The sequence below is a fragment of the Arthrobacter hankyongi genome (genome assembly GCF_022012395.1).
GTDB lineage: Bacteria > Actinomycetota > Actinomycetes > Actinomycetales > Micrococcaceae > Crystallibacter > Crystallibacter hankyongi.
Genome location: NZ_JAKLTQ010000003.1, coordinates 1 through 54,949 on the forward strand (window position 1 = coordinate 1; position 54,949 = coordinate 54,949).

Annotated in this window: 56 protein-coding genes, 4 tRNA genes and 1 pseudogene (1 of these 61 cut by a window edge); 42 read left to right on the forward strand and 19 right to left on the reverse strand. The window is 68.8% G+C overall.

Annotated features, from left to right (window positions below):
- Nucleotides 1-277: pseudogene (locus LVY72_RS06110) on the forward strand (pyridine nucleotide-disulfide oxidoreductase); the annotation flags it as partial.
- Here the strand turns inward: LVY72_RS06110 and LVY72_RS06115 are convergent.
- Nucleotides 262-468, reverse strand: a complete 207-nt coding sequence (locus tag LVY72_RS06115) for a hypothetical protein (RefSeq protein ID WP_237818765.1) — start codon at nt 466-468, stop codon at nt 262-264. The pseudogene LVY72_RS06110 and the gene LVY72_RS06115 overlap by 16 nt on opposite strands.
- A gap of 175 nt (nt 469-643) precedes the next feature.
- Here LVY72_RS06115 and LVY72_RS06120 point away from each other — a divergent pair, with 175 nt between their 5' ends.
- The 3 genes from LVY72_RS06120 to LVY72_RS06130 all read left to right on the forward strand — a co-directional run bounded on the left by LVY72_RS06120 (nt 644) and on the right by LVY72_RS06130 (nt 3,380).
- Nucleotides 644-1,231 (forward strand): TetR/AcrR family transcriptional regulator, encoded by a 588-nt coding sequence (locus tag LVY72_RS06120; RefSeq protein ID WP_237818767.1) that lies wholly within the window; start codon nt 644-646, stop codon nt 1,229-1,231.
- Nucleotides 1,232-1,298: 67 nt separating this feature from the next.
- A complete protein-coding gene (locus LVY72_RS06125; protein WP_237818769.1) occupies nt 1,299-2,864 on the forward strand; it encodes an APC family permease in 1,566 nt (521 codons plus the stop codon).
- 174 nt (nt 2,865-3,038) lie between these two features.
- The gene (locus LVY72_RS06130; protein ID WP_237819351.1) at nt 3,039-3,380 is read left to right on the forward strand and encodes an ankyrin repeat domain-containing protein; all 342 of its coding nucleotides are present in this window, start codon (nt 3,039-3,041) and stop codon (nt 3,378-3,380) included.
- Nucleotides 3,381-3,516: 136 nt separating this feature from the next.
- On the opposite strand, the gene LVY72_RS06135 is transcribed toward LVY72_RS06130, so the two are convergent.
- Both LVY72_RS06135 and LVY72_RS06140 read right to left on the reverse strand, forming a co-directional pair.
- Nucleotides 3,517-5,016 carry a catalase gene (locus LVY72_RS06135; protein WP_237818771.1) on the reverse strand — a complete coding sequence of 500 codons (1,500 nt, stop codon included), beginning with the start codon at nt 5,014-5,016 and terminating at the stop codon, nt 3,517-3,519.
- A 4-nt stretch (nt 5,017-5,020) separates the two neighbouring features.
- The gene (locus LVY72_RS06140) at nt 5,021-5,509 is read right to left on the reverse strand and encodes a Fur family transcriptional regulator (protein WP_237818773.1); all 489 of its coding nucleotides are present in this window, start codon (nt 5,507-5,509) and stop codon (nt 5,021-5,023) included.
- 115 nt (nt 5,510-5,624) lie between these two features.
- On the opposite strand from LVY72_RS06140, the gene LVY72_RS06145 reads away from it, so the two are divergent.
- The 9 genes from LVY72_RS06145 (at nt 5,625) to LVY72_RS06185 (ending at nt 15,115) form a co-directional block, all read left to right on the forward strand.
- Entirely contained in the window at nt 5,625-6,374 is a 750-nt protein-coding gene (locus tag LVY72_RS06145) for an alpha/beta fold hydrolase (protein ID WP_237818774.1), read from the forward strand.
- Complete coding sequence (locus LVY72_RS06150; protein WP_237818776.1) at nt 6,371-7,084, forward strand: esterase/lipase family protein; 714 nt, start codon at nt 6,371-6,373, stop codon at nt 7,082-7,084. Before LVY72_RS06145 ends, LVY72_RS06150 begins: the two co-directional genes overlap by 4 nt.
- A 64-nt stretch (nt 7,085-7,148) precedes the next feature.
- A complete protein-coding gene (locus LVY72_RS06155) occupies nt 7,149-8,429 on the forward strand; it encodes an MFS transporter (protein WP_237818778.1) in 1,281 nt (426 codons plus the stop codon).
- Between the two features lie 89 nt (nt 8,430-8,518).
- Nucleotides 8,519-9,394 (forward strand): zinc metalloprotease HtpX, encoded by an 876-nt coding sequence (gene htpX / locus LVY72_RS06160; RefSeq protein WP_237818780.1) that lies wholly within the window; start codon nt 8,519-8,521, stop codon nt 9,392-9,394.
- 38 nt (nt 9,395-9,432) lie between these two features.
- A complete protein-coding gene (locus LVY72_RS06165) occupies nt 9,433-10,134 on the forward strand; it encodes a histidine phosphatase family protein (protein WP_237818782.1) in 702 nt (233 codons plus the stop codon).
- Between the two features lie 133 nt (nt 10,135-10,267).
- A complete protein-coding gene (gene efeU, locus LVY72_RS06170) occupies nt 10,268-11,113 on the forward strand; it encodes an iron uptake transporter permease EfeU (RefSeq protein ID WP_237818784.1) in 846 nt (281 codons plus the stop codon).
- 38 nt (nt 11,114-11,151) lie between these two features.
- Entirely contained in the window at nt 11,152-12,318 is a 1,167-nt protein-coding gene (efeO, locus tag LVY72_RS06175) for an iron uptake system protein EfeO (RefSeq protein WP_237818786.1), read from the forward strand.
- Nucleotides 12,318-13,625 carry an iron uptake transporter deferrochelatase/peroxidase subunit gene (gene efeB / locus LVY72_RS06180; RefSeq protein WP_237818788.1) on the forward strand — a complete coding sequence of 436 codons (1,308 nt, stop codon included), beginning with the start codon at nt 12,318-12,320 and terminating at the stop codon, nt 13,623-13,625. Before efeO ends, efeB begins: the two co-directional genes overlap by 1 nt.
- 389 nt (nt 13,626-14,014) lie before the next feature.
- On the forward strand, nt 14,015-15,115 hold the full coding sequence (locus tag LVY72_RS06185) for an IS110 family RNA-guided transposase (protein ID WP_237818790.1): 1,101 nt from the start codon (nt 14,015-14,017) through the stop codon (nt 15,113-15,115).
- A gap of 300 nt (nt 15,116-15,415) precedes the next feature.
- Here LVY72_RS06185 and LVY72_RS06190 read toward each other — a convergent pair whose 3' ends face one another.
- Nucleotides 15,416-15,907: a YajQ family cyclic di-GMP-binding protein gene (locus LVY72_RS06190; RefSeq protein ID WP_237818792.1), complete on the reverse strand. Its 492-nt coding sequence runs from the start codon at nt 15,905-15,907 to the stop codon at nt 15,416-15,418.
- 167 nt (nt 15,908-16,074) lie between these two features.
- On the opposite strand from LVY72_RS06190, the gene LVY72_RS06195 reads away from it, so the two are divergent.
- The 5 genes from LVY72_RS06195 to trxA all read left to right on the forward strand — a co-directional run bounded on the left by LVY72_RS06195 (nt 16,075) and on the right by trxA (nt 21,309).
- Complete coding sequence (locus LVY72_RS06195; protein WP_237818794.1) at nt 16,075-16,446, forward strand: hypothetical protein; 372 nt, start codon at nt 16,075-16,077, stop codon at nt 16,444-16,446.
- Nucleotides 16,447-16,569: 123 nt separating this feature from the next.
- Nucleotides 16,570-16,651, forward strand: a tRNA-Tyr gene (locus LVY72_RS06200).
- A gap of 411 nt (nt 16,652-17,062) precedes the next feature.
- Nucleotides 17,063-19,330 (forward strand): transglycosylase domain-containing protein, encoded by a 2,268-nt coding sequence (locus tag LVY72_RS06205; protein WP_237818796.1) that lies wholly within the window; start codon nt 17,063-17,065, stop codon nt 19,328-19,330.
- 7 nt (nt 19,331-19,337) lie between these two features.
- A complete protein-coding gene (locus LVY72_RS06210; RefSeq protein WP_237818799.1) occupies nt 19,338-20,858 on the forward strand; it encodes a hypothetical protein in 1,521 nt (506 codons plus the stop codon).
- Between the two features lie 70 nt (nt 20,859-20,928).
- Nucleotides 20,929-21,309 (forward strand): thioredoxin, encoded by a 381-nt coding sequence (gene trxA / locus LVY72_RS06215; RefSeq protein WP_237818801.1) that lies wholly within the window; start codon nt 20,929-20,931, stop codon nt 21,307-21,309.
- An 84-nt stretch (nt 21,310-21,393) separates the two neighbouring features.
- Here the strand turns inward: trxA and LVY72_RS06220 are convergent, their stop codons facing one another.
- Nucleotides 21,394-22,404, reverse strand: coding sequence for a DNA-3-methyladenine glycosylase family protein (locus LVY72_RS06220; RefSeq protein ID WP_237818803.1), 1,011 nt, complete (start codon nt 22,402-22,404; stop codon nt 21,394-21,396).
- Nucleotides 22,405-22,513: 109 nt separating this feature from the next.
- Here LVY72_RS06220 and LVY72_RS06225 point away from each other — a divergent pair, with 109 nt between their 5' ends.
- From LVY72_RS06225 to LVY72_RS06285, 13 genes are all read left to right on the forward strand, one after another.
- Complete coding sequence (locus tag LVY72_RS06225) at nt 22,514-23,899, forward strand: cystathionine beta-synthase (RefSeq protein ID WP_237818805.1); 1,386 nt, start codon at nt 22,514-22,516, stop codon at nt 23,897-23,899.
- Between the two features lie 11 nt (nt 23,900-23,910).
- Nucleotides 23,911-25,080: a cystathionine gamma-synthase gene (locus LVY72_RS06230; protein ID WP_237818807.1), complete on the forward strand. Its 1,170-nt coding sequence runs from the start codon at nt 23,911-23,913 to the stop codon at nt 25,078-25,080.
- Nucleotides 25,081-25,129: 49 nt separating this feature from the next.
- Nucleotides 25,130-25,579 (forward strand): VOC family protein, encoded by a 450-nt coding sequence (locus tag LVY72_RS06235; protein ID WP_237818809.1) that lies wholly within the window; start codon nt 25,130-25,132, stop codon nt 25,577-25,579.
- Nucleotides 25,572-26,249: an MOSC domain-containing protein gene (locus LVY72_RS06240; RefSeq protein ID WP_237818810.1), complete on the forward strand. Its 678-nt coding sequence runs from the start codon at nt 25,572-25,574 to the stop codon at nt 26,247-26,249. The genes LVY72_RS06235 and LVY72_RS06240 overlap by 8 nt, the downstream gene beginning before the upstream one ends.
- A 439-nt stretch (nt 26,250-26,688) precedes the next feature.
- Nucleotides 26,689-28,638 carry a DEAD/DEAH box helicase gene (locus tag LVY72_RS06245; RefSeq protein WP_237818813.1) on the forward strand — a complete coding sequence of 650 codons (1,950 nt, stop codon included), beginning with the start codon at nt 26,689-26,691 and terminating at the stop codon, nt 28,636-28,638.
- Nucleotides 28,639-28,854: 216 nt separating this feature from the next.
- Nucleotides 28,855-28,926: transfer RNA gene (locus LVY72_RS06250), tRNA-Thr, on the forward strand.
- 57 nt (nt 28,927-28,983) lie between these two features.
- A tRNA-Met gene (locus LVY72_RS06255) sits at nt 28,984-29,057 on the forward strand.
- A 154-nt stretch (nt 29,058-29,211) separates the two neighbouring features.
- Nucleotides 29,212-29,778, forward strand: a complete 567-nt coding sequence (locus LVY72_RS06260) for a type 1 glutamine amidotransferase domain-containing protein (protein WP_237818815.1) — start codon at nt 29,212-29,214, stop codon at nt 29,776-29,778.
- A gap of 130 nt (nt 29,779-29,908) precedes the next feature.
- A complete protein-coding gene (locus tag LVY72_RS06265; protein WP_237818817.1) occupies nt 29,909-30,172 on the forward strand; it encodes a hypothetical protein in 264 nt (87 codons plus the stop codon).
- Nucleotides 30,173-30,206: 34 nt separating this feature from the next.
- Complete coding sequence (locus LVY72_RS06270; RefSeq protein WP_237818819.1) at nt 30,207-30,695, forward strand: acyl-CoA thioesterase; 489 nt, start codon at nt 30,207-30,209, stop codon at nt 30,693-30,695.
- Between the two features lie 36 nt (nt 30,696-30,731).
- A complete protein-coding gene (locus LVY72_RS06275) occupies nt 30,732-31,193 on the forward strand; it encodes a MaoC family dehydratase N-terminal domain-containing protein (protein ID WP_237818821.1) in 462 nt (153 codons plus the stop codon).
- Nucleotides 31,190-31,618 carry a MaoC family dehydratase gene (locus LVY72_RS06280; RefSeq protein WP_237818823.1) on the forward strand — a complete coding sequence of 143 codons (429 nt, stop codon included), beginning with the start codon at nt 31,190-31,192 and terminating at the stop codon, nt 31,616-31,618. Before LVY72_RS06275 ends, LVY72_RS06280 begins: the two co-directional genes overlap by 4 nt.
- A 6-nt stretch (nt 31,619-31,624) precedes the next feature.
- A complete protein-coding gene (locus tag LVY72_RS06285; RefSeq protein ID WP_237818825.1) occupies nt 31,625-32,707 on the forward strand; it encodes a UDP-N-acetylmuramate dehydrogenase in 1,083 nt (360 codons plus the stop codon).
- Here LVY72_RS06285 and LVY72_RS06290 read toward each other — a convergent pair.
- From LVY72_RS06290 to LVY72_RS06325, 8 genes are all read right to left on the reverse strand, one after another.
- Complete coding sequence (locus tag LVY72_RS06290; RefSeq protein ID WP_237818827.1) at nt 32,704-33,174, reverse strand: hypothetical protein; 471 nt, start codon at nt 33,172-33,174, stop codon at nt 32,704-32,706. The two genes, LVY72_RS06285 and LVY72_RS06290, sit on opposite strands and share 4 nt — an antisense overlap.
- 444 nt (nt 33,175-33,618) lie before the next feature.
- Nucleotides 33,619-34,767, reverse strand: coding sequence for an aspartate-semialdehyde dehydrogenase (gene asd, locus LVY72_RS06295; RefSeq protein ID WP_237818829.1), 1,149 nt, complete (start codon nt 34,765-34,767; stop codon nt 33,619-33,621).
- Between the two features lie 55 nt (nt 34,768-34,822).
- Nucleotides 34,823-35,395, reverse strand: a complete 573-nt coding sequence (locus LVY72_RS06300) for a dihydrofolate reductase (RefSeq protein WP_237818831.1) — start codon at nt 35,393-35,395, stop codon at nt 34,823-34,825.
- Complete coding sequence (locus tag LVY72_RS06305; protein WP_237818833.1) at nt 35,392-36,213, reverse strand: thymidylate synthase; 822 nt, start codon at nt 36,211-36,213, stop codon at nt 35,392-35,394. The genes LVY72_RS06300 and LVY72_RS06305 overlap by 4 nt, the downstream gene beginning before the upstream one ends.
- Before the next feature lie 54 nt (nt 36,214-36,267).
- Nucleotides 36,268-37,239 carry an NUDIX hydrolase gene (locus LVY72_RS06310; RefSeq protein WP_237818835.1) on the reverse strand — a complete coding sequence of 324 codons (972 nt, stop codon included), beginning with the start codon at nt 37,237-37,239 and terminating at the stop codon, nt 36,268-36,270.
- 7 nt (nt 37,240-37,246) lie between these two features.
- A complete protein-coding gene (locus LVY72_RS06315; protein ID WP_237818837.1) occupies nt 37,247-39,469 on the reverse strand; it encodes an RNA degradosome polyphosphate kinase in 2,223 nt (740 codons plus the stop codon).
- 65 nt (nt 39,470-39,534) lie between these two features.
- Entirely contained in the window at nt 39,535-40,521 is a 987-nt protein-coding gene (gene mshD, locus LVY72_RS06320) for a mycothiol synthase (RefSeq protein ID WP_237818839.1), read from the reverse strand.
- A 188-nt stretch (nt 40,522-40,709) separates the two neighbouring features.
- Nucleotides 40,710-41,420: a winged helix-turn-helix transcriptional regulator gene (locus LVY72_RS06325; RefSeq protein ID WP_237818841.1), complete on the reverse strand. Its 711-nt coding sequence runs from the start codon at nt 41,418-41,420 to the stop codon at nt 40,710-40,712.
- Between the two features lie 160 nt (nt 41,421-41,580).
- Here LVY72_RS06325 and LVY72_RS06330 point away from each other — a divergent pair, with 160 nt between their 5' ends.
- The 3 genes from LVY72_RS06330 (at nt 41,581) to ygfZ (ending at nt 44,235) form a co-directional block, all read left to right on the forward strand.
- A complete protein-coding gene (locus LVY72_RS06330) occupies nt 41,581-42,324 on the forward strand; it encodes a hypothetical protein (RefSeq protein ID WP_237818843.1) in 744 nt (247 codons plus the stop codon).
- A gap of 228 nt (nt 42,325-42,552) precedes the next feature.
- Nucleotides 42,553-43,152: a nitrobindin family protein gene (locus LVY72_RS06335; RefSeq protein WP_237818845.1), complete on the forward strand. Its 600-nt coding sequence runs from the start codon at nt 42,553-42,555 to the stop codon at nt 43,150-43,152.
- Nucleotides 43,153-44,235: a CAF17-like 4Fe-4S cluster assembly/insertion protein YgfZ gene (gene ygfZ, locus LVY72_RS06340; protein WP_237818847.1), complete on the forward strand. Its 1,083-nt coding sequence runs from the start codon at nt 43,153-43,155 to the stop codon at nt 44,233-44,235.
- A 7-nt stretch (nt 44,236-44,242) separates the two neighbouring features.
- Here the strand turns inward: ygfZ and LVY72_RS06345 are convergent, their stop codons facing one another.
- The 5 genes from LVY72_RS06345 to LVY72_RS06365 all read right to left on the reverse strand — a co-directional run bounded on the left by LVY72_RS06345 (nt 44,243) and on the right by LVY72_RS06365 (nt 48,032).
- Nucleotides 44,243-44,956, reverse strand: a complete 714-nt coding sequence (locus LVY72_RS06345) for a GNAT family N-acetyltransferase (RefSeq protein WP_237818849.1) — start codon at nt 44,954-44,956, stop codon at nt 44,243-44,245.
- 25 nt (nt 44,957-44,981) lie between these two features.
- The gene (locus LVY72_RS06350; RefSeq protein WP_237818851.1) at nt 44,982-46,010 is read right to left on the reverse strand and encodes a 6-phosphofructokinase; all 1,029 of its coding nucleotides are present in this window, start codon (nt 46,008-46,010) and stop codon (nt 44,982-44,984) included.
- Between the two features lie 93 nt (nt 46,011-46,103).
- Nucleotides 46,104-46,361, reverse strand: coding sequence for a PspC domain-containing protein (locus LVY72_RS06355; protein ID WP_237818853.1), 258 nt, complete (start codon nt 46,359-46,361; stop codon nt 46,104-46,106).
- Complete coding sequence (locus tag LVY72_RS06360; protein ID WP_237818855.1) at nt 46,361-46,636, reverse strand: hypothetical protein; 276 nt, start codon at nt 46,634-46,636, stop codon at nt 46,361-46,363. The genes LVY72_RS06355 and LVY72_RS06360 overlap by 1 nt, the downstream gene beginning before the upstream one ends.
- A 10-nt stretch (nt 46,637-46,646) precedes the next feature.
- Nucleotides 46,647-48,032 (reverse strand): PspC domain-containing protein, encoded by a 1,386-nt coding sequence (locus LVY72_RS06365; protein ID WP_237818857.1) that lies wholly within the window; start codon nt 48,030-48,032, stop codon nt 46,647-46,649.
- Nucleotides 48,033-48,156: 124 nt separating this feature from the next.
- Here LVY72_RS06365 and LVY72_RS06370 point away from each other — a divergent pair, with 124 nt between their 5' ends.
- Together LVY72_RS06370 and LVY72_RS06375 are read left to right on the forward strand one after the other, a co-directional pair.
- Nucleotides 48,157-49,449: an ATP-binding protein gene (locus tag LVY72_RS06370; RefSeq protein ID WP_237818859.1), complete on the forward strand. Its 1,293-nt coding sequence runs from the start codon at nt 48,157-48,159 to the stop codon at nt 49,447-49,449.
- The gene (locus tag LVY72_RS06375; RefSeq protein ID WP_237818861.1) at nt 49,446-50,096 is read left to right on the forward strand and encodes a LuxR C-terminal-related transcriptional regulator; all 651 of its coding nucleotides are present in this window, start codon (nt 49,446-49,448) and stop codon (nt 50,094-50,096) included. Before LVY72_RS06370 ends, LVY72_RS06375 begins: the two co-directional genes overlap by 4 nt.
- Nucleotides 50,097-50,151: 55 nt before the next feature.
- On the opposite strand, the gene LVY72_RS06380 is transcribed toward LVY72_RS06375, so the two are convergent.
- Complete coding sequence (locus tag LVY72_RS06380; protein WP_237818864.1) at nt 50,152-51,372, reverse strand: pyridoxal phosphate-dependent aminotransferase; 1,221 nt, start codon at nt 51,370-51,372, stop codon at nt 50,152-50,154.
- A gap of 326 nt (nt 51,373-51,698) precedes the next feature.
- Between LVY72_RS06380 and LVY72_RS06385 the strand changes: the two genes are divergently transcribed.
- The 6 genes from LVY72_RS06385 to LVY72_RS06410 all read left to right on the forward strand — a co-directional run.
- Nucleotides 51,699-51,771, forward strand: a tRNA-Trp gene (locus tag LVY72_RS06385).
- 141 nt (nt 51,772-51,912) lie between these two features.
- Nucleotides 51,913-52,182 carry a preprotein translocase subunit SecE gene (gene secE / locus LVY72_RS06390; protein WP_237818866.1) on the forward strand — a complete coding sequence of 90 codons (270 nt, stop codon included), beginning with the start codon at nt 51,913-51,915 and terminating at the stop codon, nt 52,180-52,182.
- A gap of 97 nt (nt 52,183-52,279) precedes the next feature.
- Nucleotides 52,280-53,149, forward strand: coding sequence for a transcription termination/antitermination protein NusG (nusG, locus tag LVY72_RS06395; RefSeq protein WP_237818868.1), 870 nt, complete (start codon nt 52,280-52,282; stop codon nt 53,147-53,149).
- A 126-nt stretch (nt 53,150-53,275) separates the two neighbouring features.
- Nucleotides 53,276-53,707 carry a 50S ribosomal protein L11 gene (rplK, locus tag LVY72_RS06400; RefSeq protein ID WP_237818870.1) on the forward strand — a complete coding sequence of 144 codons (432 nt, stop codon included), beginning with the start codon at nt 53,276-53,278 and terminating at the stop codon, nt 53,705-53,707.
- 136 nt (nt 53,708-53,843) lie between these two features.
- Nucleotides 53,844-54,551 (forward strand): 50S ribosomal protein L1, encoded by a 708-nt coding sequence (gene rplA, locus LVY72_RS06405; protein WP_237818872.1) that lies wholly within the window; start codon nt 53,844-53,846, stop codon nt 54,549-54,551.
- 128 nt (nt 54,552-54,679) lie between these two features.
- Nucleotides 54,680-54,949, forward strand: the 5' end (the start) of a protein-coding gene (locus LVY72_RS06410) for a nitrate reductase subunit alpha (protein ID WP_372463677.1). It continues 3,468 nt past the right edge of the window; only the first 270 of its 3,738 coding nucleotides appear in the window; its start codon is at nt 54,680-54,682; its stop codon lies off the right edge, out of view.

The following is a 54,949-nucleotide window of genomic DNA, read 5'->3' on the forward strand; positions in this document are numbered from 1 at the left end:
GACCATCGGCTGCCTGCTCGAGGACCGGCCGGAGCTGCCGGCGGCGGCGAACCCGGACGAGGACGCCATCATCGCCCTGCTGCGCGAGCGCGGCGTCGAATACACCACCTGGCAGGGCTGGCTCAGGCTCGATGCCCACGAACTCAGCCTCGGTGCCTCATTCGACGGCGGCGAGGACATGCCGGCTGTGGCACGCGAGCGGATCAAGGTGGTGCCCCGGGCCGAGATGGTGGAGATCTCCCGCGACCAGGCCGCGGCCGCTCAGCGGTTGACGTAGAACGTCAGCACGTCGCCGCCGGGCAGCACCAGGCGCACCTTGTCGGTGCTCGTGGCCTCCGCCCGCGATCCGGGATAGGTCCGCTCCAGGCTCCGGATCAGCCGCCTGGTCTCCGCGGTGCCGCTCCCGGCGGCACCGCTTCCGGTCCGCCTTGCTGCTCCCCGCCGCAGCAGAGGCCAGGTGAATGCCACGATGTCCATCCTTGGATTGATGGTCCCCCGCCCGGCAGCCGGGCGGCGGGACTGCATCCCCGGCAGTCCCGGTTCCAGTATCCCGGCCTCTGTGCTCTACGTCACGGCGGCATGCCGCTGGGGCCCGGAAAAGATATTCTGGGCCCACCAGCAGGCAAGGATCCCAAAGGAGCATATGGCCCGGCCGCAGAACCCGCAGCGCAAGCCGCAGCTGCTCGCCGACATCCTGGACTACCTCAAGGACAAGTCGCTGGCCGAGGTGTCCTTCCGCAGCCTGGCCGAGGGGCTGGGGATCAGCAGCTACATGCTGGTCTACCACTTCGGTACCCGGGACCAGCTCATCGCCGAAATCAGCGACAGGATCTATGCCTCCCTGGGGCCGGACCTCGCGGGGGACCTGTCCGCGCTGGATCCCGCCGGATTCCGGGCGGGCCTGCTGCGGTTCTGGCGCCGCTCGCTGCAGGAGGGCAACCGCCGGCTGCAGCGGCTTGGCTTCGAGGCTGCGGTCCAGGGCGCCGACGGCGGCGGCCAGGGCCGTGCCGCCGCCGCCGTGTACCTGGCCTGGGCTGAGGCGGCGGCGGGCTGGCTGCGCGCCCGGGGTCTGGCCCCGGCAGAAGCCGGCTCCCAAGGGCGGATGCTCGCCGCGGGGGTGCACGGACTGCTCTACGACGTCGTGCTGACCGGGCAGCGGCAGGAGGCCACCGCTGCCTTCGAGGCACTGCTGGACGCCTTCCTGGCCGGGCTGGAGGCGGCCCGGCGATAGCCCCTCCGGCCGCGTCCGCTCGGTCCGGAGGGTATTCTTCCGTGGCCAACGCGAGAATACTTGAGCCATGAGCCTCTTCCGAACCAAGTCGATCGAGCAGTCCATCGCGGACGCGGACGAGCCCGGCCACCAGCTCAAGCGGACGCTGAGCACCTTCGACCTGATGATCCTGGGCGTGGCGGTTGCCGTTGGCGCAGGCATCTTCTCCGTGGGAGCCAAGGCCGCCGCCAACTATGCCGGTCCGGCCGTGACGCTGTCCTTCGTGCTGGCCGCCGTCACCTGTGCGCTGGCCATCATGTGCTACGCCGAGTTCGCCTCCACCATCCCGGTCGCCGGCAGCGCGTACACGTACACCTATGCGACCGCCGGGGAACTGCTGGCCTGGATCATCGGCTGGGACCTGATCCTCGAACTGCTGACCGCCGGTGCCGTCATCGCCAAATACTGGGGCATCTACCTGAGCAATGTCTTTGCCCTGTTCGACCTGGATGTGCCCTCGACGGTCAACTTCCTGGGCCTGCAGCTGACCTGGGGCCCGCTGCTGGTCGTGGCGGTGTTCACCACGCTGCTCGTGCTGGGCACCGAGCTGTCCGCCCGGGTGAACAACGTCTTCACGCTGATCAAGGTCGGCATCGTCCTGTTCGTCATCGTGGTCGGCTTCTCCTACGTGCGGGCGGAAAACTACACGCCCTTCGTCCCCCAATCCGTCCCCACCACCGGCGGCGGCGGAAGCGTCTGGACCCAGTCGCTCTTCTCCTTCCTCAGCGGCGCGGAGCCGGCCCAGTACGGGGTCCTGGGCATTCTTTCCGGGGCCGCGCTGGTCTTCTTCGCCTTCATCGGTTTCGACGTCGTGGCCACCAGTGCCGAGGAAGTGCGCCATCCACAAAAGACGCTGCCGCGAGGCATCTTCGGGGGCCTGATCATCGTGACCGTCCTGTACATCCTGGTGGCTCTGGCACTGACCGGCATGGTTTCCTACCGGGACCTGGCTGCCGCCGAGTCGCCGTCGCTGGCCACCGCGTTCGTCGACGTCGGCGCGGAATGGGCGGCCGAAGTGATTTCGGTGGGCATTTTGATCGGCCTGACCACGGTGATCATGGTCCTGCTGCTGGGGCTGGCCCGGGTCGCCTTCGCGATGAGCCGCGACGGCCTGCTGCCGCGCTGGCTGAGCCACACCACCGAGCACCACCGGACCCCGGCCCGGGTGCAGATCGTCTCGGGCGTGCTGGTGGCGCTGCTGGCCGGGTTCACCAATGTGGACGTGCTGGAGGAAATGATCAACATCGGCACGCTCTCGGCCTTCGTCCTGGTCAGTATCGGCGTGGTGGTGCTGCGGAAGAAACGGCCGGACCTGCCGCGCGCCTTCCGGGTCCCGGGTTCTCCGGTGGTGCCGATCCTGGCGGCGGTGCTGTGCTTCTGGCTGATGCTGAACCTGACCACGCTGACCTGGTTGCGCTTCGCCATCTGGCTCGCGATCGGCCTGATCATCTACTTCGCCTACGGCCGGCAGCATTCGCGGCTGAACCACCCGGAGTTGGTTCCGCTGGAGCACGACCGGGAGGAAAAGCACCGGCTGGCGCACGAGCAGCGGGTGCACGAGCGCGAGGAGCACCGGCGCCACGGGTCCTCGTAACCGGGAAGCGGCGCTGCGGCGGCCGTGGACGCCCGGCCGGCCCGATCGCCTACCGCGTACCGGCCTCCCGCGGTTCGCTTCGCTCGCCGCGGGGCCCTCGGCGGATACGCTGGAGCTGTGACGAACGAAATCCCGCTTGATGACGAACAGACCAAACGCGTTGTAGGCCTCGCCATGGACCTTGCCCGCGAGGGCAGGACCGGCGAGCTGGCTGAGTTCCTCGACCACGGGCTGCCGGTGGATGTCCGTGACCCGGAGGGCAATACGCTGCTGATGCTGGCCGCCTACCACGGACGCGGCGAGACCGTGGGCATGCTGCTCGAACGGGGAGGCGATCCCGACCTGCGCAACAACCGGGACCAGTCCCCGATTGCCGGGGCACTGTTCAAGGGTGAAGACGCGGTGGTGGCCAGCCTCCGCGCAGCAGGCGCGGATCTGGACGCGGGGACGCCCACGGCGCGCGATGCGGCCCGGATGTTCGGACGGGAGCATCTGCTGGCGCAACCGGGGCAATAAACCAGGGAAGCAAACCGGGGAAACAGCACTGCCCGGGACCGGCCATGGTGGCCGGTCCCGGGCAGTGCCTGGAGGTGGCGGTCAGCGTCCGTCCGCCCCCGCCGCTCGCGGCGGGTTCCTCGGCAGGCGGCGAACCCTAGACGGCGTCGGAGTTCACGTCCGCCGCGGCGATCTTGCCGGCCTGCAGGGCCTCGATGGCCTTGCGCACGCCCTCGCCGTAGGCCGGGTCGGCCTTGGTGCAGTTGGCAATGTGCCGCTCGATGGTGGCTTCGGAAGCCCCGTCGATGGCGCGGGCAGTGTTCTCGAAGAGCACCTGCCGCTGCTCGGCGGTCATCTTCTCGCGGAAGAGGATGCCGGGCTGCTCAAAGTAGTTGTCGTCGTCCTCACGGAAGTTGAACCGGTCGGCCACCGCGCCCACGGCCTGGGCCGGATCACGGTACGCCGGCTGTTCCTGCCAGCGGCCGTAGGAGTTCGGCTCGATGCCCGGGACCGCACCCTGGTTGCCATCCACGCGCATGGCGCCGTCGCGGTGGTAGGAGTTGACCAGGCCTGCGCCGCGCGGGTAGTTCACCGGGATCTGGTGGTGGTTGACACCCAGGCGGTAGCGCTGCGCGTCGCCGTACGAGAACAGGCGGCCCTGCAGCATGCGGTCCGGGGAGAAGCTGATGCCCGGCACGACGTTGGCCGGCGAGAAGGCAGCCTGCTCGACGTCGGCGAAGTAGTTCTCCGGATTGCGGTTCAGTTCCCACTCGCCGACCTCGATCAGCGGGTAGTCCTTCTTGGACCAGACCTTGGTCAGGTCGAACGGGTGGTACTTGTAGGTATCCGCGTCGGCCTCGGGCATGATCTGGACCATGAGCTTCCACTTCGGGAAGTCGCCCTGCTCGATCGAATCGAACAGGTCGCGCTGGTGCGACTCGCGGTCATCGCCCACCAGCTTGGCGGCCTCGGCGTCGGTCAGGTTCTTGATGCCCTGCTGCGTGCGGTGGTGGAACTTCACCCAGAAGCGCTCGCCGGCGTCGTTGATGAAGCTGTAGGTGTGCGAACCGAAGCCGTGCATGTGGCGGTACGTGGCCGGGATGCCGCGGTCCGACATGACGATGGTGACCTGGTGCAGGGCCTCGGGCAGGTTGGTCCAGAAGTCCCAGTTGTTCTCGGCGCTGCGCAGGTTGGTGCGCGGGTCACGCTTGACGGCGTGGTTGAGGTCGGGGAACTTCAGCGGGTCGCGGAAGAAGAAGACCGGGGTGTTGTTGCCGACCAGGTCCCAGTTGCCCTCTTCGGTATAAAACTTGACGGCGAAACCGCGGATGTCGCGCTCCGCGTCGGCGGCACCGCGCTCACCGGCGACGGTGGAGAAGCGGGTGAACAGCTCGGTCTTCTTGCCTACCTCGGAGAAGATCTTCGCGTTGGTGTACTTGGTGATGTCATTGGTCACCGTGAAGGTACCGAACGCGCCGGAGCCCTTGGCATGCATGCGGCGCTCCGGGATCACTTCGCGGTCGAAGTGGGCGAGCTTCTCCAGGAACCAGACGTCCTGCAGCAGCATCGGGCCGCGCGCGCCGGCGGTCAGGCTGTTCTGGTTATCCGGTACGGGCGCGCCCGCAACGGTGGTCAACGGCTTGGTGTTCTCAGCCATTTATCTATCGCTCCTTGTTGGATCTTCCAATGTGAAGGTCTTTCTGGTCAGTGCAGTCGGGACAGGTGCCCCAGTAGGTGACCTCGGCTTCGTCGATCGTGAATCCGTGGTCGCCTGCCGCAGTCAGGCACGGCGCGGCGCCCACGGCACAGTCGACGTCGTCGATCCGGCCGCACGACCGGCACACCATGTGGTGGTGGTTGTCGCCAACCCGGGTTTCATAGCGGGCCGGGTTCCGCGGGACCTCGATCCGGCGCAGCAGGCCGGAATCGGTCAGGTCCGAAAGAACCACGTAGACGGACTGCACCGTAATGCCCGGCAATTCCGCCCTGACGGCGCTGACAACATCCTCCGCCACGGCGTGCGGTGCGTGTTCGACGGCGTCCAGCACGGCCAGGCGTTGCCGGGTGACCCGGCGCCCGTGGTCGTGCAGGCGCTCGGCCCAGCGGGCCTCCCGCGCTGCGCGCTCCGTGACAGATTCCTTCGAACTCATGTGGCCCATGTAACCACACAATTATGAATAGCTCGTAATAAGGCGAGGCTTATTTTGTGGCTTCCGCGTTAACATGGAAGCGTGCCTGCCGGCGCTGCGGGCATAGGGAGGTGTTATGCGCGTCAGCAGCATGGAATGGCAGTGCCTGAGCGTGGAAGGCAGGGAGTTCCGGATCGAGACCCGGGGCTCGGGGCCGGATCGCTTCGTGCTGGTACCCGGAATCGGCATGTCCCCGCGGTACTTTGTCCCTCTGGTGCGGGAACTGGCATCGACCGCAACGGTGCATGCCGTGCACCTGCCCGGCTTCGGCGCGGCGCGCCGCCCAGTGCAGGCGCTGCCGATCCCGGAAACCGGCAGACTCGCCGCACAGGCGCTGCAGCAACTCCGGCCTGGCCGCTTCATCGTCGTCGGACACTCCATGGGATGCCAGGTGGGGGTCGAAATGGCGCTGGCCGACCCGGCATCCGTCCGGTCGCTGGTCCTGCTCGGGCCCGCCATCAATAGCCGGGAGCGGACCATCCGGCTGCAGCGGCGGAGGCTGATCCAGGATACCTTCCGGGAGCCGGCCATGGTGACGTGGACAGCGGTTGGCGACTATCTGCGCTGCGGACGCCGCTGGTATTTAGCCAATGCGGAGTACATGATCGGACACCGGCTGGAGGAACGCCTGCCGCTGGTCCGGGTCCCGGTGGTCCTGGTCCGGGGCGAGCACGATCCCATCGTCCCGCGGTCGTGGCTGACCGAGCTGGCGGCTGCCGGCACGACGGCGGTGGCCGTGGAGGTGCCCGGCGAGGCCCATGCCGCGATGTACCGGAACCCGGCGGCCGTGGCCCGGCATTGCCGGGAACTGGCGGCCAGATCATGAGGCGCATCGCGCATACCGCTGCCCGGCTGCCGGCCCGCGGCTGGTGGTGGCTGCTGGACTACTGCTATGCGGCCCTGAGGCAGCTGAGCGGACTGCTGTTCCGCGCCGATCCGGCGCCCTACCGGCATGCGCCGCGCCGCGACCGGCCGGTGCTGCTGATCCCCGGCGTCTACGAGAACTGGCAGTTCATGCACCGGATCGCCCGGCTGCTGCATGCGGCCGGACACCCGGTCCATGTGGTCCGTACCCTGGGCTACAACCGCGGCGAAGTGGGCAGGATGGCCGCACTGGTTGCCGGCTACCTGCGCGAGGCCGACCTGCGCAACGTGACGATCGTGGCGCACAGCAAGGGCGGGCTGGTCGGCAAGCGTGCGATGCTTTCATCCGCAGCATCCGGGCGGATCCGGCACATGGTCGCAGTCAACAGCCCGTTCTCCGGGTCCGTCTACGCCAGGTTGTTCCTGGCTCCGAGCATCCGGGCATTCTCCCCGGGCAACCGCGGCCTGCGTGCGCTGTCCGAAGACCGGTCCGTCAACCACCGGATCACCTCGGTCTTCAGCACCTTCGACCCGCACATCCCCGTCGGCAGCCATCTGCCGGGCGCCGAAAACATCGAACTGGATTCGGCAGGGCACTTCCGCACCTTGGACGATCCCTCGCTGTCGGAGATCCTGCTGCGGGCCCTGGCCGAACCGGACGCCCGGGGCTGACCAGCTGCCCGTGCCGGAGGCTGCGAACGGCGTCCGGGAGTTGCAGCTTGCGTAGAATCTGCTCATGCCCCAACTGCTCGCCGACCTCACGCCGCTGAAGGAAAGCCGGGACTTCCGGAGGATGTGGACCGGCACCTCGCTCTCCGCCGTCGGCGCCCAGCTGACCCTGGTGGCGGTCAGCCTGCAGGTGTACCAGCTGACCGGATCGACGTTGGCCGTGGGCGCCATCGGCGTGGTCGGCCTGGTGCCGCTGGTGCTGGCCGGGCTCTACGGCGGTGCGCTGGTGGACGCGCACGACCGGCGCAAGGTGGCCCTGTACTCCGGCCTGGTGCTGTGGGGCTGCAGCGCCGCCTTCGCCGTCCATGCCTGGCTGGGCCTGCGCGAGGTGTGGCTGCTGTATGTGCTGATCGCCGTGCATTCGGCCGCGGCCGGCGTCAACCAGCCCGCCCGCAGCGCGATCGTGCCGCGGCTGGTCAGCCGGCAGTCGCTGCCGGCGGCCAACGCCTTGACCATGATGACCTTCGGCCTGGGCATGACCCTCGGCCCACTGCTCGCCGGCGTGCTGGTAGCCGGTGCCGGCTTCGGCTGGACCTATACCGTCGATGTGCTGACGTTCACCGCCGCCATGTGGGCGCTGTTCAAGCTCCCGCCGATACCGCCCGAGGGCGAGGTCCGGCGGGCGGGACTGCGCTCGGTGCTGGAAGGGCTGAAGTTCCTGGGCACGCGGCCGAACGTGCGCATGACCTTCCTGGCGGACCTGGCGGCCATGGTGATGGCGCAGCCGCGCGCGCTGATGCCGGCCATCGGGGCGGTCATTATCGGCGGCGGTGAGGCCACCGCCGGTGTCCTGCTGGCCGCGGTGGCGGCCGGGGCGTTCCTTGCCGCGCTCTTCTCCGGGCCGGTCGGGCGGATCCACCGGCAGGGCCTGGCCGTGCTGGTGTGCGTGGCGCTCTGGGGCGCCGCCGTGGCCGGATTCGGCGTCGTCGTCGTGCTGGCCGGCAACGCCGGCGCTGCCGCGCACGGGCAGACACTGCCCTGGCTGGCGGCGGCCGCGCTCTGCCTGGCGGTGGCCGGGGCCGCTGACACGGTCAGCGGCGTCTTCCGGAACACCATCCTGCAGTCCGCCACCCCCGATGCGATGCGCGGCAGGCTGCAGGGCATCTTCATCGTGGTCGTCGCCGGCGGCCCGCGGCTGGGCGACGCCGTCGCCGGCGGCAATGGGCAGTGGCTCGGCGAAGGCCTGGCGGCCGTGCTCGGCGGCATCGCCTGCATCCTGCTCGTCGGGCTGCTGCACCGCCTGCAGCCGGGCTTCGCCCGTTACGACGCCCGCCGCCCCGTACCGTAGCCCGGCAGCCGCCGGAACAGCCGGACGCCGCCGAACGTTGTTACAGATGATCCGGCATGTCGGCCGGAGGCAGAAGGAGACCTGGAACGGTGCACCATCATTTCAACGGCCTGAAGACCACCCTGCTCTTCGGCGTGCTCTTTGCCATCCTGCTGGGCATCGGCGCGCTGCTGGCCGCCGGCACACGGAACAGCAGCTTCATCTGGATCATGGCGCTGATCGGTCTGGCCACGGTCGCCTACAGTTACTGGAACAGCGACAAGATCGCCATCCGCTCGATGCAGGCCTACCCGGTCAGCGAGGCGCAGCAGCCGGAGATGTACCGCATTGTGCGCGAGCTTTCGGCCCGGGCGAACCAGCCGATGCCGCGGCTCTACGTCTCGCCCACGCTGGCGCCCAACGCCTTCGCTACCGGCCGGAACCCGCGCAACGCCGCGGTGTGCTGCACCGAGGGCATCCTGCAGCTGCTCAACGAGCGGGAACTGCGCGGGGTGCTGGGACACGAACTGATGCACGTGTACAACCGCGACATCCTTACCTCATCGGTGGCGGCGGCGGTGGCCGGCGTGATCACCTCGGTGGCGCAGTTCCTGATGTTCTTCGGCGGCAGCAACGAAAACCGCAATGCCAATCCGATCGCGCTGCTGGCGATGTCCCTGCTGGCCCCCTTCGCGGCCATGCTGATCCAAATGTCCATCAGCCGGACCCGCGAGTACGACGCCGACGAGGACGGCGCCAGCCTGACCGATGATCCGCTGGCGCTCGCATCCGCGCTGCGGAAGCTGGAAACAGGCACGGCCCGGGCGCCGCTGCCGGCGGACCAGAAGCTGGTCAACACCAGCCATCTGATGATCGCCAATCCGTTCCGCGGCGGCGGGATGCGGCAGCTGTTCAGCACCCATCCGCCCATGGACGAACGGGTGGCCCGGCTCGAGCGCATGGCCGGACGCTCGCTCGGAGCCTAGCGGCGTCCGCCGCGGGCATAACCGGGTTTAATGGACCCATGCGCCTGCTCCTGATCCGCCACGGACAAACCCCCTCCAACGTCAGGGGACTGCTGGACACCGCCATCCCGGGCCCCGGCCTGACCCGGCTGGGCCAGGAACAGGCCCGGGCCCTGCCTCAGGCGCTCGCGGACGAACCGATCGAGACGCTGCTGGCTTCGACCGCGGTGCGTACCCAGCTGACCGCCTCGCCGCTGGCCGGTACCACCGGGCTGCGGATCGAGGTCCGGGACGGGCTGCGCGAAATCTCCGCCGGGGACCTGGAACTGGCGGCCGATCCGCAGGCGCACCGCGCTTATATGTCGGTAGTCTTCGGCTGGACCGCCGGGGACCTGGGCCGGCGGATGCCCGGCGGCCCGGACGGCCATGAAACCTTCGGCCGCTTCGACGAGGTGATCGCGGAACTGCTCGCTTCCGGCCTGCAGACGGCGGCCATCGTCAGCCACGGCGCGATGATCCGCAGTTGGGCCGGCGCCCGGGCGGTGAACCTGGGTCCGGACTACGTCGCCCGGAACATCCTGGGCAATACCGGTGTGGTCGTGCTCGACGGCGACGGCGACGGCGGAGGCTGGGAGGCGCTGAGCTGGATGGGCGAGGCGATCGGCGGCCGGGCGCTGCAGGGGACGCTGGCGGACGGCCCGGCGGGCGACGCCGTCGGAATGGACGGCCGGCGGCGCCGTGCCACCAGCCAGCCGGACTGATTAAGCCGGCGGCCGCCGCCATCTGGCGACGCATTCCACCTTTCAAGTTGCCACCAATGGCCGGCGCATAGCAAAATTCCATGGAGGCAAGCCTTACCTAACCTAGGCTTGGTCGACCGGAAGAAGATTTGCCGTGATTGCCAACTTTCTCATCGGCCTGCGCGAGGGCCTCGAAGCCACGCTCGTGGTCGTGCTGCTGCTGGCCTACCTGGCCAAGACCGGGCGCCGTCCGCTGGTGCCCAGGGTCTGGGCCGGCGTCGGCTTTGCCGCTGCCGTATCGGTGGGCTTCGGCGCCCTGCTGACCTTCGGGCCCCGCGGGCTGACCTTCGAGGCGCAGGAAGCCATCGGCGGCGGCCTGTCCATTGTCGCCGTCGGCTTCGTGACCTGGATGGTGTTCTGGATGGCCAAGGCCTCCCGGACGCTCGGCAGCGACCTGCGCGGCCAGGTGGACCGGGCCACCCAGGCCCGCGGCTGGGGGCTGGCCTTGGTCGCAGCGCTGGCCGTGGGGCGCGAGGGCCTGGAGACAGCGCTGTTCCTGTGGGCCGCCGCCCGGGCGACAGGGGAGACCTGGGAACCGATCGCGGGGGCCGTCCTGGGCATCGCCGCGGCCGTCCTGCTCGGCTTCCTGCTGCACCGGGGAGTGCTGCGGATCAACCTCTCCCGCTTCTTCACCTGGACCGGCGCGGCCCTGATCGTCGTCGCCGGCGGGGTGCTCGCCTACGGCGTCCACGACCTGCAGGAAGCGGGCCTCCTGCCCGGTCTGCATGCGCTGGCCTTCGACGTTTCCGCGGCGGTCCCGCCGGGCAGCTGGTATGGCACGCTGCTCAAGGGCGTCTTCAATTTCTCGCCCGCCACTACCGTCCTCGAGGCTGCCGCCTGGCTGCTGTACGTAGTGCCGGTGATGGTCCTGTTCTTCCGCAGCCTGCGCGCCGGCCACCGTCAGGCAGCCGCCGGCCGGTCCGTCTCCGCGGCCGCCTGACCGGCCCCGCCGCACCCTACCCACCCAAGGACAAACCCATGATGATGAACACCCATGCCCGCGGCGGCGCAGCCACCGTGGCTGCCACTGCCGCTCTGCTGCTTGCCGGCTGCACCGACAACACGCAGTCGTCCGCCAGCGACGGCGCCGTCCAGGTCAGCAGCACGGCGGACGCGTGCACGCTCTCCAGCACCAGCGCACCGGGCGGAACGCTGAAATTCGCGGTCAGGAACGAGGGAACCGAGGTGACCGAGTTCTATCTGCTGGCCGAGGACGGGCTGCGGATTGTCGGCGAGGTCGAGAACATCGGCCCGGGCCTGAGCCGGGACCTGGTGGTGATGGTCCCCGAGGGCAAGTACTTCACCGCATGCAAGCCGGGCATGGTGGGCGACGGCATCCGTGCCGCCTTCACGGTGGATGCCGCGCCCAAGGGACAGGAAGTCTCCGCCGGCCGGGCCGCACTGCAGCAGACCGCCGTGACCCAGTACGCCGCCTACGTCAAGGACCAGACCGAGCAGTTGCTGGCGGGGACCAAGGAGTTCGCCAAGGCGTTCGCCGCCGGTGATGAGGACACCGCGCGCGGACTGTATGCCCCCGTCCGCATGCACTGGGAGCGCATCGAGCCGGTGGCCGAATCCTTCGGCGACCTGGACCCGGTCCTGGATGCCCGCGAGGCGGACCTCGAGGAAGGCCAGCAATGGACCGGCTGGCACCGCGCCGAGAAGGACCTCTGGCAGCCTGCGTCCGGCTACCAGGCGCTAACCGCGGCGCAGCGCCAGCAGCTGGCCGACAAGCTGGTGGCCGACACCGAGGAGCTGCAGCAGCGTACCCAGGACCTGACGTTCACCCCGGACAAGCTGGCCAACGGCGCCAAGGAGCTGCTGGACGAGGTCGCTACCGGCAAGGTCACCGGCGAGGAAGAAACCTTCTCGCATACCGACCTGTGGGATTTCCAGGCCAACGTCGACGGCGCGCGGATCGCCTACGAAGACCTGAAGCCGTTGCTGGCCGGCAGCGGGACGGAGCTCGATGCCTCGCTGGCGAAGAACTTTGCGGCCCTCCAGCAGCTGCTGGACCAGCATCGGAAGGGTGAGGGCTTCGTTTACTATGACGAACTGACCGAGGCCCAGGTCAAGGAACTCAGCTCCGCCGTCGACGCGCTCAGCGAGCCGCTGTCGCGGCTGACTGCGGCGGTGGTCCGGTAGTGTCCCGCACGTCGCCCCAGCCGGCGGGGAAGGACGCGGAAGCGGCCGCCGGGCGCCGGGGCTTCAGCCGGCGTTCGCTGTTCACCGCGGCCGGTACCGGCGGGCTCGGCCTGGCCGCCGGCGTGCTGGCTGGCTCCTCGCTGGCCGGCGCGCGTGAGGCGCAGGCGGCGTCCGACGCCGTCGCCTTCCACGGCGCGCACCAGGCGGGCATTACGACGCCGGCCCAGGACCGGATGCATATGGCGGCCTTCGACGTCACCACGACGGACCGGGACGAGCTCACCGCGATGCTGCGGGAGTGGACCGCCGCCATCGAGGCCATGGCCGCGGGCCGGGAAATCGGTGCCGGCGGGGCGACCGCGGGGGACTACGAGGCGCCGCCGGAGGACACCGGCGAGGCTTCGGACCTCTCCGCGAGCCATCTGACGGTCACCGTCGGCTTTGGCCGCACGCTGTTCGAGCAGGAGGGCCGGGACCGGTTTGGCCTGGCGGCCCGGCGTCCGGCGGCGCTGATCGAGCTGCCGCATTTCCCCGGCGATGCGCTGGAGGAATCCCGCAGCGGCGGCGACATCATCGTCCAGGCCTGTGCGGACGACCCGCAGGTGGCCGTGCACGCGGTACGGAACCTGGCCCGGATCGCCTTCGGCCGGGCGCGCGTGCGCTGGTCGCAGATCGGCTTTGGACGCACCTCGTCCACCTCCAGCGCACAGACGACGCCCCGGAACCTCTTTGGCTTCAAGGACGGCACGGCCAACCTCAAGAGCGAGGATGCTGAGGCGCTGGCCGGCCACGTGTGGGTCTCCGGAGCGCAGGGCGGCGAAGCATGGATGAACGGCGGCAGCTACCTGGTTGCCCGGCGTATCCGGATGCACATCGAAACCTGGGACCGCACGAGCCTGCGCGAGCAGGAAGCGGTCATCGGACGCACCAAGCGCGAAGGCTCCCCGCTCTCGGGCGGCAAGGAGTTCACCGCGCCGGATTTCGCCCTGCAGGGCAGCGACGGTCCGTTGGTGCCGGCCGACTCCCATGTGGCGCTGGCCCATCCGTCCAGAAACGGCGGCGTGCAGATGCTGCGCCGAGGATTCAACTACACCGACGGATCGGACAGCCTCGGCCGGCTGGATGCGGGACTGTTCTTCATCGCGTTCGTCTCGGACCCGCGCACCCACTACGTGCCGATGCAGGCGACAATGGCCCGCCGGGACGCCCTGGCCGAATACCTCAGGCACACCGGGTCCGGCCTGTTCGCCGTGCCACCCGGTGTGCCCGAGGGCGGTTACCTGGGCCAGGGCCTGTTCGAGGCCTAGACGTCGGATATGAAGCGAGTCACGCCCGGCCCGAGGGGGCCAAGTCTGGCAGCAAGCCTCGGGCTTGCCACTACCCATTAGAAATATGAAGGGGCGGGGGTTACCCGAAGAGTTTCGGGGTTCCGCACCCCGGTCCGTCCGACCGGCCATTATCGCCGGGGCGGTCCCGCCGTGCCGGCTTCACCGGGCAGGTTGCCCGGAGTTGGCCGGCGGCGCGTCGGGGCCTGTTGCCCGGCGGTGATGGCCTCTATCGGACGGGCCGTCAGCGGGGCTGGGGCCTCGGCTTCAAAACAGTCGTGGGTTACCAGGTTCCGCGACACCCGTTCCCCTGCCCGGGGCGGCGGGTGTGGACTGGCAGTGCCACATTTGAAGATCAGGAGGTCCCAGCTATGTTCGAGCGTACCTCTGTGGGATTGGATGTCCATGCCCGCAGCATCGCCGCCTGCGCCCTGGATTCGACGACCGGGGAAATCATCCGACAGACCCTCGCCCCCGACGACGTCACGGCCTGGCTTGAGCGGCTGCCGGGCCCCATTGCCGTCACCTATGAGGCCGGACCGACCGGCTTCTGGCTGGCCCGCACCCTGGCCGGGGCGGGCATCGAGTGCCAGGTCGCTGCGCCCTCGCGGCTGCTGCGGGCACCGGGAGACCGGGTCAAAACCGATAAACGTGATGCAATGTCCCTGGCCCGGATGCTCCGGCTCGGGGAGATCGTGCCGGTCAGGGTGCCCACTGCGGACCAGGAAGCGATGCGGGACCTTTGCCGCGCCCACGCGGCTGCGGTCAAAGACCTCACCCACGCCCGGCAGCGGATCAACGCGATGCTGCTGCGCCAGGGCGCCGTCTATCCGGAAGCCTCGCACTGGACCCGCGCCCATTCGGCGTGGCTGGGCCGGCAACACTTTGATCATCCGGCCGCCCAGGCCGTGTTCGAGTCTTTGCTCGAAGCCGAGTCGCTGGCAGTGCAGCGGCGCAAGCGGCTGGACAAGCTGGTCGCATCCGCTGCCGCGGACTGTGAATACACGCCGGTGATCAACGCCCTGACCTGCCTGCGCGGGATCGACACCGCCGCAGGATTCGGGCTCGCTGCCGAGATCGGAGACTGGACGCGCTTCACCGGCGCCACCATCGGTTCCTACCTGGGCCTGGTCCCGTCCGAAGACTCTTCCGGGCAGACCCGCAGGCAGGGTGCGATTACCAAGGCCGGCAACAGCCACGCCCGCTGGCTCCTGGCCGAAGCGGCCTGGATCCACCGCCGCCCCTACCGCAGACCCGGCGTGCGCCTGCTCAAGCAGTGGGAACTGGTCGACCCGGCCACCCGAATCCGGGCCCAGGAAGGCAACCAGCGCCTGCACCGCCGCTGGGAAGCCTTCGACGCCCGGAACAAGGCCTCCACCAAAGCCAACACGGCCGTCGCCCGCGAACTGGCCGGCTGGTGCTGGTCACTGGCCGTACCCCTCCAGCAAGGAGCCGCGATGAAGGCGGCCTGACCCCGAAACGTGCCGGCCGCCGGCGTGGACCGGCGGCATGGGCAGCATGTGGGACCTAACCCGGGAGAACGCTATGGGCAGCCGGCCCCAACGCCTGCGACGCCCGGTCCTAGACCACGGTAGAGTCCGCCGAACACATCGTCATGCGGAACCAACCCGCGTGTGTCAGCCTGACCATGCCAGTCGACAACAGTCCGCCCAGCCGCCCCCTCCGTGCCCTGGCCGGCACCAAAAGAGCGGCTCCCGACCCAACCAGCCGGGAGCCGCTCACCACTGCCTCTTGACAAACCTCTCTACATATCAGCGGTAGTTGATGAACTGCAGGTCCACGTCCAGGTCCGAGGACTTCAGCAGGGAGATGACCTCCTGCAGGTCGTCGCGGGATTTGGAGGAGACGCGCAGCTCGTCGCCCTGGATCTGGGACTTCACACCCTTGGGGCCTTCATCGCGGATGATCTTGTTGATCTTCTTGGCCTGGTCCTGGGCAATGCCTTCCTTGATCGAGGCCTCGATGCGGTACTCCTTGCCGGATGCGTAGGGTTCGCCGGCGTCGAGGGACTTCAGCGAGATGCCGCGCTTGACCAGCTTGGACTGCAGCACGTCCAGCACCGCCTTGACGCGTTCCTCGGAGTTGGCCTTCATCAGGATCTTCTCGCCGCTGAAATCCGCCTCGGCACCGACGCCCTTGAAGTCGTAGCGCTGGGACAGTTCCTTCTGCGCCTGGTTCAGGGCGTTTGCCACTTCCTGCTTGTCCACCTTGCTGACGATGTCGAACGAAGACTCGCTGGCCATGTTTCCTCCTCGCTGGGGCCGGATATTCTCCTCCCTAGCCTACTGGCTGGCGCCCGGCCTGCAGCTTCCCAGCAAACGCACAGGTTTCCGGCAGTAACCGTTCATATGGATTGGCAAGACTGGTTTCGGTTAATCGATACGAACCAAAGAGTCGAAGGAGCAATTACATGGGGAGCCGCCCGCGCTATGTCGTCCGGTCGATGAAGGTGGCAGCAGGGTCGCTTCTGGCGGCAGCCGCCGTCAGCGTCCTGGGAGTGCTGGGCACGGCCCCGGCACAGGCCGCCGTTCCGCAGACGTTCGGGGCCCATGCCCAGCTGTCGGCAGCTGCTGCCGGAACCTTGGCCCGCCGCGGCATCGACGCGCCGGAAGTGCAGGCCGGCCTGCTGCGGTCCGAGCCGGATGCAGCCCGGGAGCGCGCCGGACGCATCGCCGGAATCCGCCAGGAGATGCAGCAGGCGGTGTCCTTGGGGCTGGTCACGCAGGCCCAGGCCGACCGGTTCACCGCCCAGCTTGCGGCGCGGATCATGCAGGGCCGCTGAGGCGCGGGCGGTCCTGCGGAGGGGCATGGCGGCGGCCGGAAACGCCCGATTCGAAACTCAGGCCAAGTTTGTGTAAGGTTGTCTTGCTTCCACAAACGGAAGCGGTCTTCGATGAAGACGTTCGGCAGATTACCCGAGCGGCCAAAGGGGGCTGACTGTAAATCAGCTGGCACTGCCTACGGGGGTTCGAATCCCTCATCTGCCACCGCCGTCCCGGCCGGGACGCTGCACCCCGGATCCTGATTCAGGATCCGGGGTGTTCTGCATTCCGGGCCTTCTTGCCCCGGCCCGGATTTCGATTAGGCCAAGGCCCTATCCAAGTTGCCGCAGACGCTCTACTGTTCAGAATGATTGCTCCGTCTTCGAGGAAGGAGGAGTGCGGCAGACGATGTGAACCGTGGTCCGGGGGGACCGCCGGCGGCAAGGGGATCCTGCTTTCCATGGGGTAATTCCGCCTGATTCCTTGGCTGCAGGCATGCACCCGGCACGATGAAGTGCCGCCGGCCTCCGCCGGCTCCGGCCGAGCGCAGGCGCGGCACCACAGGATCTTCCGTACGTCGGCATCATGGGGCTTTGGCGACGCAGGAAACCCGACTCTGTCGGACTCGAACAACTGATGGAGACAGCGCCCAGGGGATACGAGGACCGCGGCCGCAATGCGGCTGCCCGCTCTGTATTCTGGATGGCTGCGGTGGCGGCGGTGGCGGTCAGCGTCGGGTCGCTGGTGGCGCCGGCGGCGGTGGCGATCTCGGCTGCCGGACGTTCCGCCGTGGATCTGTGGGACGAACTGCCCTCGGAGCTGCCGCTGGACACTACGCTGCCGCAGCATACCGTCCTGCTGGACAAGAACGGGCACGAATTCGCCCGCTTCTACAGCGAAAACCGGATCGACGTGAAGCTGGACCAGGTTTCCGACGTCTTCCTCCAGACCCTGATCAGCACCGAGGACGTCCGCTTCTATGAGCACCGCGGCGTGGACCCGTACGGGGTGACCCGCGCCCTGGTCAATAACGCCCTCTCAACCCACACCCAGGGTGCCTCCACGATCACCCAGCAGCTGGTGCAGAACATCCTGGTCAACAATGCGCGGGATGCCACCGAGGAATCCGTGGCCGTCGGGGATACCTACAACGCCAAGATCCGCGAAGCCAGGTACGCCATCGAGCTGGAGAGGAGGCTGAGCAAGGACGAAATCCTCACCCGCTACGTCAACGCGGTGTATTTCGGCAACTTGGCCTACGGCGTCGAGGCCGCCGCGCGGATCTATTTCCGCACCACGGCGGCCAAACTCAACCGGGCCCAGTCCGCGCTGCTGGTCGGGATGCTCAAAGGCCCCACGGTCTACGACCCGGTCCGGCACCCGGAGGCGGCCAAGGCACGGCGCAACACCGTGATCTCCACCCTCCAGTTCCGCGGCGTGATCGATGCCGGCGAGGCGCGGGAGCTGAGCCAGGCGCCGCTGGGGCTGCGGCGGGGTTCGGTCCCGTCCGGCTGCGGCGATTCCAAATACCCGTTCTACTGCGCCCTGGTCCGGGACGAGATCCTGACCGACCCGGCCTTCGGCGCCACGCCGGAGGAGCGCCAGGACAGGCTTTCGCGCGGCGGCATGACGCTGAAGACGGCCCTGGATCCGCAGGCTGCCAAGGCGGCCCAGAAAGCAGTGGTGGAGGCGCTGGGATACGGAAACCGGGCCGCACTGGGGACCGCCCTCGTCGAGCCAGGAACCGGCCGCATCACCGCCGTGGCACAGAACCGGAAATGGGGCAACGGCAGGGGCAAGACCGAAGTGGTCTATGCCAAGCAGGCCTTCCAGGTCGGTTCGTCGATGAAACCGATCGTGCTGGCAACGGCGCTGAGCCGGGGCATTCCGGCCACCACCCGGCTGGAGGCCAACGGCCCGTACTACTCTGTGTTGGCCAATCCACCGGGCGGCTACGTCAACTATGCCTACCGCAACTACGGGGTGATCGATGCCTACAAGGCCGTCCGCAGCTCGGTGAATGTGTATTTCGTGCGGCTGATCGAACGCGTCGGCGTCGTCAACGTCGGCAAATTCGCCCGGCGGCTGGGCATCACCTCCCTCCCTGAACTGTTCGGGCGGGAAGCCTATCTGGCCCTGGGCGCCTACGAAATATCCCCGCTGCAGATGGCCAACGCCTATGCCGCCTTCATGAGCGGAGGCATCGTCTGCCGGCCGGTAACGGTGACAAGCGTGGTCCGCAGCGACACCGGGGAGAAGCTTCGGGCCCCGGACCCGGGCTGCCACCAGGAGATCGATCCGGCGGTCGCGGACACCGTGGCGAACATCCTGAAGGAGCCGTTCCAGCCCGACGGGACACTTGGCCTGCTCGGCCGGCTCAAGGACCGCGAGGCCGGCGCCAAGACCGGAACCACCAATGACTTCGCCGCGAACTGGATTGTGGGCGCCACCCCGCAACTCTCCGCCGCCGTCTGGCTGGGGGACCCGCGCGGCGGCGTCCAGTACCCGCTGAACCAGGTCACGGCCTACGGCAAGTCCTTCACCGACCTCACCGGCTCCGAGGTGGCAGGGCCGGTGTGGAAGGCGACGATGGAGGGAGCGCTCAAGGGCAAGCCAGCCCTGGCGCTGCCGGACAACGAACCGTCGTTGGCCAGCCGGATTGCGCGGCAAGCTGTCCCGGACGTGCGGGGCCTGAAGGTGGACGAGGCCATCACGGTCCTGCTGCGCAACGACCTCAGGCCGGTGGTCCGCTCCAAGACCGCGCCGGGCGATGCGCTCTATCCGGTGGACACCGTGGTACAACAGTCCCCGAAACCCGGCGGGCCCCTGCGCTACCGGCAAAAGATCGAGCTGACCCTGAGCCAGGGCAGCCGGACCGGCATTACCGTTCCCGAGGAAAGGTAGGCCCGAGATGTCGGTGCTCGACAAACATCCGGTCCTGGCCCTGGCCGTCGGTGCGCTGACCCTGGCCGCCATCAGCGGCACCGGTCTCACCGCGCTGTCGCTCAGCGGCGCGCCGCTGGCCTACCAGTCGCCGTCGACGGCGGGGGCGCCTGCCGTGGGACGGGCCCAGCCGGAGGCGGTGCTGGCCAAGATCAAGGACTCGCCGGCGGATTCGGTGCTGAACGGGGTGCTGGAGTCCCCGCCCCAGGGCTGGAAGGCGGCCGGCACCCTGCAGCGGGCGGCCGCCCAGCCGATGCCCTTCGACTGCCCGGTGGACGGTACCGCCCCATCGGTATCCGTCTCGCGCCTGTTCAGCACCGGCGGCCACCTGGTCCAGGTGGTTCTGGCCGCCTACCGGGCCGGACTCGGTGCCGAGGTGATGAAACAGCAGTTGGCCCGCTACGACTCCTGCGCCGGCGACGACATCGTCGTCGAGCAAGGCAGCATCAACGGCAAGCAGCCTGGCGTCGAGGCGCACTTGGCCATCGCTTCCAAGGGCCAGGCCGTCTCCCAGGTACTGGCCACCCGCCGGGGTGACGTCCTGGCGTTCTACGTGGCGGATGCGAAGACACCGGTAGTGAAACTGGCCCGCGCATTCGACGTGCGGCTGGGCAGCAAGCTGAACCCGGTTTGCGCCAATCCGCGCTCGCAGCCGGCCGACGCGAGCCGGTCGCCTTGGTCCGCGTCCGGCTACAAGCCCTATACGGTCAGCACCGGCGTGGCCGTGCGCGACATGGCCGTGCCGCAGAATGCCACTGCGGCCAATGTGCTGATGGTCCAACTTCCGGCGCCCACCCTGAAGGTCAAGAAGGTCGATGCGACGGTCCAGCCGTGGTACCCGGTCTGGCCCCCGATGCCCGAACCGATGGCCTACCCCGAGCCGCCGAAAAGTCCGGACCCGGCGGCCACGACCGAGAAGGCCGTCCGGATCCTGACCGAAGACAAGACCGGACCGGGCTGCGGCTGGGCCTTCACCGGTATGCCCGCCGTGCCGTTCGACAGCGCTGCTGCGGACAAGACCAACCGCGAGCTCACCCGGAAGGCCGTGGCGGCCCTGCTGACGGACCAGCGGCAGTGGCAGCAGGAGGTGCTGGACTATTGGAAGGCCTACGGCAAGTACAAGGAGCAGGTCGCCGAATACAAGAAGTACGCGGCGAAGGTCAGCAAGGTCAATGCGACCTGGGCAGGCATCGAGGATGACTGGAACCAGTACTGGGCGCGCTACGCCCGCTACCAGGACGCCTTGGCCACGCACAACGAGTTCCTGGGCGACCAAGCGGACGCCCGGACGAAATACGCCAAGGAACTGGAGCGCTGCACGGACAAGAACAAGGAGATCGTCAAGGAATCGGAGGCTGCCGACGTGGACCCGGAGACCGTGGACTGCCGCAAGGAAGTCGGCTTCCCGGCGATTCTGTCCCAGACCCCGCCGGCGGTGCCGGCCGAACCTGCTCCGCCGGCAGACCCTGCACCGAACCAGGCCAATTGACCGGGCGGGCAGTCATGCGCTGAGCGAACACCGGCGACAGGCCGGGGGAGCGGCCGATAACCTTGGGAATATGGCAACGATCAACGTCACCGAAGCCCAGTTTCCGCAGACCATCGAGGAGAACGACATCGTTTTCGTCGACTTCTGGGCCGACTGGTGCGGCCCGTGCAAGCAGTTCGCCCCCGTTTATGACGCCGTGTCCTCGGAGCATGCGGACGTGGTCTTCGCGAAGGTGGACACCGAGGCGGAACAGCGCCTTGCCGCCGCTGCCGGCATCTCCTCCATTCCCACCCTGATGGCCTTCCGCGAGAAGGTCCTGGTCTTTTCCCAGGCCGGCGCGCTGAACGCCACCCAGTTCTCCGAACTGGTGCAGGCGGTCAAGGGCCTGGACATGAAGGAAGTCCACGCCCAGGTCGCCGCCCAGCAGGCCCAGCAGGCCGGCCAGGAGTAAGCACCCGATCCCTGTTTTGGATCAACGGGGCACCGCCGTCGCCCGACGGCGGTGCCCCGCTGTCTTTGAGGTTCCTGCGGCAGGTTAGTGGAAGCGGTGGTCCTGCGGCGCCAGCCGCGGCCCGAAGGCCGGCTTGCGGACGCCGCTGAGCCCGAGCAGTCGCACCACCCGCTGGCGGTGGCCGCGCCACGGCTGCAGCAGCCGGAGCATGCCGGCGTCGTCGGTCCGGCGTCCGGTCAGGGCGTAGCCGACGAAGGCGGCCAGATGGAAGTCCCCCACGGAAACCGAGTCTGGATCTCCGTGCGTGCGCTGGGCGATCTCCGCGGCGCTCCACGGCCCGATGCCCGGCACCGAGCACAGCTTCGCGGCCAACTCCGGCCCCGGCGGCAGCGCCGCGAGCCGGTCCAGCCCCGCGGCGACGGCGCAGGCGCGCAGGATGGTCGCCGACCGCTTCGGATCCACTCCGGCCCGGTGCCAGTCCCAGGACGGGATGCGCCGCCACTGCGCCGGGGAAGGGGCCAGCATCATGCCGGCCGGCGCCGGTCCCGGAGCGGGCGAGCCATACTTGCCCACAAGGTACTTCCAGGAATAGCGGGCCTCGATCGTGGTGACCTTCTGCTCCAGCACCACCGGCACGAGGGCGTCGAAGACCCGGCCGGTGGCAGGCAGCCGCAGGCCGCGGTGCCGCCGCCGCGGCTCGGTGACCAGGCGGGGGAGGGTGGCCTGGAATCCCGGTTCGTCGAATCCGGACCAGTCGTCCGCGGCGCCCAGCAGCCCGGGCAGGGATTCCAGTGCCGCGTCTGCGCCCGGGCCCCAGCAGTCGGCGGAAACGGCGGTGCGGCCGTCCGCCGGGCGGGCGGTCAGCCGCAGCGTGACCGGGCCGGCGGGCCCCGCGTACACCAGCCACACGCCGTCGGGGCCGATCCGGCAGGTAGGGTCCTGCCGGCCGCGCGGCAGGATGCCCAGCGTGCCGGCGAGGTCGTAGCCGCCGGGCATGTCGACGACGGCGGCGCGGTCCCCGGCGCGCCGTGCCGCCGCCGGCTGTGCCTCTGGCTGCGCCGCTGTCGAGGCACGGGCCGGGGAAACTGCAGGCATGCATCCATGCTCCCACGGCGGCGCCGGGCCGGCGCCCGGCGGCCCGGCCAATGTGACGCGATGACGGGCCGACATGACCCCGGCACGGCCGGCGGGTAGATTTGGGGCCATGAAGTATGCCAATTCTGTTCTGGACCTGATCGGCAACACACCGTTGGTCAAGCTGAACAAAGTGACCGAAGGAATCGCCGCCACAGTCCTGGCGAAGGTGGAGTATTTCAACCCCGGCGGCTCGATCAAGGACCGCATCGCGGTGAAGATGATCGAGCAGGCGGAGCGGGACGGCAAGCTCCGGCCCGGTGGGACGGTGGTGGAGCCGACCAGCGGCAATACCGGCGTCGGCCTGGCCCTGGTGGCCCAGCAGAAGGGTTACAAGTCCATCTTCGTGACCCCGGACAAGGTGGGCCAGGAAAAGCGCGACGTGCTGCGGGCCTACGGTGCCGACGTCGTCGTAACCCCCACGTCCGTGGCCCCGGACAGCCCGGAGTCCTACTACGGTGTCTCGGACCGGCTGGTCACCGAGATCGAAGGCGCGTACAAGCCGGACCAGTTCTCCAACCCCGCGGCCCCGGCCAGCCACTACGAGACCACCGGGCCGGAGATCTGGCGCGATACCGAGGGCAAGGTCACCCACGTGGTGATCGGTGCCGGCACCGGCGGGACCATCACCGGTACCGGCCGGTACCTGAAGGACATTTCGGCGGACCGGCCGGCCGAGCAGGGCGGCCGGGTGAAGATTATCGCCGCGGACCCGGAAGGCTCGGTCTACTCCGGCGGCACCGGGCGCCCGTACTTCGTCGAGGGCGTGGGCGAGGATATGTGGCCGGGCAACTATGACAAGAACGTGCCGGACGAGGTGCTGGCGGTCAACGATGCCGAGTCCTTCGCGATGACCCGGCGGCTGGCCCGCGAGGAGGGCCTGCTCGTGGGCGGTTCCTCCGGCATGGCGGTGGTCGCCGCGCTGCGGGTGGCCCGTGAGCTCACGGCCGACGACGTCGTCGTGGTCATCCTGCCTGATTCCGGCCGCGGTTACCTGGCCAAGATCTTCAACGACGAGTGGATGCGCTCCTACGGATTCATCCCCGGCAGCGAGGAATCCACCGTCGGCCAAGTGCTTCAGGGCAAGGCCGGCACGCTGCCGGACCTGGTCCACACCCATCCGGCCGAATCGGTGCGCGACGTCATCGAGATCATCAACGAATACGGTGTCTCCGTGCTGCCGGTGCTGTCCAAGGAACCCCCGGTGGTGATGGGCGAAGTGGTGGGTGCCGTCGACGAGCGCACCCTGACCGGGCTGCTGTTCCGCGGCGAGGCGAAGCTGACGGACAAGATCGGCGACCACATGGGGGAGAAGATGCCGCTGATCGGCGCCCTGGAATCGATCTCGGCGGCCCGCGAAAAGCTCCAGCACACCGATGCCCTGATGGTGACCCTCGAGGGTGCACCCGTGGGTGTGCTGACCCGCCACGACCTGCTGACCTACCTGACGAACTGAGGGAACCTGCGATGACCACCTTCGAGAACGCTTCCGGCACCGGCTTCAACACCCGCGCCGTGCACGCCGGACAGGCCTTCGAACCGCGCACCGGCGCCGTCGTGCCGCCGGTGCACTTCAGCTCCACCTATGCCCAGGACGGCATCGGCGGGCTGCGCTCCGGCTACGAATACGGCCGCGGCGGCAATCCGACCCGGGATGCGCTGCAGGAGCAGTTGGCCGCCCTCGAAGGCGGCCGGCACGCCTTTTCCTTCGCCTCCGGACTGGCCGCCGAGGACGCGCTGATCCGTGCGCTGCTGACCCCCGGCGAGCACATCGTGCTCGGCAACGATGCCTACGGCGGAACCTACCGGCTGATCAACCGCGTGCTCGGCGGTTGGGGCGTCGGCCACACCGTGGTGGACATGGCGGACCTGGACGCGGTGGCGGCCGCCGTCGCGGCGGCGAAGACCCGCATCGTGTGGGTGGAGACCCCGTCCAACCCGATGATGAAGATCACCGACATCGCCGGGCTGGCCGCCGTGGCGCACGCCGCCGGGGCCCTGCTGGTGGTGGACAACACCTTCGCCTCGCCGTACCTGCAGAACCCGCTGGCGCTGGGCGCGGACATCGTGGTGCACTCCACCACCAAGTACATCGGCGGCCACTCGGACGTGATCGGCGGAGCCGTGGTGCTCAACGACGACGAGCTGGCCGGCAAGGTCGGCTTCGTGCAGTTCGCCGTTGGTGCCGTCTCCTCGCCGATGGACGCGTTCCTGACCACCCGCGGTCTGAAGACCCTGGGCGTGCGGATGGACCGGCACAGCGCCAACGCGCAGGCGGTGGCCGAATGGCTGGCCGGGCGCAGCGAGGTGGAGACCGTGTACTACCCGGGCCTGCCGGACCACCCCGGCCACGAGCTGGCGAAGCGGCAGATGCGCGGCTTCGGCGGCATGGTCTCGGTCTCCTTCACCGGCGGCGAGGCCGCGGCCCGCAAGGTCGCCGAGTCCACCGCGGTGTTCACCCTGGCCGAGTCCCTCGGCGGCATCGAGTCGCTGCTGAACTACCCGTCCGAGATGACCCACGCCTCGGTCAAGGGCACCGAGCTGGCCGTGCCGGAGAACCTGATCCGGCTCTCGGTGGGCATCGAGGACGCCGAGGACCTGATCGCGGACCTGGACCAGGCCTTCGGCCGGCTCTGACGCCTGGCAACGCTGGCGCATCCGGGCACCGAGTGGGAATACTGGGGGCATGGAGAACAGACACTATCCACCGGCCGGCGTCTGGGCCGGCCTGCAGTCGCGCGATGCCAGGGGCCTGATCGGCTTCCTGACCGGAACCGTCGGCTTTACCACCCATGCCCTCTACGAAGCAGGCGGGGACGTGGCGCACGCCGAGCTGCTCTGGCCGGAGGGCGGGCTGGTCATGGTCTCCGCCTGGACCGGATCGGGCCTGTGGGCACGGGAGCCGGGCAGCGCCCAGCTCAATGTCTACACCCACCACCCGGACGACCTGTACCGGACCGTTGCCGCGGCCGGTGCGGACATCATCCAGGAGCCCACCGACACGGACTATGGCGCCCGCAGCTTCGGCCTGCGGGACCCGGACGGCAACCTCTGGGGCTTCAGCGATTACCGCGGCCAGCCCCTGGCCCCGCCCGCCGAGGAGGTCCAGGACGTCAGTTTCGAAGGCCATGCCTGAACCGGGCGCCCTGCTGGCCGTCTGCCGCGTGCATGCCCTGAAACCCGACGCCGGTCCGGCCGGTGTTACCGCCATCGACAAGCGGCCGGCCGGCGGCCCGGTCAAGGTCACGAAGCTGGGCCTGCGGGCGGACGTCCAGGCCGACCGCCGGCACCACGGCGGCGAACTGCAGGCCCTGTACGCCTACGCGGACCAAGACGCCCGCTGGTGGGCGGAGGAACTCGGACGCCAGATTCCGGCCGGCCTGTTCGGCGAGAACCTGCGCACCTCCGGCGTCGACGTCAACGGCGCCGTGATCGGCGAGCGCTGGCGGATCGGGGCCCAGGTGGTAGTGGAGGTGACCTCGGCACGGATTCCCTGCGGTACCTTCGCCCGGCATCTTCACGAACCCCAATGGGTGCGCCGTTTCACCGCCGCCGGCCGGCCCGGAGCCTACCTGCAGGTCCTCGAAACCGGCGAGATCCGCTCCGGGGACGGCATCGAAATCGTCCACCGGCCGCGGCACCCGGTGACCGTGGCCCAGTTCTTTGCGGGCCTGGACAAGGCCGGCGCCGCAGCGCTGCGGGCCGCCGGGGACGCCGGCGAGGTGAGCCTGGCACCCCGGGTGCGGGCCGCCGTCGCGCGGGTGACCCGCGCCGTCAGCCCGCGGGATGCCACCGCCGCGGGCTGACGGCTGCCGGCCGTCCGGCCCTCCGAAGGCCGGTGTGCGCAATCTCACCGGCCCCCGGGCACGGTGCCGGCACCACCGGCTTGCGCCATGCCGTAAGATAGAAGCATCCCCCACTCCGGTATTCCCGCATTTCTACGGGTAAACCACTGGCCGAACCGGCCGGAACCGCCACGGTTTCCGGCCGTCACCATGTTTACCGCGTCTGATTGGTGTGTAGGGTCCGCGTCCAGCGGGCAGTGTCATTTGGGAGCGCCGGCTTTGAAAACGCCGCCAGGAGATCCGCGGAGCAGCTCAGCTGCGCAGAAGCGAACACGTCCAGAGCGCGGCGGGAAGTCCTGCCATGGGATTGCAATAGTGCCGGACTTTGCGTAAGAGGCCTCCCGACCGCTGCCGATGCAGCGCCGGTGGCCCCCGTCCCAAATGAAGATGAGGATTCTCCATGTCCGAATACACCCATGACGACGCCGACCGGAGTGCGGAAGCAGCCGGGAATGAGAACGGCACCGAAGACACCGTGCTGTTCACCGATTTCAACCTCGACGGCCGCGTCCTGGCGGCCCTGACCGACGTCGGCTACGAAAAGCCCTCGCCGATCCAGGCTGCCACCATCCCGGTGCTGCTCGAAGGCCGCGACGTCGTCGGCCTGGCCCAGACCGGCACAGGCAAGACCGCAGCCTTCGCCGTCCCGGCGCTGTCCCGGATGGCCGAACTGGCCGAGGCCAACGGCCCCACCCGAAACACCCAGGTGCTGGTGCTGGCCCCCACCCGCGAGCTGGCGCTGCAGGTCGCCGAGGCCTTCAGCTCCTATGCCAAGCACCTTGAGGACTTCACCGTGCTGCCTGTCTACGGCGGCTCGCCCTACGGTCCGCAGCTGGCCGGCCTGCGCCGCGGCGCCCAGGTCGTGGTCGGCACCCCCGGCCGCGTGATCGACCACATCGAGAAGGGTTCCCTGGATCTTTCCGAGCTGCAGTACGTGGTCCTGGACGAGGCGGACGAGATGCTGCGGATGGGCTTCGCCGAGGAGGTCGACAAGATCCTCGAGGCGACCCCGGAGGAGAAGCAGGTGGCACTGTTCTCCGCGACCATGCCGTCGTCCATCCGGCGCATCGCCAAGCAGTACCTGAACAACCCGGCCGAGATCTCGGTGAAGTCCAAGACCACCACGGGCGCCAACACCCGCCAGCGCTACCTGCAGGTCATGGGCCCGCACAAGCTGGATGCGATGACCCGCATCCTTGAGGCCGAAGACTTCGACGGCATCATCGCGTTCGTGCGTACCAAGATGGCCACCGAGGACCTGGCTGACAAGCTCAAGTCGCGCGGCTACCGGGCCGCCGCCATCAATGGCGACATTCCGCAGCAGCAGCGCGAGCGCACTGTCGAGGCCCTGCGCGACGGCAAGATCGACATCCTGGTGGCCACGGATGTCGCCGCCCGCGGCCTCGACGTCGAACGCATCACCCTGGTCGTGAACTACGACATCCCGCATGACACCGAGTCCTACGTGCACCGCATCGGCCGCACCGGCCGGGCCGGCCGCTCGGGCGACGCGATCCTGTTCATGACCCCGCGCGAGAAGTACCTGCTGCGGGCGATCGAAAAGGCCACCCGCCAGCCGGTGGAGCAGATGCACCTGCCCTCGGCCGAGACCATCAACAACCTGCGCCTGAGCAAGTTCGCGGACAAGATCACCGAGACGCTGGCCTCCGAAGATGTCTCGCTCTTCCGCGACCTGATCGCGAACTACGAGCAGGAGCACGACGTGCCGGCTGCGGAGATCGCGGCGGCCTTGGCCGTCATGGCACAGGGCGGACGCCCGCTGCTGGTCCAGGACCTGCCCCAGGCGCCGAAGGGTCAGCGCGAGCGCGCCGGCGGCGGCCGGGACGCCATGAACTCCCGTGGCCCGTCCCGCGCCCTGACCGAGGGCAACGCGACCTACCGCATCGCCGTCGGCCGCCGCCACCGTGTCATGCCCGGCTCGATCGTCGGCGCGATCGCCAACGAAGGCGGCCTGAGCTCGGCGCAGATCGGCGGCATCGACATCCGTTCGGATCACTCCCTGGTGGAGCTGCCCGCGGATCTCTCGCCGGAGCAGTTGCGGGCGCTGTCCAAGACCCGCATCGGTGGCGAACTGATCCAGCTGGAGCTGGATAGCGGCCGCAAGCCGCGCCGTGACCGCGAGGACGGCGGCTACCGCCAGGACCGCGGCGGCTTCCGTGGCGGTTTCCGCAATGACCGCGGGGACCGCGACCGGGGCTTCCGCAGCGACCGCGGCGACCGTGGCGAGCGCGGTTACCGCGGCGACCGGCCGGAGCGCGGCGACCGCTCGGAGTCCGGCTTCGGCGGCCGCGGCATGGGCGCCCGCAAGCCCCGGCACGGCCGCGGCTAGCAGCCAAAGGTCCTGCGGCGCGCCTGCGCTTGGCCGTACCCCCGGAGGGGCATCCGCATCGGCGGATGCCCCTCCGGCATTTAATCCGCGTCCAGTTCCCCTTGAGCCCTGCAGAGGGGATTTAGCCCTGCGGAGGGGGCGAAAATGTGGGTTCGGACACAATGATCCGTTTCGATTTCACACCGGCGCAAAGTGCTGGTAATGTATTTCTCCGTTGCCCCCCTAGCTCAGTGGTAGAGCGCAGTCTTGGTAAGACTGAGGTCACGGGATCGATTCCCGTGGGGGGCTCTGAATGGCGGAGCCCGCGTCTGTGTCGCAAGGCGCAGTGCGGGCATTCCCATTCGTGGCGGTGTAGCTCAGCTGGTTAGAGCGCACGACTCATAATCGTGAGGTCCCGGGATCGAGTCCCGGCACCGCTACGGCAAGGAAAACCCCTCCCGGACCGGGAGGGGTTTTCTGCGTTTCAGGCCAGCCCCGCGGCAAACAGTCAGCTTGCTTACTGTTTTCGGCTGTGCCTACGGTGGAGATACGCCGCACTCCCGCGGCATCACTGCCTAGCCGTAAGGAGCAATCATGGCTGCTGCCGATATCTCCGGAAAGAAGATCGCCTTCCTGCTGACGGACGGTGTGGAACAGGTGGAGCTGACCAGCCCGTGGCAGGCCGTCAAGGACGCCGGCGGAGAGCCGGTCCTGGTGGCGCCCAAGACCGGACAACTGCAGGGATTCGACGGCGTCGACAAGGCGGACACCTTCGATGTGGACGTCGCCGTTGCCGACGCCGACCCGGCCGACTACGACGCGCTGGTCCTGCCCGGCGGCGTCGTCAACGCCGACCATCTGCGGGTCGAGGCCGCCGCCGTCGACTTCGCCCGGGCCTTCTTCGAGGCGCATAAGCCGGTAGCGTCGATCTGCCACGGGCCGTGGCTGTTGATCGAGGCCGGCGCCGTGGATGGACGGCGGCTGACTTCGTACCACACCCTGGCCACCGACCTGCGCAACGCGGGAGCGGACTGGGTGGACGAGGAAGTCGTTGTGGACCAGGGGCTGGTCACCAGCCGCAGTCCGAAGGACCTGCCGGTCTTCAACGCCAAGCTGCTGGAGGAAGTCGCCGAAGGCCCGCACGCCGGGCAGACGGCCTGACCGGCAGCATCGGCTGCAGCGGCGCGGGACCCCGGTGCGGGGCCGCGCCGTTGCCGTCTCCGGCCCGGCGTGCTGCCGGACCGGGCCGGCCGGGTGCGGCCGGACGCCGGCGAAACGATAGGCTTGAACCATGAATCCTTGGGACCTCGGCTCGCCGCTGTACCGCAAGCTGGTCATCTCGGCGATGGCGCTGATCGGTGCCGGCATCCTGCTTTCGATCATCGCGGCGGCAGCGCGGATGCCGGTCCTGGGCTGGCCCGCGCTGGTCGTGATTGCCGCAGGGTTGCTCACGCACCTGGCCGGACTCGTGGTCCGCGCCCGGGACGCCCGCGCCCGCCAGGCGGCCTCCCAAGGCCCCGCCGGAGGCCGGCCGCCGCAGCGGCCGGGCAACTAGCCACCCCGCCCCTCCAAGGGCCGGAGAAGGACTGATGAGCAAGATTCTGGAAGAGACCCAAACGGGCCGTGTCCTCACCTGCAAGGTGGGCATGCGCTGGGGCGACATGGATGCCTACGGGCACGTGAACAATGTGGAGATCCTGCGCATCCTCGAGGAGGCCCGTATCCACGCCTTCGGTCCTCCCGGCGGGACCGGCGGGCCGGGCCAGGATCCGCAGGTGCCGCTCTTCTCGACCCTGCCCGCCGGCACCCAGGCCCTGGTCGTCGAGCACCGGGTGCGCTACCTGGCCCCGCTGACCTACCGCAACATTCCGCTGGATATCGATGTCTGGGTCAGTGCCCTGAAGGCGGCCAGCGTCACCATCGCATACATCGTCCACGATCCGGTCACCGGCGAGGCTTGCGCCAAGGCCGAGACCACCATCGCGTTCGTCGCCGCGGACACCGGGCGGCTGCTGCGCATCGACCGGGACCAGGCCGCGCTGATCCGCCCGTTCGTGGGCCGGGCTGTCTTCGCATAGGCTGGATAGAGCTTTTGCCCGCTTGTAAGGAGTTGCATGTCTGAGCACGCAGGGGTCAATCCGGACCTCGCCGGCCGGGTCTACCCGGCCGGCGAGACCTACACGGTAGGCCGCGAGACAATCCGCGAATTCGCCCGCGCCGTCAAGGCCACCCACCCGGCGCATTTCGATGTCGAGGCCGCCCGGTCACTGGGTTACCGGGACCTGTTGGCCCCGCCGACTTTCGCGATCATCATTGCCCAGCGCGCGGATGCGCAGCTGGTGCAGGATCCGGCCGCCGGCATCGACTTCTCCCGTGTGGTGCACGCCGAACAACGCTTCGTCCACCACCGCCCGATCGTGGCCGGGGACGAACTGGTGGCCGAACTGCATGTGGACCAGGTCCGTGCCATGGGCGGCGGCGCGATGATCACCACACGTGCCGAAATCAGCACCGTGGACGGGGACAAGGCCGCCACCACAACCTCGTCGATCCTGGTGAGAGGGGAAGGCCAGTGAGCATCGCACTCGACACCCTGTCAGTCGGACAGGAAATCGGCAGCGCAACCATCGAGGTCTCCCGTGCGGACTTGGTGCGGTACGCCGGTGCCTCCGGTGACTTCAACCCGATCCACTGGAACGGCCGCTTCGCCGACCAGGTCGGCCTGCCGGGGGTCATCGCCCACGGCATGTTCACCATGGGTGCGGCGGTCCAGGTCGTCACGGACTGGATCGGGGATCCGGGCGCCATCGTGGACTACCAGACCCGCTTCACCAAGCCGGTCGTCGTTGAGGACGTGGACGGACCCGGCGCCCGGATCGAGGTCACCGGCGCCGTCGGAGCCATCGACGAGGCCAACGGAACCGTCCGTGTGGACCTGACCGTTACCGCTGCCGGGCAGAAGGTACTGGTCAAGGCCCAGGCCGTCGTCCGGACCAGGTAATCCGCTGTGAGTTCAGCCAGCCTGGCCCCGCTGACCACCGTCGGCGTCGGCGGCCCCGCCCGGCACTTTGCCGAGGCCAAGTCCGAAGCAGGCATCATCGAGGCCGTGCAGGGCGCGGACGACGCCGGCGTGCCGTTGCTGATCATCGGCGGCGGTTCAAACCTCGTCATCGCGGACGAGGGGTGGCCGGGCACCGTCGTGCGCATTGCCAGCACCGGCTATTCGCTGGACGAGGATGGACCCGGACCCGTCCTGCTCCACGCCGAAGCCGGACAGCCCTGGGATGAGCTGGTGGACTTTACGGTCCGGCACGGGCTGTCCGGGCTGGAGGCGCTCTCGGGCATCCCCGGCCTGACCGGTGCCACCCCCGTCCAGAACGTCGGTGCCTACGGAGCGGACGTCTCACATACCATCGCCTCCGTGCGCACCTGGGACCGCCAGCAGCGGGAGGTGAGGACCTTCACCGCCGCCGAACTCGGTTTTGGCTACCGGGATTCGGTCCTGAAGCGCAGCACGGACAACGGATCCCCCCGCTACGTTGTCCTCTCCGTCGAGTTCCGGTTGGAACGCAGCAGCCTCAGCGCACCCGTCCGCTATGCCGAGCTGGCCCGCTCGCTGGGCATCGAGGCAGGACAGCGAGCCGGCGCCGGCGATGTCCGCCGCGAAGTCCTCAGGCTGCGCGCATCCAAGGGCATGGTGCTGGACCCGGCGGACCGGGATACCTTCAGTACCGGATCGTTCTTCACCAACCCGATCGTCGATCCCGTCGTGGCGGATACCTTGCCCGGGCAGGCGCCGCGGTGGCCCGCGGGGGAGCGGGTCAAGCTCAGCGCTGCCTGGCTGATCGACCACGCCGGGTTCGGCAAGGGGTTCGGGCTGGCCGGCACCACCAATGGGCCGGCGGACGGGTTCGCAGTAGCCGGTGGACGGGCATCGCTGTCCACCAAGCACACTCTGGCCATCACCAACAGGGGAACCGCATCGGCTGCGGACATTCTGGCCATTGCCCGGACGGTGCGCGACGGCGTGGAGACCGCGTTCGGCATCCGGCTGCACCCGGAGCCGCTGCTGATTAACTGCAGCCTCTAGCACGGCCGACTACGCGGGAGCGCGTCCAAGGCGGCCCTGAACCGCACCAGGTCATGCTGCTGCCGGCGGAAATCGACCACGCGGCCACGGACCAGCCAGTGCACCAGACGGCTGCTCTGGCTGATCTGGACCGTGCAATCGAGCCGCTGCGGCATGAGCCAGTCGATGCCCAGGAAGTCCGGCAGGGCCGCCAGCAGCGCGTCCGCGTACATGATCCGGCAGAAGGCCCCGAAGGGCTGGAACTGGCGTTCGGCTGCAAGGAGGTGCGCATCGTCGGGACAGAGACGGTCCGGGCCCCGGGACTCCAAGTACAGCCGCAGATGCACGTCGATCCGGAGATAACGGTCGATCGTTACCGGCTTCCGGCCCCGGCAACGATGTTCAAGGAAACGCACCAGGAGTTGGTTGATGGTCGGTCCCGGCACGCCGTTGCGGACCGGTTCTCCGGGAGCGTCTTGGGAGCCCATGGCTCGACCTTAGGCGCTGCACGGAACGTTGGTGCGGTCGAAATCCGGGCCTGTGGAGGGCCCGCCCGTCCGCAGCGGTTGTGGAGGAGAAGCCGGCCCGGCAGATGTGCGACGGGTTGGCAAGGCCACTGCCCCTCCACAGGCTGGGTCCCTGCCAGGGAATCCACACGTCGGAGTTCCGCCGCTGGCACGGGAGAGGAATTCCCTATGGTGTTTGCGTGGCACTGGCAAAGACGCAGGTAGCTTTCCAGCTGATAGGCGCCCCGGCGGCGCGGCCGGATCTGGCCCGGGACGAGGTTCCGTGGTGCGCCGGCAACCGTAGATCCGGACTGTGTACCAAGCTGCAGCCCGGCCAGCTTTGGGCAGACCCGTCGGGCTAGCGGCCTGGAATGGCAGCGGGCCGCGCCCACAGCAGTGGACGCGGCCCGCAGCGAATGCAGACGGTCAGAGGTTGCCGGTGGCGATGCGCAGCATGCGGCGCAGCGGTTCGGCAGCACCCCACAGGAGCTGGTCGCCAATGGTGAAGGCACTAATGAATTCCGGTCCCATCTCCAGCTTGCGGATGCGGCCGACAGGAATCTGCAGGGTGCCGCTGACGGCCACGGGGGTCAGCTGCTCCAGGGTGGCTTCCTTGGTGTTCGGTACCACCTTGGCCCATTCATTGTCCGCGTCGATGATCCGCTCGATTTCGGCCACGGAGAGGTCCTCGGTGAGCTTGAGCGTCAGGGCCTGGGAGTGGGAACGCATGGCGCCGATGCGTACGCACAGCCCGTCAAACGGAATGCGTGTGCCGGCATCGCCGCCACGGCCCAGAATCTTGTTGGTTTCGGCCCCGGCCTTCCATTCTTCCTTGGACTGGCCGTTGCCCAGGTCCTTGTCGATCCACGGGATGACCGAGCCGGCCAGCGGTACGCCGAACTGGGTGGCATCCAGATCGGCGCTGCGCTGCGTTGCCAGCACCTTGCGGTCGATTTCCAGGATGGCGGAGGACGGGTCCGCCAACTGGGCCGCCACGGCGCCGTTGAGGGCGCCGAACTGGTTGAGCAGTTCACGCATGTGCCGGGCGCCGCCGCCGGAAGCCGCCTGGTAGGTCATGGAGGTTCCCCATTCGACCAGACCATTCTTGAACAGCCCGCCGAGGCCCATGAGCATGCAGGAGACGGTGCAGTTGCCACCGACGAAGTTCCGGACGCCGCGGCTCAGGCCGGCATCAATGACGTCCCGGTTGACCGGATCCAGCACGATGATCGCGTCGTCGGCCATCCGAAGCGTGGAGGCGGCATCGATCCAGAGCCCGTCCCAGCCGGCATCGCGCAGCTTCGGGTACACCTCGGAGGTGTAGTCCCCGCCCTGCGCCGTAACGATGATCGGCAGCTTGGCCAGGGTGTCGATGTCGTAGGCGTCCTCGAGCCGGCCGGCACCTTCGGCAAAGGCAGGCGCGGCTCCACCGGCGTTGGAGGTGGAGAAGAAAACGGGGTTGATCAGGTCAAAGTCACCCTCGTCCTGCATGCGCTGCATGAGGACGGAGCCGACCATGCCACGCCAACCCACCAGGCCCACGGAAGGGGCGGAATTCCGGGCAGATTCAGTCATGCGCTCCATTTTACGCGAGCGGACGGACCTGCCTGTCCCACAGCTGGGCGGACCGCTATGCGGTGTCCGGATTCTGCAGCCGGCTCCACCGGGCAACCCGGTAGCGTGTGCCGTTGGCGCCGGCGTCCCAACCCGCGGCGGGGGACACCCCGTCGAGCACCCAGCCGGGGCCCAGCGGCGGGGCGAAGGCATCGCCGTCGGACTCCAGGTCGATCACGGTGACCACTGCCGTAGTGGCCTGATCCGCGGCCAGGCGGAAGATTTCCCCGCCGCCGATGATCCACAGTTCTTCCGCCCCCGGATGCCGGCGGGCTTCGGCCAGGGCCAGCGGCAGCGAACCGACGACGATCGCGCCGCCGGCTTCCAGCGCTGCGCGCCGCTGCGGACTGCGGCTGATCACGATATTCGTCCGGTCCGGCAGCGGACGGTACTTGGCCGGGAAGGAGTCCCAGGTCCGGCGTCCCATGATGACAGGGTGGCCGGCGGTGGTGCGTTTGAAGTGCGCCAGGTCCTCGGGCAGGTGCCACGGCATCCCGCCGTCCTTGCCGATGACGCCGTTGGTGGTCTGGGCCCAGATCAGTCCGACCAGCGGGGCGTCCCGGCTGAACGTCGTGCTCCCGGCACTCATACGGCGATCGGTGCCTTGATGGTGGGGTGGTGCTGGTAATTGAGCAACTCGAAATCCTCCAGCCGGTAGTCGAAGATGCTCTCCGGCCGGCGCACGATGCGCAGCTGCGGGTACGGGAACGGCTCGCGGCCGAGCTGCTCGGTGACCTGCTGCACGTGGTCCTCGTAGATGTGGACGTCCCCGCCGGTCCAGATGAACTCGCCCGGCGCCAGGTCCACCTGCTGGGCCACCATCAGGGTGAGCAGGGAGTACGAGGCAATGTTGAACGGCACGCCCAGGAACATGTCCGCGCTGCGCTGGTACAGCTGGCAGGAGAGCCGGTCCGGTCCATCCTCGACGGGCTGGACATAGAACTGGAAGAAGGCATGGCACGGCGGCAGCGCCATCTTGCCGATCTCGGCAACGTTCCAGGCGGAGACGATGTGCCGGCGGGAATCCGGATTCGCCTTCAGCCCTTCGATCAGCTGGGCAACCTGGTCGATGTGCCCGCCGTCGGGGGTGGGCCAGGAACGCCACTGCACACCGTAGACCGGACCGAGTTCGCCTTCCTCGTCGGCCCACTCGTTCCAGATCTTCACCCCGCGTTCCTGCAGCCACTTGACGTTGGAGTCCCCGCGCAGGAACCAGAGCAGCTCCAGAGCCACGGACTTGAAGTGGACGCGCTTGGTGGTGATCAGCGGGAAGGAACCGGCCAGGTCGAAGCGGAGCTGGCGGCCGAAGACGCTGCGGGTGCCGGTGCCGGTGCGGTCCGGTTTGGGCGTGCCGCTGGCCAGGACCTCGCGCAGCAGGTCCTCATATGGAGTGGGGATGGCGTTCACGGGTCCAGTCTAATAGAGGGATCCCTGCCCTCCCGTGGGGCAGCCGCTGGGCGTTCAGTCGTCATACGCGTCGAACTGCTCCACCGAGACAATGCGGCCGCGATGCTTCACGCTGACCTGGCACACGATGACCGCCCCGGGCCGCAGGTAGGGGTCCGCACTGGGCAGCTTGTCCGCCAGTGCCTGGGACATCCGCTTTTCCAGCACCTTGATCACCTGCGGCAGCACCGGCCGGTGGGTGCACACCGCCGCAGGCTGGTGTTTGTCCAGCAGCGCCTCGACGGCCGCGCGCGCCTTCTTCGGGCTGCGGTCCGCGGCGTGCTCGGTCAGCTGGGGCACGTTGCGGATCTTCAGTTGCTGGTCCAAGGCATACGGGGTGACGGTCTGCACGCAGCGCTGCCAGGGGCTGGTGGCAACCAGTCCGGGCCGCCACACCATAAGCATCCTGCAGACGGCCAATGCCTGGCGGCGGCCGGTGGCCGCGAGCGGGCGCTCGCCTTCGGCCTTGCTCCAGTTCGACCGCGGCTTGGCCTTGGCATGGCGGACCACGACGAACGGATAGGTTTCGAGGTCACCGCGGCTGTACGCGGTCACGAGGTGCTCCAGCGGCTCGCGGTCCGAGGGATTGCTCAGCAGCGTCAGGGCCTCGGTCACCTGGCACCAGGTGACCTTGTCCACTTCGGTACCGTCCGGCACCGGTTCTGCGTCCTCCAGGCGGGCGGCCCAGTAGAAGACCTCCTTGATCCCGGAGGGCACCCGGTAGTGCACCGTGGGCAACGGGATGCCCAGCTGCACGTCGACCTGGATTTCCTCCCGGACCTCGCGGACGGCGCATTCGGGCGTCGTCTCGCCGGCGTCCAGCTTGCCTTTGGGCCAGGACCAGTCCTTGTACCGGGGCCGGTGGATCAGCAGGACCTGCAGCTTGTGGTTGCGCACCCGCCAGCAAAGCGCGCCGGCGGCGGTGACGGTGATGGGGCCGGGGACTGTGGGGGCGCCGGCCGATGCCTGCGTCGAATCTTGTTCCATCGCCTGCCTAGCGGCGCAGTGCAGCGCGCTGGCGCGACCGCGAGGCCAGCAGCCAGGACTGGACGTCGCTGAGCGGGTTGCCGTCTTCGTCCTTGTGGCGCCGGTTCCAGACACCCCGGTTGTCCAGGTGCCAGCTGGCCGTGCCCGGATCCATATAGCGGTCCAGCAGGGTGATGAGATCGTTGATGTCATCACGGTTGCTCAGCTGCACGAGCGCCTCGACGCGGCGGTCCAGGTTCCGGTGCATCATATCTGCCGAGCCGATGAAGACCGCCGGTTCTCCGGCATTGGCGAAGGCAAAGACCCGGGAATGCTCCAGGAACCGGCCCAGGACGGACCGCACCCTGATGTTCTCGCTCAGGCCCGGGACCCCGGGGCGCACGGCGCAGATGCCGCGCACAATGACATCGACCTGCACCCCTGCCTGCGAGGCGCGGTAGAGCGAATCGACGATGGCCTCGTCCACCATCGAGTTGACCTTGATGACCACCCGGGCAGCCAGCCCCGCCTTGCGGTTGGAGATTTCCTTTTCGATCCTGTCGATCAAGCCCGAGCGCAGCGAGCGCGGGGCCACGAGCAGGCGCTTGAAGGAGGACTTCGGCGCATATCCGGAGAGCTGGTTGAACAGCTTCGAGAGGTCCTCGCCCACTTGGTCGTCCGCGGTGAGCAGACCCAGATCCTCGTAGTAGCGGGCGGTGCGCGGATGATAGTTGCCGGTGCCAATGTGGCTGTAGCGGCGCAGCCCGTCGCCTTCCTGGCGCACGACCAGGGACAGCTTGCAGTGCGTCTTGAGCCCGACGATCCCGTACACCACGTGCACGCCCGCCTGCTCCAGCTTCCGTGCCCAGTCGATGTTTGCCTGCTCGTCGAAGCGGGCCTTGATCTCCACCAGCGCGAGCACCTGCTTGCCGGCCTCCGCCGCATCGATGAGCGCATCCACGATCGGGGAGTCCCCGGAGGTCCGGTACAGGGTCTGCTTGATGGCCTGGACCTTGGGGTCGGCCGCGGCCTGCTCTAGGAAGGCCTGCACCGAGGTGGAGAACGAGTCATACGGGTGGTGCAGCAGGATGTCGCGCCGGCGCATGGCGGCGAAGACGTTGGCTGCCTTGGAGGTTTCGCTCTCGTTCAGGTACCGGCTGGTATGGGCCAGGTGCTTGGGATAGTGCAGGTCAGCGCGGTCGATGCCGGCAATGACATTGAGTCCGCGCAGATCCAGCGGGGCCGGCAGCGCATAGACCTCGGAGGGCTCGACGCCGAGCTCGCGGACCAGCAGGTCCCGCACGCTCGGGTTGATGTCGGTGGTGACTTCCAGCCGGACGGGCGGTCCGAAGCGGCGCCGGAGCAGTTCCTTCTCCAGCGCCTGCAGCAGGTTCTCGGCGTCGTCCTCCTCGACCTCCAGGTCCTCGTTGCGGGTGACCCGGAAGCTGTGGTGCTCCAGTACTTCCATGCCCTGGAACAAAAGGTCCAGGTGGACGGAGATGACCTCTTCCAGCGGGATGAAGCGGGCGGTGCGGCCCGGCACGGAACCGGCACGCGGACCGTCCACCGAGATCAGCCGCGGCAGTTGGTCCGGCACCTTCAGGCGGGCGAAGAGTTCCTTCTCGCTCACCGGGTTGCGTACGATCACGGCCAGGTTCAGCGACAGGCCGGAAATATAGGGGAACGGGTGGGCCGGATCCACCGCCAGCGGGGTCAGGATCGGGAAGACCTGTTCCTTGAACATCCCGGTCAGGCGCTGCTGGGCGGCGTCGTCGAGTTCGTCCCAGCGCACGATGTGGATGTGTTCGTAGGCCAGTTCGGGGCGGAGCTGTTCGGCGAAGATCCGGGCATGCCGTTCCTGCAGCCGGTGCGCCTGCTCCTTGATCTGTTCCAGCTGCTCGATCGGGCTCAGCCCGGCAGCGGAAGGTACGGCGAGCCCGGTGGCGATCCGGCGTTTCAGGCCGGCGACGCGCACCATGAAGAACTCGTCCAGGTTCGAGGCGAAGATGGACAGGAAGTTGACCCGCTCGAGCAGGAACAGGTCCGGGTCTTCGGCCAGTTCGAGCACCCGGGCATTAAAATCCAGCCAGCTGACTTCACGGTCCAGGAAGCGGTCGAGGCTGAAGTCCCCGTCCGGAACCTGCGACGGGGCGAACTCGGGGATGTCGATGCGGTCCTGGGTGGCGCGGGCCGGGGCGACCTCCGTGGATCCGAACCTCGCAGAAACCGGAGGGGCGGATTCGGGAACCATGGTGTCTCCTTAGGTGCTGGGGGATTGCCGCGGTCCATATGGTGGCGGACCGCCTACCTACAAGATTAGTGATCCGCGCGGCCGGCCGCTGCCGGGTCGGCAGGTGCGTACATCACGTCCGTGTCCCACCGGGTGAAGCCGAGCCTGCGGTACAGTGCCACGGCCGCCTCGTTGTCCGCGTCGACATACAGCATGATGGCGCTCTGGCCGGCCGCCTGCAGGTGCTTGATGCCGGCGACCGTCAGCGCCCGGCCCAGGCCCATGCCCTGCGCCTGCGGCGTCACACCCAGCACGTACACCTCGCCGATGGAGGGGTGGGCTCCGGTGCCCGGATGCACCTTGGTCCAGTGGAAGCCCAGCAGTTCGCCGTCCTCCTCGCGCACCGCCAGCAGGAAGCCGGCCGGGTCGAACCATGGTTCGGCCATCCGCGCCTGCAGGTCCGCCATGGTCATCGACCCCTGTTCCGGATGGTGTGCGAAGGCTGCGGCGTTGGCTTTGAGCCAGGCCTCTTCGTCCTGGCCCGGCACGAAGGCGCGCAGTGCCACACCCGCCGGCAGTTCGCCGCCGGCCACCTGGGGCACATGGGCCAGGCGCATCCGCCACAGCTCGCGCACCGGGACGAAGCCGAAGCCGGCTGCGAGCGCCGCGGCGCCCGCGTGGCCGCCGTGGGACCACGCGCGCAGGTTGGGCAGTTCGGTGTGCCGGCACACTTCGTCGAGCAGGCCGGTGGCCACACCCTGGTTCCGGTAGGCGGGATGGACCACCAGCTCGAGCACGCCGGTGCCGCCGCGCGGCAGTACGACGACGGCGGCACCGGCCAGCGAGGAGGCGGTAGCCGGATCCGAGTGTTCCTCGGCGGCGTAGCTGGCCAGCACCAGCAGGTCGTCCGGGCCCGGGGAACGCAGCTGAACCCAGGTCTGCTCGGATAAAGGCGGATTGCCGTCGGCCTCGGCAGCGGCATCGGCCAGCGCCCGGAGGTCGGCCAGGACCTCGGGATCAGGTGCGCCCTTGATCGTCATCACCGGCCAGACCGGCAGCGTCTGTTCGCTCATGGACCTAGCCTACGGGAGGGACGCTCCCGCCGCGTCGACTTCGTCGCCGCGCCGGGTCCCTCGCGTCCCTCCCTGGCCGGGGGCCCCGCCGCGAACGGGGAGGCGGGTAGGCGCTACGGGAGGGACGCTCCCGCCGCGTCGACTTCGTCGCCGCGCCGGGTCCCTCGCGTCCCTCCCTGGCCGGAGGCTCAGGTGTTCTGCGAGACGTCGGCCGGATCTTCGTCCTGGATGCGGACCAGCGTGAAGCGGTAGCCCACGTTGCGTACGGTGCCGATCAGGCCTTCGTGGTCCGGGCCGAGCTTGGCACGCAGCCGCCGCACATGCACGTCCACGGTGCGGGTGCCGCCGTAGTAGTCGTAGCCCCAGACCTCGTGCAGCAGCTGGTCCCGGGTGAACACGCGCCCGGGGTGCTGGGCCAGGTACTTGAGCAGCTCGAATTCCTTGTAGGTCAGGTTCAGCGGCTCCCCGCCCACCCGGGCGGTGTAGCTGGCCTCGTCGATGACGACGCCGGAGGCGTGGATTTCGCTGCTGGCCTCCTGGTCCGCGCGGTTGGCATGGGCAATGATCAGGCGCAGCCGCGCCTCCACTTCCGCCGGGCCGGCGGTGTCCAGGACGACGTCGTCGGCCAGCCAGTTCGCGGACACGGCGGCCATGCCGCCTTCGGTCAGGATCAGCATCAGCGGGGCACTCAGACCGGTGGCCTTCAGCAGCTGGGTCAGCGAGCGCGCCCCTACCAGGTCCTTGCGCGCGTCCACCATCACGACGTCGGAGGGATCGGTCTCCAGCAGGGCAGTAGGCTCGGCAGGCAGGATGTGGATCTTGTGGTTGAGCAGTTCGAGGGCGGGGAGGACTTCCACCGACGAGCCGGGGCTGTTCGTCAGAAGTAGAATGTGCGGCATTTTTCCTCCAAGGGGTTAGATGGCGCACATCGTTGGGCGGCCCGCCACAGGCCGCACCATGCTACCGGCCGGGCCTGGCGGTTGCGGACAATTATATAGCCGCTTGTGGCTGGCGCCACGTGTTCTCGCACTCACCGGGGTAATAAGGCAGGATGGCTGGGTGAGGAACTGGATCGTCGCGGCGGCTGCAGCCGCCGCTTTGTGTGCCGTCACCGGCGCTTCCTACGTGTCGCCGGAGGCGGTTGTCGTCATCGTCTGCGCCGCGTCCGTGGCGGCCGGTGTCGGCTGGCCGATCCTGCTGGGAGTGCCCGCCAGGAAGACCTTGGCTGCGGTGATCGCGCTGGCCGGCATTGCTGCCGCGGTACTGGCTTGGACCGCGCCGCAGACGATGGCAATGCAATGGACAGTGGTGGTGGTGGCCCTGGCTGTCATGGCGGTCTTCGTGATCCAGTTGCTCCGCGGCACCGGCCAGCCGCACCGCCTGGAGTCGACCTTCGGCGCAAGCACCGGGGCCGTCCTGGCTGCACTGGGTGCCGGCTGGGTGGCCAGCGACAGGCTTGCCCTCAATGCTGCCAACTCCTCGCTCATGCTGGTCGTCGCCATCAGCATGCTTTTTGCCATCGGCGCCTGCGTCCTGCCGTGGCCGGACCGCTTCGTGGCGCCGCTGGGCGTGGCGCTGGCCGCGCTGGCCGGCGGCGTGGGCGGGGTCCTGCTGGCATCGGTGCCGGTGTGGCCGGCCGTCGTGGTCGGGGCAGTGATGGGTGCCGTCGTCGTCTGCTTCCGCAGGCTCCTGCTCGGTGCCGGCAGCCCGGCCCCGGTACCGGCCCTGCTTTCCGCCGGCCTGATGCCGGTGCTGGCCACCGGGTCGCTGGTGTACTCGCTGGAGCGCCTGCTGATCCACTGAGCCGGCCGGCTGTGACGGTGGCCACTAAACCCGCCGGGGCGCTGTCGCGCGGCCTTGGCGGCACGCCGGCCCCGTTACTATGGACCTATGTCGCATCTAGCACTTGAGATTTTCTTCATCAGCTTGCTCGTGGTTGCCGGCCTGTCGATGGCGTGGTTCGCGGGCCTGGTCGTCTGGCGCCTTTTCAAGGGCCAGAAGTAAGCATTCCCTGCAGGCAGGTTTCCGGCCATGGCCATCGAAATCCCTACCGATTTGACACCTGAACTGGTGCCGCTGTCCTGGTTGCTTGGCACCTGGGAGGGGCAGGGGCGCCTGGGCAGCGGCGAGGCGGACTCGGAACATTTCTTCCAGTCCGCGACGTTCAAGCAGAACGGACTGCCCTATCTGCAGTACACCGCAGAGAGCTGGCTGACCGATGAGCACGGCACGAAGCTGCGTCCGCTGACGGTGGAAACCGGTTTCTGGGCGCTGGACCGCAAGCTCAATGAAGCGGACGTCGGACCGGGGCTGGTCCCGGCCGAGATCGTCCCTGCCCTGAAGTCCGCCGACGAGGTCGAGGAGCTGCGCAATGCCGGCGGCGGCTTTGACATCACTGCCACCATCGTGCATCCGGGCGGCATCGCCGAGCTGTACTACGGACAGATCAAGGGCCCGCAGATCCAGCTCGCCACGGACATGGTGATGCGCGGATCGCAGTCCAAGGAGTATGCCGCGGCAACCCGGATGTTCGGCCTGGTCAACGGGGACCTGTTCTGGCGCTGGGATGTTGCCGCCAGCGGCAGCGAACTGGAGGCGCACGCTTCCGCGATCCTGAAGAAGGTCAACTGAATGAGCTACCGTAGCCCCCTGCTTGCCCGTCCCGGCGCGGTGGAAGCCGCCGGCGCCGATGCCGGCGTCGCCGCTCACTATGGTGATCCGCTGCGCGAGCAGCGGCTGCTGGCCCGGGGCGAGGCCATAGTGGATCTGTCCCACCGCGGCATCGTGACGGTCTCCGGTCCGGACCGGCTGTCCTGGCTGAACGCGCTCTCCTCGCAGCTGCTGCTGCAGTTGCAGCCGGGCGAATCCACCGAGGCGCTGCTGCTGACGGTCCAGGGCCGCATCGAATACGACATCGAGCTTGTCGACGACGGCGAAACCGCCTGGCTGATCGTCGAAGCCTTCGAGGCCCCCGGCCTGGCCGAGTGGCTGCAGAAGATGAAATTCATGTTCCGCATCGAGATTGCCGATGTCACGGACCAGTGGGCCGTCATCGGCAGCACCGCGGCGCAGCCCGAACTGGCCGGCCGGACCGTCTGGCAGGATCCGTGGCCGCAGGTGGGAGCCGGCGGGTTCGCCTATACCGGCGTCGAGGAGCCTGCCCACCCGGGCCGGGAACGGACCTGGTTCGAGTACCTGGTGCCGGCGGCCGGACTGGAAGATGCCGTCGAGGGCCGCACGCTGGCCGGCGTCTGGGCGGCCGAAGCCCTGCGCATCGCGGCCTGGCGGCCGCGCTTTGGGGCCGAGACCGACGACAAGACCATCCCGCACGAGCTGGACCTGATCCGCACCGCGGTGCATCTGGCGAAGGGCTGCTACAAGGGCCAGGAAACCATCGCCCGCGTCCACAATCTCGGGCACCCGCCGCGCCGGCTGGTGTTCCTGCAGTTGGACGGTGCCCGGACCTCGCTGCCGGCAGCCGGCAGCGAGGTCCGGCTGGGGGACCGCAAGGTGGGGACGGTGACCTCGGTGGCGCTGCATTACGAAATGGGCCCGGTGGCCCTGGCCGTGATCAAGCGGTCGGTGGATCCGGCTGCGCCGCTGCTGGTCGTCGACGGCGACGAGCAGTACGACGCCGGCCAGGAAGTCATCGTCGCGCCGGACGCCGGCCAGGTGGTGGGCCGGCAGGGCGGTTTCCTGCGCGGACCGCGCTGAGCACGGCCTAAGCGCCCCGTTCGCCGGCCGGCAGGTATACCGAGGTCTGGGTGCCGGCCTCGACGAAACCGAGGCAGCGCGCGGTGGCCCGCGAGGCGGCGTTGTCCTCATGGGCCCGCCACTGCGGAATCAGTCCGGCCCCGAGCGCCTCATGGCCGGCAATGGCCGCCATCACGGTGCCCAGGCCGCGCCGCCGGTAGGCCGGGGCGGTCAGCACCGACAGATGGCCCAGGATGGCTTCCCATTCCTCGTACCCGGAACCGGCCACCGGTTCGGCGCCGTGCAGCAGGACGAAGGTCTTGTCCATGTCGCTCAGGCCCACTTCGTTGTTGTCGTCCGGCGGACAGAGCGCTTCCAGCCGCGCGGCGTCCTCGGGCGCCGTGGAGACGGTGATTTCCTCCGCCGGCTGGGCCAACGGCAGGTCATCGGCGAAGTACAGGTACGCCTTGCCCAGCCCATGACCGCCGCGGCCCCGGCTCAACTGCAGCAGGGTGCGGTACTCGGCCAGTTCGGCGTCCGAGTATGCGGCGGCACTTTCGACCGCCCATTCCGGGCCGACCAGCGCCGACCGGCCGAAGAGCCGGACAAAGGTCAGCACGGCGGCTTCGTCGTCGATCCGGGAGAGCCGGCCGGCCGGGACCGCCAAGGCCTCGTCGCCGAAGCCGAGCAGGCGCGCCCAGGCCAGCAGGACGATGTCCGCGGTGCCCGATTCCAGCTGCATGGTGCAACACTAACCGAGGCGGTTCTCAGCCGAAGAGCACTGCCGCCTCGTCGTAGCGTTCCTGTGGCACTTTCTTGATGTTGCCGACCGCTTCCTCAAGGCCGACGTTGAGGATCTCGGTGCCGCGCAGCGAGACCATGGTGCCCCACAGGCCTTTGGAGGCCGCGTCCACCGATGCCATCCCCAGGCGGGTGGCGAGCACCCGGTCGTAGGCGGTGGGCACGCCGCCTCGCTGGATGTGCCCGAGCGTGGTGGCCCGGGTTTCCAGCCCGGTGAGCTGTTCGAGCTGCGGGGCGATCCGCTCGCCGATGCCGCCGAGCCGGGGCCGGCCGAAGGCATCGGTGCCGCGGACCGAGTGCGGCAGCTCCTCGCCGGCGGGCACCCAGCCTTCGGCCACCACCACCAGCGGGGCACGGCCGCGCCGGTGGGCCTCCATCACCCACTCGACCACCATGTCCATCGACACCTGCTGCTCCGGTATCAGGATCGCGTGGGCGCCGGAGGCCATGCCCGCATGCAGGGCGATCCAGCCGACGTTGCGCCCCATGACCTCGGCGATCATGCACCGGTGGTGCGACTCGCCGGTGGTCCGCAGCCGGTCGATGGCCTCGGTGGCGATCTGCACCGCAGTGTCGAAGCCGAAGGTGTAGTCGGTGGCGTCCAGGTCATTGTCGATCGTCTTGGGCACCCCCACGATCGGCAGCCCGGCGTCCGTGAGGTCGCGGGCCCCGGCCAGGGTGCCCTCGCCGCCGATGGCGATGACGGCGTCGATCCCCAGGTAGGCCAGCGTGTCGCGGATGTTGCGCGCACCCCCGTTCGGACCCTCGCAGGGATTGGTGCGCGAGGTGCCCAGGATGGTGCCGCCCTGCTTGGAAATGCCGCGCACGCTGTGCCGGGGCAGATCCATCACGTCGCCCTCGACCAGACCCCGCCAGCCGTCCCGGAAGCCCACGAACTCGTGGCCGTGGGACTTGATGCCCTTCAGCACGGCGCCGCGGATCACCGCGTTCAGGCCCGGGCAGTCGCCTCCGCTGGTCAGAATGCCGATTCTCATGGAGCTCAACTTTCGTCTTGATGGGGTCAAGGCTGTTGTGGAACGCTCCGTTGGGCCCGTTCCGATTCTATGCGGCGGCGGGAACTGCTGTCTTTACCGGATGCTGCGGCGGCCGGCGGAGACCATCCGCTCCAGGGCGATGCTGCCGTCGTGCCAGGGCAGCAGCAGCCAGACCACCAGATAGGCCCCGAGGCCCAGCCCGGGAAGCAGGAAGAGCAGCAGCGTGCCGATCCGGACGAGGGTGGGATCCCAGCCGAACTTGGCCGCGATGCCGCCGCAGATTCCAGCGACCCACCGGTCGGGGCCGCGCCGGAGCGGAATGGAACGGAGGAACTTGTAGAGGGAATCCATCAGATCCTGCTTTCTGTGTCGTCGTAGCCGATCCGGCCTGCGCCACCGGCCCGGCCGCGGATGAGGCTCACAATACCTGCCCCGACCAGTGCGGCGCCGGACCCGATCAGGAGGGCGATCAGGACGTAACCGAGGTTGAAGCTGATATTCCACCACAGTCCGGCCAGCACCAGCAGCCCCACGGCGATGGCGACCAGGCCCCAGACGATGGTGCCGGCGCGCGGCCGGGCCGGTGCGGCCTGGTCCGCGGCGTCATTGCTGAATTCGTAGCTCATGGTGACTCTCCTATCCCTGCGGCGCCGTCGACGCCGGGCCTTCGATGATGTCCACGTTGCTCATCGCGCCCCGGATCTGCAGGATCATCGCCGGTGCGGAGCCGTGGTTGTCGTTGAGTGTGATGTCCACCGGGCGCCAGAGTCCCGAGCTGCTGCCGCTGTCCTGTGCGGTGGTGTACTCGATGTTGCCCAGGGCCAGCTCGGAGCGGACCTCGACTTCGGTACCGCGGGGGATGATGACCTGCACGGAGGCCGCGGCGGTATTGATCGGCACGACGGCGGGCGCCTGCGGGGTTCCGCGCAGGCCGGTCAGGTCGATGGTGCCCTGCCCTGCGGCAACGCTGTAGCCGTCGGCGGCAGCCTGCCCGCCCGTGGTGTTCCAACTGGTCCTGGTGCCCACCACGAAGCTGGAGGTCTGCCACTGCGCCGCGGCGCTGCTGAGCAGCGTGGCCACCAGCCCGACGGCGGCCAGGAAGCCCAGGACTCCGGAGCTGCGGCCGCGGAGACCGGCGACGACGATGCCGATGCCCAGGCTGACCAGCACGACGGCCGCGACCACCGGGATGAGCGCCCGGCCCAGGTCCAGCACCTGTGCCGCGTTCAGGGCAAGCACGAGCCCGCCCAGCAGCATCGCGGCTCCGAGGGTGACCGCCACTGCCGCGCCCGAGGGGCCGCGGTGCACCGGCTTCACCGGCCGGACTTTGGTGTAGGCGGCCGGCGGCGGCAGGTACGGGCCGTAGCCGGCCGGATCCTCTGGGTAGGCAGGGCCGGCCGTGGCGGGAAACGCCGTGTCGGCGGCGGCTGCCGGAAACGCGGTATCGGCGGCGGCAGACGGCGGGACTTGACCGCCGCCGGTTCCCGGACGGGACCTGCGGGCGCTGGTGGTGAGCCAGAGCACCACGAATATGACGGCCCCTACCCACAGCAGGGTCCAGACCACGCCGCTGAAATCCCAGTCCAGGCCAAACAGGCCGAAGGGGCGGTTGAACACGCCCAGCACGGTGAAGATGACCGCGCCGGTCATCCCCGAACTCCAGTGGCCGCGGCCGGCTTCCTCCGCGTGGATGCGGCCGTCCGGCTCCGGCAGCAGCGCCCAGGCCGCACCGTAGAGCAGCACGCCCACGCCGCCGAAGACGGCCAGCAGGATAAACAGGCCGCGGACCAGGACCGGGTCCAGTCCGATGCGCCCGGCCACGCCGGCCGCCACGCCGCCGAGCCAGCGGTCCTCGCTGCGCACGACGCCGAGGTTCCGCAGCCAGGCGAAGAAGCTGTTGCCGGCCGCCGGTGGGGGCGCGGCGCCCTGCCGGACGCCGTCGTGCGCCGGAGCTGCGGAAGGTTCGCCGGCAGAAGGCCCGGACGAATGCCCGGAAGAATTGTCGGTAGGTTCTGTGGTCATGCTTCGATCCTGCCAAGGCCGGCCGGGCCGCAGTATCAGGACATACCCTGATGCTGCCCTGAGCCTGCCCCTGAATCGGCCCGCCGCGTGCCCCGGCCGGTCCGCGACATGCTTGGATTAACCCATGCGTGAACCTTTGGTCCGGTCCGATGCGCGCGTCATCGCCGGCGTGTGCGGCGGCCTGGCCCGCCATCTGGGCATCTCGACGACGGTCTGCCGGCTGGGCGTGACCGCGCTCACGCTTGTCGGCGGTGCCGGGATCCTGCTCTACGTCTGGCTCTGGCTGCTGGTGCCGACGGCAGAGGAGTACGCGCGCAACGGCGCGCGCAGCTTCGATCCGCGCCGGCTCGGCTCCCTCCCGGCAGCGGTACAGCGGGACTTCGCCCGCGGCTTCGGCCGCGGGCCGGGTCCGGACGCGGCCGACGGTTCCGCCGGAGCGCAGCTGTTCCGCCCCGGTACCCGGGAAATCGCCATCGGCGGGGCGCTGCTGCTGGCCGCCGCCGCCGTCGTCCTGCAGATGGCCGGGGTCAACGTGGCCTGGGGTACCTGGCTGCCGCTGCTGGCCATCGCCGGCGGGGCCGTGATTGCCTGGATGCAGCTGGACGACGCGCGCCGGACCGAGGTGATGGACCGGGCCGGTGCCACCGGCACCCAGGGCGTGGCCCGGCTGGTGGCCGGGCTGGTGCTGGTCGTCGTCGGGATCTTCCCCCTGGTCTCCGGCACGGGCAGCCTCGAGCAGATGTGGCATGCCATGCTGGCGGCCCTGGCCATGCTGGCGGGCGTGCTGCTGGTGCTGGCGCCCTGGGTGCTGAAGTACTGGCGGGACCTGGAAACCGAACGTAGCGGACGCGTCCGCGAGCAGGAGCGGGCCGAAATCGCGGCCCACCTGCATGACTCTGTGCTGCAGACGCTGGCGCTGATCCAGAACCGGGCCTCCTCGGAGCAGGATGTGACCCGGCTGGCCCGCGCACAGGAACGGGAGCTGCGCGAGTGGCTCTACCGCGACCGGCGCCAGGAACAGGGCAACCTGGTGGACCGGATCAAGGCCGTGGCGGCGGACGTCGAGGACACCTACGGGCATCCCGTGCAGGTGGTTGCGGTGGGGGACGCGGCGATGACACCCCGGCACGAGGCGCTGGTGCAGGCCACCCGCGAGGCCGTGCAGAACGCGGCCAAGCATGCCGGTGGCACGGTTTCGGTCTACCTGGAGGCGACGCCCGCGCGCAGCGAGGTCTTCGTCCGCGACCGCGGCCCCGGCTTCGAACTGGCCCAGGTCCCGCCGGACCGCCTCGGGGTGCGCGAGTCGCTGATCGGGCGGATGGAACGCCATGGCGGCTCGGCGCGGATCCGCAATACGGGCAACGGCACCGAGGTGGAACTGCGCCTCGACCATGTGGAGGAAGGAACAACGCAATGACCGAACCCATCAGCATCGTGGTGGTGGATGACCATGCCATCTTCCGGTCCGGCCTCAAGGCGGACCTGGACGGCCGGATGCAGGTGGTGGCCGAGGCGGCCACCGTGGAGGAGGCCATCACGGCCATCCACCGGCACACCCCGGCCGTGGTGCTGCTGGATGTCCACCTGCCCGGCGGCCGCGGCGGCGGCGGAGCGGAGGTGGTGGCAGGCTGCGCTGACCTGCTGGGCAGCACCCGGTTCCTGGCCCTGAGCGTGTCCGATTCGGCCGAGGACGTGGTGTCGGTGATCCGGGCCGGGGCCCGGGGCTACGTCACCAAGACGGTCTCCGGCGCGGAAATTTCCGACGCCGTCGTCCGCGTCGCCGGCGGCGACGCGGCGTTCTCGCCCCGACTGGCAGGCTTTGTGCTCGATGCCTTCGGCACCGCGGCGGTGGCGGCCGTGGACGACGAGCTGGACAAGCTCTCCGCCCGGGAGCTGGAGGTGATGCGGCTGATCGCCCGCGGCTACAGCTACAAGGAGGTGGCCAAGGAACTGTTCATCTCCATCAAGACGGTCGAAACGCACGTCTCGGCGGTGCTGCGCAAGCTCCAGCTCTCGTCCCGGCACGAGCTGACCCGCTGGGCGGTGGACCGCCGGATCCTCTGATGCCCGCGGGCCCGCCCCGGCGGGCCCGCGGACTGTGCACGCTGGGGCGGCAGTGTTACTTGGCCGTGCCGAGGAACTCCTGCAGGCGGCCGACGCCGGTGGCCAGGTCCTCGTCGCCCAGGGCGTAGGACAGCCGGAGGTAGCCGGACGGGCCGAAGGCTTCGCCGGGCACCACGGCCACTTCCACCGTGTCCAGGATCAGGGCGGCCAGCTCCGCCGAGGTGGCCGGCCGCACCGTGCCGTTCGGGGTGCTGAATTCCTTGTTCAGCAGGGCACGGACGTCGGCGTAGGCGTAGAACGCGCCCTTCGGCGTCGGGCAGTCCACCCCTTCGATCGCGTTGAGCGCGCTGACTATGGCCTTGCGCCGGCGGTCGAAGGCCACTTTCATCTCGTCCACCGCGGTCAGCGGTCCGGCCACGGCGGCCAGGGCGGCCATCTGCGAAACATTGGACACGTTGGAGGTGGCGTGCGACTGCAGGTTTGTGGCCGCCTTGATGACATCCTGCGGGCCGATCATCCAGCCCACCCGCCAGCCGGTCATGGCGTAGGTCTTGGCCACGCCGTTGAGGATGACCACCTTGTCGCCCAGTTCCGGCACCGCGGTGGCGATGGAGGTGAACGGCATGCCGTCGTAGGTCAGGTGCTCGTAGATCTCGTCGGTCACCACCCACAGGCCCTTGGCCGCGGCCCACTGGCCGATCTCGCGCACCTGCTCCGGCGAATACACCGCGCCGGTGGGGTTGGACGGGGAGACGAAGAGCAGGATCTTGGTCCGCTCGGTCAGGGCGGCCTCCAACTGGTCCACGGTGACCAGATAACCCTGCTCGGGGCCGGCGAAGACCTCCACCGGGACGCCGCCGGCCAGCCGGATCGCTTCCGGGTAGGTGGTCCAGAACGGGGTCGGCAGCAGCACCTCGTCGCCCGGATCCAGCAGGGTGGCGAAGGACTCGTAGACCGCCTGCTTGCCGCCGTTGGTGACCAGGACCTGCGCCGGCTCAGCCTGGTAGCCCGAATCGCGCAGCGTCTTCGCGGCGATCGCCTGCTTCAGCTCGGGCAGGCCGCCGGCGGGGGAGTAGCGGTGGAACCTCGGCTGACGGGCCGCCTCGATGGCGGCCTCGACGATGTAGCCGGGGGTGGGAAAATCCGGTTCGCCGGCGCCAAAGCCGATCACGGGGCGCCCGGCGGCCTTCAGGGCCTTTGCCTTGGCGTCCACGGCCAGGGTGGCCGATTCGGCGATGGAAGCGATCCGCTGCGAAATGCGCGCTGGGGCAGGCATGGGAGTCCTGTCTGTGAAGTGGAGCGTGGTCAGCAATCAGTCTAGCGAGCGGGACGGCCTAGCCCCCGCTGTTTCCTGCGCTGCTGCCGCGCCGCGGCGCTGCTCAGGCGCGGCGCGGCCGCCGCGGTGGGCAGCATCCGGTGCAGAACTCGTGCATAATGGAGAGTCGCCGCCTCCCGGTCGGGAACCGGAGGCGGCGGAAGCGGACGGAGGTCCGGTTCGACGTCGGGGCCAACCTGAAGTACACTTGATCTCCGGTGCTGAAAACGCCATGCTGGTCCGTGCCCCTGACAGGGCCCACGGATGCCGGCAGGCAGTGCATCCCTAGGGTAGTGGCGCAATTGGTAGCGCAGCGGTCTCCAAAACCGCAGGTTGCAGGTTCGAGTCCTGTCTGCCCTGCGCATCACCGTCGTCAGCGCGGTAGAGCAGCAGAAGCGCGACCGGCATTCGGCGTCAGCCGCCGCCGGTCGGGCAACGAATCGGGCAGAGCCGGAGGTAATCGTCCGGTGGCTGCCCTGGACCAGATGAGTGAGGCATGGGTTGACCGAGACGGCCGCCAGTAGCTCCAAGGGGAGTCCCTCGGGCGGAAAGTCCGGCAAGCGCGGATTCTTCGCCGGCATCGCGCTCTTCGTCCGCCAGGTGATCGCCGAACTCAAGAAGGTTGTCACCCCCACCCGCAAGGAACTGCTCAACTACACGCTGGTCGTGATCGGCTTCGTGATCGTCATGATGCTGATCGTGACGGCACTGGATCTGGTGTTCGGTCAGGCTGCATTCTTCATTTTCGGTGACGGTGTACCTGAACAGTAGCGCCCCTTGCCTGACGCCGTGCCGGCTGGCCGCCAGCGGTACGGCATCCCGCGGGCCACGCGAATCTACAGAGCTGAAGAAGAAAGCAGGAAGCTAAGTGTCCGACCAGGAACTCGAATCCCGGAATCCCGAAGAGAACCCGGATCTGGAAGCCGAGGAGCAGGTTACCGTGACCGGCACCGAAGAGGTGCCGGCTTCCGTCGTTGCAGAGCCTGACGCCGCCCACGACGCCGACACTGCCATCGAGGCCGACGCCGACGAGGCCACCATCGCCGCCGGTTCCGGCGACGAGGCCGGGACGGACGAGGAGCCGGAAGAGGCCTCCGAGCCTGCCGCTGAAGCGGCCGCGGAGCCGGCCGTCGAGGAAGATCCGCTGGAGGCTTTCCGCACCAAGCTGCGCCGCCAGCCCGGCGACTGGTACGTCATCCACTCCTACGCCGGCTACGAAAACCGTGTGAAGGTCAATCTGGAGACCCGCATCCAGACCCTGAACATGGAGGACTACATCTTCGAGATCCAGGTCCCCATGGAAGAGGTCGTGGAGATCAAGAACACCACGCGCAAGATCGTGAACCGGGTGCGCATCCCCGGCTACGTGCTGGTCCGCATGGACCTGACGGACGCCTCCTGGGGCGCCGTCCGGCATACCCCGGGCGTCACCGGGTTCGTCGGCAATGCGCACAACCCGGTGCCGCTGAGCCTGAACGAGGTGTTCTCCATGCTGGAGCACACCGTGGCAGCCCCGGCCGCGGCCGGCAAGCCCGCCAAGGCAGCCGCGGCGGCCCCGGTCTCGGTGGACTTCGAGATCGGCGAGTCCGTCACCGTCAACGACGGCCCGTTCGAGACGCTGCCGGCAACGATCTCCGAGATCAAGCCGGAATCCCAGCAGCTGGTGGTCCTGGTCACCATCTTCGAGCGCGAAACACCGGTGACCCTGTCCTTCAGCCAGGTCACCAAGCTCCAGTAGCCGCAGACTTCGCGCAGACCGGTGTCGCTTTAGCCGGGACTGTGCGGGCGGCCGCCACGCCATGGCGGCCAACCACCGCAGGTACGCTCCTGTGCCCGCGGTACGCATTTGAGAGAAGGACCCGATATGGCCCCCAAGAAAAAGGTCACCGGCCTCATCAAGCTCCAGATCCAGGCAGGCGCCGCCAACCCGGCACCTCCGATCGGCCCGGCGCTTGGTCAGCACGGTGTCAACATCATGGAATTCTGCAAGGCATACAACGCCGCCACGGAATCCCAGCGCGGCAACGTGATCCCGGTGGAGATCACGGTCTACGAAGACCGTTCGTTCACCTTCGTCACCAAGACGCCTCCGGCCGCCGAGCTGATCAAGAAGGCTGCCGGCGTGCAGAAGGGCTCGGCCACTCCGCACACCGTCAAGGTTGCCAAGCTGACCCAGGCGCAGGTCGAGGAAATCGCCAGCACCAAGATGGAAGACCTCAACGCCAACGACATCAAGGCTGCGGCCAAGATCATCGCCGGCACCGCCCGTTCCATGGGCATCACCGTCGAGGGCTAATTACCCCGCCGGCAGGACAAAGCAAGACAAAACCCAATTACGACGGCGAGTTCCGCCACCCAAGGTGGCATCCGGCGTCGTTGTGGCAGGGCCGGGCGCGGTCCGTAGACCACAACTGCACAAGGAGAAAAAGCAGATGGCAAAGCGCAGCAAAGCATATGAGGCGGCCGTAGCCAAGATCGAGGCGGACAAGCTGTACGCCCCGGCCGAGGCAGTGGCGCTGGCGAAGGAGAGCAATCCTTCCAAGTTCGACGCGACCGTCGAGGTGGCCTTCCGCCTGGGCGTCGACCCCCGCAAGGCGGACCAGATGGTCCGCGGCACCGTCAACCTGCCGCACGGCACGGGCAAGACCGCCCGCGTCCTGGTCTTCGCGACCGGTGACCGGGCCGAGGCCGCCATCAACGCCGGCGCCGACTTCGTTGGTTCCGACGACCTGATCGAGCGGATCCAGGGCGGCTGGACCGACTTCGACGCCGCCGTGGCCACCCCGGACCTGATGGGCAAGGTCGGCCGGCTGGGCAAGATCCTGGGCCCGCGCAACCTGATGCCGAACCCGAAGACCGGCACGGTGACCCCCGACGTGGCCAAGGCCGTCACCGATATCAAGGGTGGCAAGATCGACTTCCGCGTCGACAAGCACTCGAACCTCCACTTCATCATCGGCAAGGTTTCCTTCGACGCCAAGAAGCTGGCCGAGAACTACGCCGCCGCACTGGACGAGGTCCTGCGCCTGAAGCCTTCGGTTTCCAAGGGCCGCTACCTCCAGAAGGCCACCGTGTCCACGACCTTCGGCCCGGGTATCCCGGTGGACCCGAACGTGACCAAGGTGCTCACCGAGAGCTAAGGGTCGGTTTTACCGCCGGGGACGGCCGCAGCACTGCGCTGCGGCCGTCCCTTTTGCGTGTGCGCTGCGTTTTTTCCGCGGCCGCGGGAACGCTGGCCAGAACCGGCGTCTTTCCGTATGGTGAACCCATGTCGGCCGGATCTGGCAGTTCCGATGGCACCTACGGCACCGACGGCAGCGCCTCCGATGCGATGCTGGCGGTCGGCCGCTTCTTCACCCGGTGGGACGAAAGCCCCGACGGGCGGGCGGTCTACCGGCAGGGCGGCCGGGCCGGGGATTCCTTCTACCGGGACCGCTGGAGCCATGACAAGGTGGTCCGCTCCACCCACGGGGTGAACTGCACCGGCTCGTGTTCCTGGAAGGTGTACGTCAAGGACGGCATCATCACCTGGGAGGCC

What these genes read in the sequence shown, in the direction of transcription:
- LVY72_RS06230 (WP_237818807.1), top strand. Translation starts at nt 23,911, where the DNA reads ATGACCACCTTCGAGAACGCTTCCGGCACCGGCTTCAACACCCGCGCC.
- LVY72_RS06210 (WP_237818799.1), top strand. Translation starts at nt 19,338, where the DNA reads ATGTCGGTGCTCGACAAACATCCGGTCCTGGCCCTGGCCGTCGGTGCG.
- LVY72_RS06130 (WP_237819351.1), top strand. Translation starts at nt 3,039, where the DNA reads ATGGACCTTGCCCGCGAGGGCAGGACCGGCGAGCTGGCTGAGTTCCTC.
- LVY72_RS06375 (WP_237818861.1), top strand. Translation starts at nt 49,446, where the DNA reads ATGACCGAACCCATCAGCATCGTGGTGGTGGATGACCATGCCATCTTC.
- LVY72_RS06120 (WP_237818767.1), top strand. Translation starts at nt 644, where the DNA reads ATGGCCCGGCCGCAGAACCCGCAGCGCAAGCCGCAGCTGCTCGCCGAC.
- LVY72_RS06365 (WP_237818857.1), bottom strand. Translation starts at nt 48,032, where the DNA reads ATGACCACAGAACCTACCGACAATTCTTCCGGGCATTCGTCCGGGCCT.
- LVY72_RS06220 (WP_237818803.1), bottom strand. Translation starts at nt 22,404, where the DNA reads ATGCCTGCAGTTTCCCCGGCCCGTGCCTCGACAGCGGCGCAGCCAGAG.
- LVY72_RS06360 (WP_237818855.1), bottom strand. Translation starts at nt 46,636, where the DNA reads ATGAGCTACGAATTCAGCAATGACGCCGCGGACCAGGCCGCACCGGCC.
- LVY72_RS06155 (WP_237818778.1), top strand. Translation starts at nt 7,149, where the DNA reads ATGCCCCAACTGCTCGCCGACCTCACGCCGCTGAAGGAAAGCCGGGAC.
- LVY72_RS06125 (WP_237818769.1), top strand. Translation starts at nt 1,299, where the DNA reads ATGAGCCTCTTCCGAACCAAGTCGATCGAGCAGTCCATCGCGGACGCG.
- LVY72_RS06275 (WP_237818821.1), top strand. Translation starts at nt 30,732, where the DNA reads ATGTCTGAGCACGCAGGGGTCAATCCGGACCTCGCCGGCCGGGTCTAC.
- LVY72_RS06225 (WP_237818805.1), top strand. Translation starts at nt 22,514, where the DNA reads ATGAAGTATGCCAATTCTGTTCTGGACCTGATCGGCAACACACCGTTG.
- rplK (WP_237818870.1), top strand. Translation starts at nt 53,276, where the DNA reads ATGGCCCCCAAGAAAAAGGTCACCGGCCTCATCAAGCTCCAGATCCAG.
- ygfZ (WP_237818847.1), top strand. Translation starts at nt 43,153, where the DNA reads ATGAGCTACCGTAGCCCCCTGCTTGCCCGTCCCGGCGCGGTGGAAGCC.
- LVY72_RS06235 (WP_237818809.1), top strand. Translation starts at nt 25,130, where the DNA reads ATGGAGAACAGACACTATCCACCGGCCGGCGTCTGGGCCGGCCTGCAG.
- LVY72_RS06300 (WP_237818831.1), bottom strand. Translation starts at nt 35,395, where the DNA reads ATGAGTGCCGGGAGCACGACGTTCAGCCGGGACGCCCCGCTGGTCGGA.
- LVY72_RS06145 (WP_237818774.1), top strand. Translation starts at nt 5,625, where the DNA reads ATGCGCGTCAGCAGCATGGAATGGCAGTGCCTGAGCGTGGAAGGCAGG.
- LVY72_RS06190 (WP_237818792.1), bottom strand. Translation starts at nt 15,907, where the DNA reads ATGGCCAGCGAGTCTTCGTTCGACATCGTCAGCAAGGTGGACAAGCAG.
- efeO (WP_237818786.1), top strand. Translation starts at nt 11,152, where the DNA reads ATGATGATGAACACCCATGCCCGCGGCGGCGCAGCCACCGTGGCTGCC.
- LVY72_RS06260 (WP_237818815.1), top strand. Translation starts at nt 29,212, where the DNA reads ATGGCTGCTGCCGATATCTCCGGAAAGAAGATCGCCTTCCTGCTGACG.
- LVY72_RS06240 (WP_237818810.1), top strand. Translation starts at nt 25,572, where the DNA reads ATGCCTGAACCGGGCGCCCTGCTGGCCGTCTGCCGCGTGCATGCCCTG.
- LVY72_RS06315 (WP_237818837.1), bottom strand. Translation starts at nt 39,469, where the DNA reads ATGGTTCCCGAATCCGCCCCTCCGGTTTCTGCGAGGTTCGGATCCACG.
- LVY72_RS06290 (WP_237818827.1), bottom strand. Translation starts at nt 33,174, where the DNA reads ATGGGCTCCCAAGACGCTCCCGGAGAACCGGTCCGCAACGGCGTGCCG.
- LVY72_RS06380 (WP_237818864.1), bottom strand. Translation starts at nt 51,372, where the DNA reads ATGCCTGCCCCAGCGCGCATTTCGCAGCGGATCGCTTCCATCGCCGAA.
- LVY72_RS06165 (WP_237818782.1), top strand. Translation starts at nt 9,433, where the DNA reads ATGCGCCTGCTCCTGATCCGCCACGGACAAACCCCCTCCAACGTCAGG.
- LVY72_RS06265 (WP_237818817.1), top strand. Translation starts at nt 29,909, where the DNA reads ATGAATCCTTGGGACCTCGGCTCGCCGCTGTACCGCAAGCTGGTCATC.
- LVY72_RS06355 (WP_237818853.1), bottom strand. Translation starts at nt 46,361, where the DNA reads ATGGATTCCCTCTACAAGTTCCTCCGTTCCATTCCGCTCCGGCGCGGC.
- trxA (WP_237818801.1), top strand. Translation starts at nt 20,929, where the DNA reads ATGGCAACGATCAACGTCACCGAAGCCCAGTTTCCGCAGACCATCGAG.
- LVY72_RS06350 (WP_237818851.1), bottom strand. Translation starts at nt 46,010, where the DNA reads ATGAGAATCGGCATTCTGACCAGCGGAGGCGACTGCCCGGGCCTGAAC.
- LVY72_RS06135 (WP_237818771.1), bottom strand. Translation starts at nt 5,016, where the DNA reads ATGGCTGAGAACACCAAGCCGTTGACCACCGTTGCGGGCGCGCCCGTA.
- LVY72_RS06195 (WP_237818794.1), top strand. Translation starts at nt 16,075, where the DNA reads ATGGGGAGCCGCCCGCGCTATGTCGTCCGGTCGATGAAGGTGGCAGCA.
- LVY72_RS06150 (WP_237818776.1), top strand. Translation starts at nt 6,371, where the DNA reads ATGAGGCGCATCGCGCATACCGCTGCCCGGCTGCCGGCCCGCGGCTGG.
- LVY72_RS06370 (WP_237818859.1), top strand. Translation starts at nt 48,157, where the DNA reads ATGCGTGAACCTTTGGTCCGGTCCGATGCGCGCGTCATCGCCGGCGTG.
- LVY72_RS06310 (WP_237818835.1), bottom strand. Translation starts at nt 37,239, where the DNA reads ATGGAACAAGATTCGACGCAGGCATCGGCCGGCGCCCCCACAGTCCCC.
- LVY72_RS06205 (WP_237818796.1), top strand. Translation starts at nt 17,063, where the DNA reads ATGGAGACAGCGCCCAGGGGATACGAGGACCGCGGCCGCAATGCGGCT.
- LVY72_RS06335 (WP_237818845.1), top strand. Translation starts at nt 42,553, where the DNA reads ATGGCCATCGAAATCCCTACCGATTTGACACCTGAACTGGTGCCGCTG.
- LVY72_RS06325 (WP_237818841.1), bottom strand. Translation starts at nt 41,420, where the DNA reads ATGCCGCACATTCTACTTCTGACGAACAGCCCCGGCTCGTCGGTGGAA.
- LVY72_RS06245 (WP_237818813.1), top strand. Translation starts at nt 26,689, where the DNA reads ATGTCCGAATACACCCATGACGACGCCGACCGGAGTGCGGAAGCAGCC.
- rplA (WP_237818872.1), top strand. Translation starts at nt 53,844, where the DNA reads ATGGCAAAGCGCAGCAAAGCATATGAGGCGGCCGTAGCCAAGATCGAG.
- mshD (WP_237818839.1), bottom strand. Translation starts at nt 40,521, where the DNA reads ATGAGCGAACAGACGCTGCCGGTCTGGCCGGTGATGACGATCAAGGGC.
- LVY72_RS06270 (WP_237818819.1), top strand. Translation starts at nt 30,207, where the DNA reads ATGAGCAAGATTCTGGAAGAGACCCAAACGGGCCGTGTCCTCACCTGC.
- LVY72_RS06185 (WP_237818790.1), top strand. Translation starts at nt 14,015, where the DNA reads ATGTTCGAGCGTACCTCTGTGGGATTGGATGTCCATGCCCGCAGCATC.
- LVY72_RS06345 (WP_237818849.1), bottom strand. Translation starts at nt 44,956, where the DNA reads ATGCAGCTGGAATCGGGCACCGCGGACATCGTCCTGCTGGCCTGGGCG.
- LVY72_RS06140 (WP_237818773.1), bottom strand. Translation starts at nt 5,509, where the DNA reads ATGAGTTCGAAGGAATCTGTCACGGAGCGCGCAGCGCGGGAGGCCCGC.
- asd (WP_237818829.1), bottom strand. Translation starts at nt 34,767, where the DNA reads ATGACTGAATCTGCCCGGAATTCCGCCCCTTCCGTGGGCCTGGTGGGT.